General features: G+C 65.1%; 55 protein-coding genes (2 of these 55 running past the window's edge). 35 read left to right on the top strand and 20 right to left on the bottom strand.

Annotated features, from left to right (window positions below):
* A protein-coding gene (locus LVJ94_24075) for a bifunctional serine/threonine-protein kinase/formylglycine-generating enzyme family protein (GenBank protein ID WXB10294.1) crosses the window boundary here: on the top strand, positions 1–1,010 show its end. Its footprint begins 1,051 nt before the window's first position; only the last 1,010 of its 2,061 coding nucleotides appear in the window; its start codon lies beyond the left edge, outside the window; it ends in the stop codon at positions 1,008–1,010.
* Positions 1,011–1,077: 67 nt separating this feature from the next.
* On the opposite strand, the gene LVJ94_24070 is transcribed toward LVJ94_24075, so the two are convergent.
* Positions 1,078–1,566, bottom strand: a complete 489-nt coding sequence (locus LVJ94_24070) for a hypothetical protein (GenBank protein WXB10293.1) — start codon at positions 1,564–1,566, stop codon at positions 1,078–1,080.
* A gap of 513 nt (positions 1,567–2,079) precedes the next feature.
* On the opposite strand from LVJ94_24070, the gene LVJ94_24065 reads away from it, so the two are divergent.
* Together LVJ94_24065 and LVJ94_24060 are read left to right on the top strand one after the other, a co-directional pair.
* A complete protein-coding gene (locus LVJ94_24065) occupies positions 2,080–2,571 on the top strand; it encodes a GreA/GreB family elongation factor (protein ID WXB10292.1) in 492 nt (163 codons plus the stop codon).
* Between the two features lie 41 nt (positions 2,572–2,612).
* Positions 2,613–4,364, top strand: a complete 1,752-nt coding sequence (locus LVJ94_24060; protein ID WXB10291.1) for a hypothetical protein — start codon at positions 2,613–2,615, stop codon at positions 4,362–4,364.
* A gap of 9 nt (positions 4,365–4,373) precedes the next feature.
* Here the strand turns inward: LVJ94_24060 and LVJ94_24055 are convergent, their stop codons facing one another.
* The 4 genes from LVJ94_24055 to LVJ94_24040 all read right to left on the bottom strand — a co-directional run bounded on the left by LVJ94_24055 (position 4,374) and on the right by LVJ94_24040 (position 9,600).
* Positions 4,374–4,751 (bottom strand): hypothetical protein, encoded by a 378-nt coding sequence (locus LVJ94_24055; GenBank protein ID WXB10290.1) that lies wholly within the window; start codon positions 4,749–4,751, stop codon positions 4,374–4,376.
* A gap of 100 nt (positions 4,752–4,851) precedes the next feature.
* Positions 4,852–6,186 (bottom strand): DUF1565 domain-containing protein, encoded by a 1,335-nt coding sequence (locus LVJ94_24050; protein ID WXB10289.1) that lies wholly within the window; start codon positions 6,184–6,186, stop codon positions 4,852–4,854.
* Positions 6,187–6,438: 252 nt separating this feature from the next.
* Positions 6,439–8,043, bottom strand: coding sequence for a DUF1565 domain-containing protein (locus LVJ94_24045; GenBank protein WXB10288.1), 1,605 nt, complete (start codon positions 8,041–8,043; stop codon positions 6,439–6,441).
* A 465-nt stretch (positions 8,044–8,508) separates the two neighbouring features.
* Positions 8,509–9,600, bottom strand: coding sequence for a M35 family metallo-endopeptidase (locus LVJ94_24040; protein WXB10287.1), 1,092 nt, complete (start codon positions 9,598–9,600; stop codon positions 8,509–8,511).
* 492 nt (positions 9,601–10,092) lie between these two features.
* Here LVJ94_24040 and LVJ94_24035 point away from each other — a divergent pair, with 492 nt between their 5' ends.
* The 3 genes from LVJ94_24035 (at position 10,093) to LVJ94_24025 (ending at position 12,890) form a co-directional block, all read left to right on the top strand.
* Entirely contained in the window at positions 10,093–11,037 is a 945-nt protein-coding gene (locus tag LVJ94_24035; protein WXB10286.1) for a dihydrodipicolinate synthase family protein, read from the top strand.
* Between the two features lie 190 nt (positions 11,038–11,227).
* Entirely contained in the window at positions 11,228–12,130 is a 903-nt protein-coding gene (locus tag LVJ94_24030) for an aldo/keto reductase (GenBank protein WXB10285.1), read from the top strand.
* Complete coding sequence (locus tag LVJ94_24025) at positions 12,120–12,890, top strand: phytanoyl-CoA dioxygenase family protein (protein ID WXB10284.1); 771 nt, start codon at positions 12,120–12,122, stop codon at positions 12,888–12,890. Before LVJ94_24030 ends, LVJ94_24025 begins: the two co-directional genes overlap by 11 nt.
* Here the strand turns inward: LVJ94_24025 and LVJ94_24020 are convergent.
* The gene (locus LVJ94_24020; GenBank protein ID WXB10283.1) at positions 12,877–13,722 is read right to left on the bottom strand and encodes a hypothetical protein; all 846 of its coding nucleotides are present in this window, start codon (positions 13,720–13,722) and stop codon (positions 12,877–12,879) included. The genes LVJ94_24025 and LVJ94_24020 overlap by 14 nt on opposite strands.
* Before the next feature lie 258 nt (positions 13,723–13,980).
* Between LVJ94_24020 and LVJ94_24015 the strand changes: the two genes are divergently transcribed.
* The 14 genes from LVJ94_24015 to LVJ94_23950 all read left to right on the top strand — a co-directional run bounded on the left by LVJ94_24015 (position 13,981) and on the right by LVJ94_23950 (position 28,139).
* Positions 13,981–14,229 carry a hypothetical protein gene (locus LVJ94_24015; GenBank protein ID WXB10282.1) on the top strand — a complete coding sequence of 83 codons (249 nt, stop codon included), beginning with the start codon at positions 13,981–13,983 and terminating at the stop codon, positions 14,227–14,229.
* 84 nt (positions 14,230–14,313) lie between these two features.
* Positions 14,314–16,023, top strand: a complete 1,710-nt coding sequence (ilvD, locus tag LVJ94_24010; protein WXB10281.1) for a dihydroxy-acid dehydratase — start codon at positions 14,314–14,316, stop codon at positions 16,021–16,023.
* Positions 16,020–16,829 (top strand): hypothetical protein, encoded by an 810-nt coding sequence (locus LVJ94_24005; protein WXB10280.1) that lies wholly within the window; start codon positions 16,020–16,022, stop codon positions 16,827–16,829. Before ilvD ends, LVJ94_24005 begins: the two co-directional genes overlap by 4 nt.
* Complete coding sequence (gene ilvB, locus LVJ94_24000) at positions 16,826–18,565, top strand: biosynthetic-type acetolactate synthase large subunit (GenBank protein ID WXB10279.1); 1,740 nt, start codon at positions 16,826–16,828, stop codon at positions 18,563–18,565. The genes LVJ94_24005 and ilvB overlap by 4 nt, the downstream gene beginning before the upstream one ends.
* Positions 18,566–18,618: 53 nt before the next feature.
* A complete protein-coding gene (gene ilvN, locus LVJ94_23995; GenBank protein WXB10278.1) occupies positions 18,619–19,170 on the top strand; it encodes an acetolactate synthase small subunit in 552 nt (183 codons plus the stop codon).
* Positions 19,171–19,268: 98 nt separating this feature from the next.
* Positions 19,269–20,282: a ketol-acid reductoisomerase gene (ilvC, locus tag LVJ94_23990; protein WXB10277.1), complete on the top strand. Its 1,014-nt coding sequence runs from the start codon at positions 19,269–19,271 to the stop codon at positions 20,280–20,282.
* An 18-nt stretch (positions 20,283–20,300) separates the two neighbouring features.
* Positions 20,301–21,974 (top strand): 2-isopropylmalate synthase, encoded by a 1,674-nt coding sequence (locus tag LVJ94_23985; protein WXB10276.1) that lies wholly within the window; start codon positions 20,301–20,303, stop codon positions 21,972–21,974.
* A gap of 22 nt (positions 21,975–21,996) precedes the next feature.
* Positions 21,997–23,409 (top strand): 3-isopropylmalate dehydratase large subunit, encoded by a 1,413-nt coding sequence (gene leuC, locus LVJ94_23980; protein WXB10275.1) that lies wholly within the window; start codon positions 21,997–21,999, stop codon positions 23,407–23,409.
* Entirely contained in the window at positions 23,406–23,978 is a 573-nt protein-coding gene (gene leuD / locus LVJ94_23975) for a 3-isopropylmalate dehydratase small subunit (GenBank protein ID WXB10274.1), read from the top strand. Before leuC ends, leuD begins: the two co-directional genes overlap by 4 nt.
* A 12-nt stretch (positions 23,979–23,990) precedes the next feature.
* Complete coding sequence (gene leuB / locus LVJ94_23970; GenBank protein ID WXB10273.1) at positions 23,991–25,067, top strand: 3-isopropylmalate dehydrogenase; 1,077 nt, start codon at positions 23,991–23,993, stop codon at positions 25,065–25,067.
* A gap of 90 nt (positions 25,068–25,157) precedes the next feature.
* The gene (locus LVJ94_23965; GenBank protein ID WXB10272.1) at positions 25,158–25,910 is read left to right on the top strand and encodes a hypothetical protein; all 753 of its coding nucleotides are present in this window, start codon (positions 25,158–25,160) and stop codon (positions 25,908–25,910) included.
* Positions 25,907–26,722 carry a hypothetical protein gene (locus LVJ94_23960; protein WXB10271.1) on the top strand — a complete coding sequence of 272 codons (816 nt, stop codon included), beginning with the start codon at positions 25,907–25,909 and terminating at the stop codon, positions 26,720–26,722. Before LVJ94_23965 ends, LVJ94_23960 begins: the two co-directional genes overlap by 4 nt.
* 19 nt (positions 26,723–26,741) lie before the next feature.
* Positions 26,742–27,527, top strand: coding sequence for a hypothetical protein (locus tag LVJ94_23955; GenBank protein ID WXB10270.1), 786 nt, complete (start codon positions 26,742–26,744; stop codon positions 27,525–27,527).
* Between the two features lie 9 nt (positions 27,528–27,536).
* Positions 27,537–28,139, top strand: a complete 603-nt coding sequence (locus LVJ94_23950; protein WXB10269.1) for a hypothetical protein — start codon at positions 27,537–27,539, stop codon at positions 28,137–28,139.
* On the opposite strand, the gene ilvA is transcribed toward LVJ94_23950, so the two are convergent.
* The 4 genes from ilvA to LVJ94_23930 form a co-directional block, all read right to left on the bottom strand.
* Positions 28,109–29,632, bottom strand: coding sequence for a threonine ammonia-lyase, biosynthetic (gene ilvA, locus LVJ94_23945; protein ID WXB10268.1), 1,524 nt, complete (start codon positions 29,630–29,632; stop codon positions 28,109–28,111). The two genes, LVJ94_23950 and ilvA, sit on opposite strands and share 31 nt — an antisense overlap.
* Before the next feature lie 238 nt (positions 29,633–29,870).
* On the bottom strand, positions 29,871–32,351 hold the full coding sequence (locus LVJ94_23940) for a GH92 family glycosyl hydrolase (protein WXB10267.1): 2,481 nt from the start codon (positions 32,349–32,351) through the stop codon (positions 29,871–29,873).
* Between the two features lie 43 nt (positions 32,352–32,394).
* On the bottom strand, positions 32,395–33,882 hold the full coding sequence (locus LVJ94_23935) for a protein kinase (GenBank protein WXB10266.1): 1,488 nt from the start codon (positions 33,880–33,882) through the stop codon (positions 32,395–32,397).
* Positions 33,883–33,890: 8 nt separating this feature from the next.
* Entirely contained in the window at positions 33,891–34,892 is a 1,002-nt protein-coding gene (locus LVJ94_23930) for an outer membrane protein assembly factor BamD (GenBank protein ID WXB10265.1), read from the bottom strand.
* A gap of 369 nt (positions 34,893–35,261) precedes the next feature.
* On the opposite strand from LVJ94_23930, the gene LVJ94_23925 reads away from it, so the two are divergent.
* Positions 35,262–36,092, top strand: a complete 831-nt coding sequence (locus LVJ94_23925; protein WXB10264.1) for a hypothetical protein — start codon at positions 35,262–35,264, stop codon at positions 36,090–36,092.
* A 7-nt stretch (positions 36,093–36,099) separates the two neighbouring features.
* Here LVJ94_23925 and LVJ94_23920 read toward each other — a convergent pair whose 3' ends face one another.
* The 4 genes from LVJ94_23920 to LVJ94_23905 form a co-directional block, all read right to left on the bottom strand.
* Positions 36,100–36,522, bottom strand: coding sequence for a hypothetical protein (locus LVJ94_23920; GenBank protein ID WXB10263.1), 423 nt, complete (start codon positions 36,520–36,522; stop codon positions 36,100–36,102).
* A gap of 56 nt (positions 36,523–36,578) precedes the next feature.
* Positions 36,579–38,573, bottom strand: coding sequence for a protein kinase (locus LVJ94_23915; protein ID WXB10262.1), 1,995 nt, complete (start codon positions 38,571–38,573; stop codon positions 36,579–36,581).
* An 11-nt stretch (positions 38,574–38,584) separates the two neighbouring features.
* Positions 38,585–39,388 (bottom strand): DUF882 domain-containing protein, encoded by an 804-nt coding sequence (locus tag LVJ94_23910; GenBank protein ID WXB10261.1) that lies wholly within the window; start codon positions 39,386–39,388, stop codon positions 38,585–38,587.
* A gap of 62 nt (positions 39,389–39,450) precedes the next feature.
* Positions 39,451–40,368 (bottom strand): hypothetical protein, encoded by a 918-nt coding sequence (locus tag LVJ94_23905; GenBank protein ID WXB10260.1) that lies wholly within the window; start codon positions 40,366–40,368, stop codon positions 39,451–39,453.
* 96 nt (positions 40,369–40,464) lie between these two features.
* On the opposite strand from LVJ94_23905, the gene LVJ94_23900 reads away from it, so the two are divergent.
* The gene (locus LVJ94_23900) at positions 40,465–41,055 is read left to right on the top strand and encodes a hypothetical protein (GenBank protein WXB10259.1); all 591 of its coding nucleotides are present in this window, start codon (positions 40,465–40,467) and stop codon (positions 41,053–41,055) included.
* A gap of 147 nt (positions 41,056–41,202) precedes the next feature.
* Here LVJ94_23900 and LVJ94_23895 read toward each other — a convergent pair whose 3' ends face one another.
* The 4 genes from LVJ94_23895 to LVJ94_23880 all read right to left on the bottom strand — a co-directional run bounded on the left by LVJ94_23895 (position 41,203) and on the right by LVJ94_23880 (position 43,653).
* Positions 41,203–41,793 carry a TetR family transcriptional regulator gene (locus LVJ94_23895; GenBank protein ID WXB10258.1) on the bottom strand — a complete coding sequence of 197 codons (591 nt, stop codon included), beginning with the start codon at positions 41,791–41,793 and terminating at the stop codon, positions 41,203–41,205.
* A complete protein-coding gene (locus LVJ94_23890) occupies positions 41,774–42,445 on the bottom strand; it encodes an L-2-amino-thiazoline-4-carboxylic acid hydrolase (GenBank protein WXB10257.1) in 672 nt (223 codons plus the stop codon). The genes LVJ94_23895 and LVJ94_23890 overlap by 20 nt, the downstream gene beginning before the upstream one ends.
* Positions 42,446–42,517: 72 nt before the next feature.
* The gene (locus LVJ94_23885) at positions 42,518–43,306 is read right to left on the bottom strand and encodes a hypothetical protein (protein WXB10256.1); all 789 of its coding nucleotides are present in this window, start codon (positions 43,304–43,306) and stop codon (positions 42,518–42,520) included.
* 41 nt (positions 43,307–43,347) lie between these two features.
* Positions 43,348–43,653, bottom strand: coding sequence for a YfhL family 4Fe-4S dicluster ferredoxin (locus tag LVJ94_23880; GenBank protein ID WXB10255.1), 306 nt, complete (start codon positions 43,651–43,653; stop codon positions 43,348–43,350).
* Between the two features lie 94 nt (positions 43,654–43,747).
* Here LVJ94_23880 and LVJ94_23875 point away from each other — a divergent pair, with 94 nt between their 5' ends.
* The 8 genes from LVJ94_23875 to LVJ94_23840 are packed head-to-tail and all read left to right on the top strand — an operon-like array spanning position 43,748 to position 49,547.
* Positions 43,748–44,323, top strand: coding sequence for a hypothetical protein (locus tag LVJ94_23875; GenBank protein WXB10254.1), 576 nt, complete (start codon positions 43,748–43,750; stop codon positions 44,321–44,323).
* On the top strand, positions 44,310–45,284 hold the full coding sequence (locus LVJ94_23870) for an ABC transporter permease (GenBank protein WXB10253.1): 975 nt from the start codon (positions 44,310–44,312) through the stop codon (positions 45,282–45,284). Before LVJ94_23875 ends, LVJ94_23870 begins: the two co-directional genes overlap by 14 nt.
* On the top strand, positions 45,281–46,042 hold the full coding sequence (locus tag LVJ94_23865) for an ABC transporter permease subunit (protein ID WXB10252.1): 762 nt from the start codon (positions 45,281–45,283) through the stop codon (positions 46,040–46,042). The genes LVJ94_23870 and LVJ94_23865 overlap by 4 nt, the downstream gene beginning before the upstream one ends.
* 17 nt (positions 46,043–46,059) lie before the next feature.
* Complete coding sequence (locus LVJ94_23860; protein ID WXB10251.1) at positions 46,060–47,145, top strand: HEAT repeat domain-containing protein; 1,086 nt, start codon at positions 46,060–46,062, stop codon at positions 47,143–47,145.
* Positions 47,145–48,149: a hypothetical protein gene (locus LVJ94_23855; GenBank protein WXB10250.1), complete on the top strand. Its 1,005-nt coding sequence runs from the start codon at positions 47,145–47,147 to the stop codon at positions 48,147–48,149. The genes LVJ94_23860 and LVJ94_23855 overlap by 1 nt, the downstream gene beginning before the upstream one ends.
* Complete coding sequence (locus LVJ94_23850) at positions 48,146–48,649, top strand: DUF4149 domain-containing protein (protein WXB10249.1); 504 nt, start codon at positions 48,146–48,148, stop codon at positions 48,647–48,649. The genes LVJ94_23855 and LVJ94_23850 overlap by 4 nt, the downstream gene beginning before the upstream one ends.
* 21 nt (positions 48,650–48,670) lie before the next feature.
* Positions 48,671–49,408 (top strand): hypothetical protein, encoded by a 738-nt coding sequence (locus LVJ94_23845; GenBank protein WXB10248.1) that lies wholly within the window; start codon positions 48,671–48,673, stop codon positions 49,406–49,408.
* Positions 49,401–49,547 carry a hypothetical protein gene (locus tag LVJ94_23840; GenBank protein ID WXB10247.1) on the top strand — a complete coding sequence of 49 codons (147 nt, stop codon included), beginning with the start codon at positions 49,401–49,403 and terminating at the stop codon, positions 49,545–49,547. The genes LVJ94_23845 and LVJ94_23840 overlap by 8 nt, the downstream gene beginning before the upstream one ends.
* A 3-nt stretch (positions 49,548–49,550) precedes the next feature.
* On the opposite strand, the gene LVJ94_23835 is transcribed toward LVJ94_23840, so the two are convergent.
* Entirely contained in the window at positions 49,551–51,347 is a 1,797-nt protein-coding gene (locus LVJ94_23835; protein WXB10747.1) for a hypothetical protein, read from the bottom strand.
* 32 nt (positions 51,348–51,379) lie between these two features.
* Between LVJ94_23835 and LVJ94_23830 the strand changes: the two genes are divergently transcribed.
* Genes LVJ94_23830 through lpdA form a run of 4 tightly spaced genes read left to right on the top strand, consistent with a single transcriptional unit; the run spans position 51,380 to position 55,627 of the window.
* Positions 51,380–52,153, top strand: coding sequence for a hypothetical protein (locus tag LVJ94_23830; GenBank protein ID WXB10246.1), 774 nt, complete (start codon positions 51,380–51,382; stop codon positions 52,151–52,153).
* Between the two features lie 4 nt (positions 52,154–52,157).
* Complete coding sequence (locus LVJ94_23825) at positions 52,158–53,045, top strand: hypothetical protein (protein ID WXB10245.1); 888 nt, start codon at positions 52,158–52,160, stop codon at positions 53,043–53,045.
* Positions 53,046–53,063: 18 nt separating this feature from the next.
* Positions 53,064–54,158 (top strand): thiamine pyrophosphate-dependent dehydrogenase E1 component subunit alpha, encoded by a 1,095-nt coding sequence (locus tag LVJ94_23820; GenBank protein WXB10244.1) that lies wholly within the window; start codon positions 53,064–53,066, stop codon positions 54,156–54,158.
* 53 nt (positions 54,159–54,211) lie between these two features.
* Positions 54,212–55,627 carry a dihydrolipoyl dehydrogenase gene (lpdA, locus tag LVJ94_23815; GenBank protein ID WXB10243.1) on the top strand — a complete coding sequence of 472 codons (1,416 nt, stop codon included), beginning with the start codon at positions 54,212–54,214 and terminating at the stop codon, positions 55,625–55,627.
* 102 nt (positions 55,628–55,729) lie between these two features.
* Here the strand turns inward: lpdA and LVJ94_23810 are convergent, their stop codons facing one another.
* On the bottom strand, positions 55,730–55,906 hold the full coding sequence (locus LVJ94_23810; GenBank protein WXB10242.1) for a hypothetical protein: 177 nt from the start codon (positions 55,904–55,906) through the stop codon (positions 55,730–55,732).
* A 172-nt stretch (positions 55,907–56,078) separates the two neighbouring features.
* On the opposite strand from LVJ94_23810, the gene LVJ94_23805 reads away from it, so the two are divergent.
* On the top strand, positions 56,079–56,355 hold the beginning of the coding sequence (locus LVJ94_23805) for a PspA/IM30 family protein (GenBank protein WXB10241.1). Its footprint extends 434 nt past the window's final position; only the first 277 of its 711 coding nucleotides appear in the window; it begins with the start codon at positions 56,079–56,081; the stop codon falls past the right edge of the window.

Genomic DNA, 56,355 nt, shown 5'->3' with positions numbered 1-56,355 from the left:
TGCTCGTCTCGCAGACGCCCGGTCCGGTTGCCGCGTCGGCGCCGGCGGCCAAGAGCAGGCTGGGGCTCGTACTCGGTGCGGGCGCGGTGATCGTCGGGGCCGGTGCGCTCGCCGCATTTTTCACCTTCGGGCAAAAGTCCGCGCGATCCGCGCCGTCCGCCGCATCCAGCCAAGCTTCGGCGCCGGTCGTTCCCGCTCCGCCGCCGGAGCCGGTGTGTCCGCCCAACACGGCGAAGATCCCCGCGGGCCAGTTTTTCATGGGCTCCGACCGCAAGGACGCACAGGCGAACGAGAAGCCATCGCACAACGTCAAGCTCGGTGCATTCTGCATGGATCTCTACGAGGTGACGGCGAAGGATTACAAAGCCTGTTCCGATGTTGGCAAATGCCGCCGGGCCTCCGCCGAGGTCGATTGGCCGGACATCACGCGGGCCGACAAAAAGCTGTATGCGAGTTTGTGCACCATCGCCGATCCCGCGAAGGGCGATCACCCGATCAACTGCATCGGCTGGGAGATGGCCGCTACGTACTGCAAAGCGCAGGACAAGCGTCTACCCACCGAGGCCGAGTGGGAGTACATGGCGCGCGGACCCGATGGCCGCATGTATCCATGGGGGGACGAGGAGCCCACGGCCGGTCACTTGAACGCGTGCGGCGCGGAATGCGTGGCGTGGGGCAAGTCCCACGGCGTCACCTTGGATCCGCTGTACCGCGCCGACGATGGCTACGCGACCACGGCGCCCGTCGGGAAATTCCCCGCCGGCAATTCGCGATTCGGCCCCTTCGACGTGGTGGGCAACGTCTGGGAATGGACCGCCGACTGGTATGGCGAATACAAGCCCGACGACGCCGACAACCCGACGGGCCCCACGTCCGGCGAAAAGAAGGTCATTCGCGGCGGCGCGTTCAATGGCAGCTTTGCCAGCTGGCTCATTCCCTCCTTCCGCTACGCGCAGGATCCGAAGGCCCAGAGCTACGGCATCGGCTTCCGATGCGCGAAGGCCCTGTAAATTCGCGGAAGAAGGAGCCCCGGCATTCCGAGGCCTTCTTCCGCGCCATCGCGACCGCGATTGCCAACTACAGATTCAGCAACCGCACCACCAAGGTGCAGGTGTGCGCCGCCTTGACGGGGCCGTCGATGTATTCGACGGAGTAGCGCTTTTTCTCCGCGGCGCGGTGGCGGCAGAAACCTTCGATGAGGCCCCATTCGAAATTGCGTGGGTAGGGGGTCTCACATCGAACTTCGATGGTGCCGTCCTCCAAGCGCGTCGAAAGGTAGTGGCCGACGTCTCCGCGGTGATTGTGATAATAAATGTCGTCCAGATTCATCAGGATCACTTCGGTGTCCTGGCCTAGAGGGATGTCCGCCGCGGCCACGACATTCCGGCCCACGTCCCGAAGCTTGGCGGGGCCAACGACGTTTTGAATGTCCTCCAGCGCGTTCAACCAATTTTGGACGCGAATGAAGTTGTCCGGACGCATATCCGAAATACGAAGATCGTGCTTCTCGACGATGCGACGGCCGAGGCCAGGCACGAGCTTGAACGCGTCCAGGGTGGCCCGCACGTTCGCGGCTCGTACCATTGCACTCGGGTCGCTGCAGTGAAACTCCATCAGAATCCCCCTATGGCGGAGCTCTTCAGAGTACCACAACCACACCAGCACAACCGTGGTGTCCGCTGTTTTTCTCGTGTCATGCAGTCCGCACCAAGGCCCCGCTTTGAAGGGCGTAAGAGACAGGCAAGTCGAAAGTGAACTTCATTCCTACAGAAGCGCTTACCGAAAGGTGACGTGGGTGCAAAACTCCAGCCCGTTCTTTACCGCGGTCGCCGTCGTGTGGATACGGGCTGTCGGTCGCCATCGTAAAAAGGTGACCACCATTCCAGGAAATGCCAGAGCCGCGTGCACGATCGCCACACCAAGAAGGCAATGGCCGATAACCACGTGCGATCGAACATCGCCGTTCCACCGTTCCCACCGTTCCATTGTGGGGGCGCCCGCACTGATGGGCTGCCGAGCGAGCGCAGGTGGTACCGGTTTGTACCGTTCGAAGGCCAACGTGTAAGCTCGCTCGAGCCCATGCCAGCCACCAAACGCAAAGCAAAGTTGCTCGAATCTCTCCGCGCGGAGCTCACGAAGGAGCTCGAGGCCACCCGGCAGCGCGCGCACGATATGGCCGTGGCGGCGACGCACGAAGAGAACCGACCCGAGAACGACAAGGACATGCGCTCGACCGTCGACTCCTATGTGGCGCGCGGTCAGGTCGAGCGGCTGCGTGAAATCGAGCAGGCGCTCGCGCGCCTGGCCAGCATGCCCGTGCGCGATTTGGCGCCCGGGGACCCCATCGTCGTCTCGGCCATCGTAAAAATCCGCCACGATTCCACGGAGACGCTCTATTTCGTCGTGCCCGCCGCCGGCGGGGTGCGCCTTCACGAGGGCAAGACCGAGGTGCAAACGCTGGCCACGACGAGCCCCCTCGGCGCGGCCATCCTTGGCCTCTCCGAGGGCGACGAGGCCGAAGTCGTCACCCCCCAACAGACGCGCATGTTCGAGATTTTGCAGGTGAGCTAGCCCTTTCGCTCCGCGCGCCAAAGGGATAAGACGGGCGGATCATGCTGCGTCACCTCGTTGCGATGTCCTCCTTGGCGCTTCTCGCCGGTGCGTGTGGTTCTTCCTCTTCGGCGCCATCCGAAACGCCGGCGGTGCCGAGTGCCTCGCTTCCCACGCCGCCGGCGTCGCTGGTCTCGGGCTCGGGCTCGGGCGACCCATCGGCCTCGACGCCGAAGAAGGGCGCGCCATCCGTCGCGGAGCGCGTGAAGCAGTTCGCAACGGTGAAGCTCACGGCCGACGTCTCGAAGTTGCCGCCGTCGGAGAAGGCCGCACTGGACAAGCTGATCGCGGCGGCCAAGCTGATCGACCCGCTTTTCCTGCGCCAGGCCTACCGCGACAACGTCAACGTGCGCGCCAAGCTGGCGACGGACACCTCGCCCGAGGGAAAGGCGAAGCTCGACTACTTCGATATCATGCGCGGTCCTTGGGATCGGCAGGACCACTTCAAGCCGTTCGCCATCGATCGCGAGCGGCCCAAGGGCGCGGGCTTCTACCCCGAGGATCTCACCGCGGACGACTTCCGCGCGTACGTGGCGGCGCACCCGGCCGACAAGGTGAAGCTCGAGGCCGAGCGCACGGTCATCTCGCGGGAAGGCGACAAGCTCGCGGCCACGTCGTACTCGGAGGCCTATGCGGAATGGTTGAAGCCTGCGGCCGGCCTGCTCGTGGAGGCGGCGAAGCTCACGTCCGACAAGACGCTGAAAACGTTCCTCACGACGCGCGCCGCGGCCTTCGCCTCGAATGACTACTACGCTTCGGACAAGGCCTGGATGGACCTCGACGGTCTCGTGGAGATCACCATCGGCCCGTACGAGACGTACGAGGATGATCTGCTCGGGCGCAAGGCCTCGTACGAGGCGTTCGTGACGGTGGCCGATCCGGCCGCGTCGGCCAAGCTCGCGCGGTACAAGAAGCTGCTGCCCGCGATGGAAGCGCACCTGCCCATCCCGAAGGAAGTGCAGACCAAGCGCGGCGCCGCCAGCCCGATCCGCGTGGTCGACCTGGTCTTCACCGCGGGTGATGCGCGCAAGTCGGTGCAGACCATCGCCTTCAACCTGCCGAACGACGAGCGCGTTCGCAAAGAGAAGGGCGCCAAGAAGGTGATGCTGCGCAACCTCATCGAGAAAAAGTTCGATGTCATTTTGCGCCCCATCGCCGAGCGCGTCCTCGTGCCTGCGCAGCTGGAAAACCTTTCCGCAGAGGCCTTCTTCGACGAGGTGCTCTTCCACGAGCTGTCGCACTCGCTGGGCCCGGCGTTCGTGACCGCGAACGGGAAGAAGACGGAGGTGCGTGTTGCGCTCGGCGCAAGCTACTCGGCCGTCGAGGAAGCGAAAGCCGACGTCATGGGCGCGTACAACATTCTGTACATGATCGAACGCGGCGAGCTCCCCAAGGAGCTGCACGACAAGCTGCTCGTCTCGTACTTCGCCGGCCTGCTGCGGGGCGTGAGGTTCGGCGTCGCCGAGGCGCACGGGCAGGGCAACGCGCTTCAGATCAACCGCTACCTCGAGGAGGGCGCCGTCTCCTTCGACGATGGGAGCGGCCGCTTTTCCATCGACCTTCCCAAGCTGGAAGCCTCGATTGGAAAGCTCGTCCACGATTTGTGCATGCTGCAAGCCACCGGCGACAAGGCCGGCGTCGACGCCGCGCTGGCGAAGTACGGCGTCGAAAGCGCGCCCATTGCCAAGGCCACCTCGGGCCTCACCGGCATCCCGGTGGACGTGACCCCGAGCTATCCCTTGGCCGGAGAATAGCGAGCGGGCCTACTTCTGCGCGTCGCCCCGGTGATGGCCGTGGCCGCCGCCGGCGGCGCGCACGGCCTGCGCTTCCTCCTTGGTGACCACGCCGTCCTGCACCGCCGTTGCAAGGGCGGCGCGAACCTGGGCAGTGTGCGCATCGAAGCGATCGCGCATCTCCTTGGCCTTGGTCGCGTCGACCTTGTCATTGGTGATGCGCTCCTCGAGGTGCGCTTTGTGCTTCGCGATGCGGTCCTCGACCTTCTGCTGAAACTCGGCCGCCTTCATCGGAAAGACGTCCGCCGGACCTTTGTCATCCGCAAACGCGGGGACCGCCAGGGCGCCGGTGAGGAGGAGCGAGAGAACTACGGTTGCAATCGATTTGTGGTTCGTGCTGAGTGCCATGCCCAATAGACGCACGGGGCCCCGCGTTCCACGCCGCGGTTTGCACGTCTTTACATGGGTGGCGAACTCGGGTGTAACGGCGGGCTCGACCGGCGCGGCGTTAGTTGAGGATGATGTTGCCGGTGGCCGAGGCGCAGCTGCCAGGGTGTTCGATGTGCCAAAGGCGGGGAGGGGAGGTTCGGCCTTTGGGTTCGTCGGCGTCGAAGCAGCCCGTCGGTACGGAGAGTGGAGCGCCTCCACGATTCCACGAAATTCCCTTCACGGTGGTCGGATTTGACCCGTGCGTCGGGGCCGGGCGCGCGTCGAAAATGGCATCGCATTTGTCGCACACGCTGAAACCGTTGTTTCCTGGATCTTCCGGTGTTCCGAGATCGATGCTCGCCGTCGAAGCTAGATAGATCGCGGCCGGATGAGGACCGAAGGATGACTCACGGACTTTGGCGCGTCCTGGGCCGCGGAATTTGATAGCGGCAAATTCGTTGAGCGCGAAAACGCCTCTGCTAATTGCGAGCTGCCCGGTCAACCCCGTGGGCGTCGTGGTTACTCCGGGACATAAGTTATGATGAATATTGACGTCCGTAAGCGCTGCGGGGCCCTTTACGACGATCGATCCATCGTCCTCCCTGTTCGCTGGTCCGGGACAGTTATGATCGATCTCGGATGCTGTAACGACGAGAGCCGCATCGGCAAAAGGCGCATCAATCCCTAAGCGATTGCCGTGCACTCGACTGTTGGTCACCGCAAGGGTCCCGGTCGAGGCGAAGTTGGAGATCGCAATATTGGCTCCCGAAATGTCCACAGAATCCAGCACCGTACTCGTTTCGACATTCACGCCGACAGTTGTGTCCACTATCGTGACATCTCTGATTGTCACCACACCCTTCAGAGTTGAAATTCCATTGTTGCAGAACCCCGCGATGGTGATCGTCTCGATGCTAGCACTTCCTGCGAGAACGAACGCGTCGGCAGTATCACAATCCCCCTTTGGCCCTTGCACGATTGTGGCGCCCCGACTCTCTCCCATAAGCATGACACCGTCGGGGACGTTCCAGGATGTTGAAGTTTCCGGGAATGTCTCACCGTGAGCCGCGTCGTAAGTCCCGTTTTTGAGAAGTACTGTATCTCCCGCCGCAGCAAGCTTCATCGCTCTGGTGAAGGAGCGCAAAGGCCGTTCGTCGGTGCCTGTCAAATCCGAGTTCATCTGAAAAGAATCACTTCCGGTAGGAGCTGCCGTGATGGGACTAATGAATACGGCCTCGGCGAAAGTAGCTGACCCGAATTGCGACATCACTTTCACCGTCTGCGGCCCAATTGGCGATCCATGTCGAACGACTACGATGAAAGTGAGTTCGCTCGGCGTCTTTGATGTGATGGCCCCCTGCAATGCGTTCGGGCCATCACCAACAACCACAGACGAGACTTCGTCCAGACGCACCCCCGCAAGGTGTACCGTGGTCGTCCTGCTCACCGGTGCCCCCCCGAAACCTTGTCGAATGCGCCGCGAAGGATTCCCTTCCACAGTCACGCGCGCAATTGTCGGAAGGTTTCCCCCATCGCCCTCGAGTCCACACTCCGAACCTCGACATAGTTCAAAAAAGGACGGTGGACACCCCGGCAAACCGAGAAGTAGAAGCGTACAGAAAGCCAATCCGAATGACGAAACCGAAGTGCTGCGCATGGTTGTCGATCAGTTAATGATCACATTGCCCTTGGACGAGCAGGCGCCTGGATGTTCGATGTGCCACTGTCGAGGGGGATGCACAGTCTTCGGGTGGTCGACGTCCGAGCACCCGTGCGGGGGCTCTCCGTCCGACCAGTTATTTCCGGTCAATGAGATGGGGCTCAATCTTTCGACGGTTGCGGGGCGAGCATCGAAGATGCCGTCGCACATTGAGCAGATCGTAAAGCTATTTTCGCCGAGATTGTCCTGTGTTCCGAGATCGATGATGGAATCACTGGTCACGTAGATCGCTTTTGAATCTCGATCGAAGGATGAGTGACGAACGCTTACGCGGGCGGTACCGCCCACGAAGATTCCTGCAGAAAGATTCGCCGAAAATGAGCTCTTTGAAATGACTAGCGGGCCAGTCGCTCCGAGGTCCGTAATGTTCACTCCGAAAGGCTGGTTTTCGCTAAATTTGACATCCTCGACCGTGGTGGGGCCGGCCACGACGAGCCCGCCATTGAAGTCAATTTCATTGCTGAGACCATTATGGTCAATTTCCGATGACGTTATGACTAGGGCCGCATCGGCCGCTCCCTGAATGCCGGTTCCATTATGATGTACATGGCTATTGGATATGATGACTGTTCCGGCTCGATTTTTTAGATGGATGCCGTCATTCGATTCAGCGATGTCCATCGAATCGAGTGTAACGTTCGCGCCCGCACTGACCCCGGTCCCGACGCGCCGTATCGCGACGGACTTGACCATCACATCTCTTTCCGTATGGATTCCGACCCAGCAAAAATCCGAAATTCCTAGTGTTTCGATCCGTGCCTTTTCGGCGGTTGCCAAGGCGACGAATGCATTCTCGAAGTTGGTGCAATCCGTGGCCGGCGGACCCTGGAGTAGCGTACCGTTGGTGCTCTCGCCTTTGATGATAATATCCGGCGGCACATTCGGGATAACCTGGTGCTTCGTAGGCTTCGCAAACGTCTCACCGTGCACCATGTCGTAAGTACCGTTCTTGAGAAACACAGTGTCACCCGCCTCAGCGAGCGTGATCGCTCTGGTCATCGATCGCAACGGGTGCTCGTGCGTTCCTGTCGAGTCCAACGCGACGTCGAGTGCATCACTGCCTACCGGCGCGGCGGTAATGGCCGTGATCTCGATCGCATCGGTAAACTTAGCCGAATCATACGGTGCCGTTGCCACCACGGGTTGGCGTCCAATGGGCGCGCCATGTCGAACGGCGACAGTGAACGCGAGTTCTGTCGACGTCTTCGAAAGGATCGCTCCTGGCAGGGCGTTCGGACCATCGCCGACCGATATTCCGGTGACAGTGTCCAACTGATCTCCGATGAGCCGCACCGTCGTCGTGCCGTTGCTTGGTGCGCCGCCAAAACCTTGCCGTATCATTCTCGATGGATTCCCATCGATGGTCACGCTCGTGATGCCGAGTGGAGTGCGCCGTTTGGCCAAATCTTCGACTCCACCGTCGTTTTGGGACGGTTCACAGTCGACGTCTCGGCATGGGGCGACAAAGGAGGGCGGGCAGCCCACGATAGCTAAGGCTAAGGAGGTCGAAAATCCCAGGCCGAAGAAGGAAGAAACGGCGTCGATGCGCATGTTGAGCTGCAGGAAAAGTAGCACACGCCGAGAATTCGAGCGCTGCCTGCGGTCGGAGCATCCGGGATTCTCGACAAAAGCAACGAGACGATGGTCGCGTCGCGACTTGCGGGCTCGATTCACACCGGCGGCGCCATCGTTGCCACGTGCGACAAAGTTCGTCTAGGACTTCTGTGGTGCTGCGGAGATCTCGCTCGCGACACGGCGTAAGGCGTCGCCTTAGTAAACAGGTACGGCGTCAAAAGCAGCAATTGTCAATCGAAGCTATCGGTCAATTTCATTTGATGTTGACGGAGGTCGCCGTTCGTGAGCGATGCGCTGATCGGGGGCGCTCTGCGCGTTGAGACGCGGCGCTCGGCTTTCTGATGGAAAAGTCGACCTTCATCGGAAGACCTCGTCGGCACCTCTGCCATCCGAAAAAGGGGGACAGCAGGGGCGCCGGAGAGGAAGAAAGCAGGGCGAGCCCTAGTTCTGGGACGGGGTGTTCTCCGCGAAGTACTCGTGGCTGTCTGCGTTGTCGACCGCGTTGTTGGGATTACTGACCGCGAGGTTTTTGCATCCGGATTGGCCGTATACGTGGTCGTCCGTGCCACCTAATACCGTGAAGTGGCTCGATTCATGGATGATCGTACCCGCTCTGGAATCGGTACCTATGTTTGGGGCCTTCCAGAAGGCTCCGCAAAGGTAAACCCGATACGGGCTGTCCGGGTAGACGTACGCGTACGTACCGCTGTCCGTGCACGAGCAGTCGAAGACGAAGTTCTTGTTGTAGAGCGCGTTCTGGATCTTCGAATAGTGATCTTTAGCCTTGTCCCAACGGGTCGATGAATACTTGCCGAACCACGTCGTGTAGCGGGCCGTCGCCGAGGTGTGGGTGGCAAAGTAATTGACCGAGTTGTCCGCGTAAGACTTGGAAGACCCATAAGCAGTATTAACGCCAGTTTGCTGACTCGAGTTGCACGAGGCGTACGAGATGCCCGCTGCGAGTTCTGCGGACTGTGTGCGCAATTCTCCGCCATACAACACCGTTCGGGCGGCCTGCGGCGAAATATGGCTCTCCGATCGCACCGCGACGTGATTCGACGCGATGCCATCGGAACGATATTGAACATCGTACGTGCCCGATGCCGACAAATCGTAATATTGAGATAGGTCTACAGTACCGGTGAACGCTTCGCCCGGTCCGAGCGTCAGGTAATCCATTTCGATCGGTGTCCGGAACTTGTAATGAGCCCCCTGATACTCCACCGCCTGCCCCTCATGCGTCAGCACGAACAGCGGCTCCTTCAACCCATCGGCGATGGTCTCCCACTTCAAGAGACGCACCGTCTCTGCCGACTCATTCGTCAACGTGACCTTCACATTGACGCCCTCTTTGCCGCCGACACTCAATTTCTCCGCAGAAAGAGCCGCGCGCACCGGCCCCGATTGCGCTTCTTCGCCCGCCGGTGCGGTGCCGTCTTCGTCTGCCCCGGAGCAGCCTGCGAGCACCACCACGATGGGAAGCGCGGCCAATGCGATAACCCTGCCGAGTCGACGCCCGAAATTCGTATTCATCGAGACCTCCATGTGAGGCATGCGTGAGTAGCCAACGTGGCCCGTTGGGCCGCTTTCGACTCCCGCAAGGGGATTCGCAGTGAATACACAGGCGCGCGGCACTAATCGCGGCCGACTGCAAACCCACTCGTCCGAGGAACGACCCTACGGCCTTATCACGAATCCTGATTCATCGATGATGAAATCATCGAATTGACCGTAATAGGCAGTCCGTACACGGATATTGCCACAGCAACGGGGCGACGTCGCCGACGCTCCTACATGCGCCTGCAAGTATTGTGCGACGCGTCAGTATTGCGTCATTTACCCAAACCGATAGAATTTCTCATAATTGAGTCGGCCAAGCGTCACACAAGTAACACTGTGGAGAAGCTCCGATCCGACGACAGCCGCGCATCCACCCCGAGCATCCCGAGCGCTCCTTCCTCGCGGGAGTCGAGCCCAAAATCGAGCCGAAAGGCGCGAGTTCGCTGGAATGGCGTGATTCCTGCCATGACCACTCCGTTCAACGCTGACCTGACCGTCGACCACGGCGCCTTGGGAGAGCAGTGCCGCTGGCTCGCCGATCAGGGGGTGGCCGGCGTGGTACCCTTGGGCTCGCTGGGGGAGGGTGCGACGCTGACGCACTCCGAGAAGCGTCAAATCCTGGAAACATGCGTTCGCGCTGTGAGCGACCGCGTGGCCGTGCTCCCGGGCATCTTCGCCGTCAGCACGCCCGAGGCGGTGGCCCTGGCCAAACACGCGCGGGCCGTGGGGTGCCGCGGTTTGATGATCCTGCCGCCCTACGTCTACGGCGTCGACACGCGGGAGATTCAGACGCATATCGCCGCCGTTCTCTCGGCGACCGATCTTCGCTGCATCTATTACAACAATCCCACCGCCTACCGCACGGACCTGTTGCCCGAGCAGATCACCGTGCTCGCACATGCCTTTCCCAACTTGGAAGCGGTTCGGGAATCCCACTCCGACGTTGCGCGCATCCCGGCCTTGCGCGACCTCTTGGGCGATCGGCTCGAGGTGCTCGCGGGGCACGACGAGACGGTCGTGGACTCCATCCGCGCCGGAGCGGTCGGCTGGATCTCTGGCTTGATCAATGTGTTTCCGGCGGAGTGTGTGGCCCTGCACCGCTATGCCATTGCGGGCCGCGAAGCATCGCGTGAATTTGAAACGTTGCATGAATGGTTCCGACCTCTCATGCAACTCGGCCAAGGCCCGAAGGTCATCCAGCTCGCCAAGTTGATGCTCGAGAAAATCGGTCGCGGAAATGCCCGCGTGCGACCACCGCGCCTTCAACTCGAGGGCGAGACTCTGCGCGAGGCGCTCGCCGTCATCGATCATGCGCTCGCCACGCGGCCGCACGTACAAGAAGGAGCGCGCTTCCAAACGCTCACCATCGGCCACCACTACAAAGGTGAGGCGGTCGGCATACGTATGTGACGCGATCGAGCCAGTGCGATGATTGCATCCTGTCAACGCCCATTCGCAGGCGCTGACGGGCAGAAGGGGCAATGGGCTTTGGCTCTTGCCCCTTTTCCCTTTCGATGTAGCATCCGGCGCCATGCTCCCCTCCGTATGGGCTTCTCCTCGTGTGCTGCCTGAGAAAGCTGCAGCGTGTGCCATCGGCACGATGAACTTCGGAAAGCGAACATCGGCCGACGAAGCGGAGCGCATCGTTCTGCGATCCATCGAGCGCGGCTGCACCTTCTTCGACACGGCCAACCTTTACGAGGGGGGCGAGTCCGAGCGCATTTTGGGACGCGCCCTCGGCCATCGCCGGCACGCCTGCCTCATCGCCTCGAAGGTCGGGCTCGATCGACGGGACGGACGGCCCGAGGGACTCAAGCGCGAAGCCGTCGTGCAGGCCTGCGACGAAAGCCTGGACCGACTGGGCACCGATTACATCGACGTCTATTATCTCCACGCCCCCGACTGGAAAACGCCCATCGAGTCCACCTTGGAAGGCATCCAGGAGTTGCTCGAGGCGAACAAAATCCGTCACTTCGGGATATCGAACTTCGCTTCCTGGCAGATCATGGAGATCAAGCGCGCGTGCGATCACTTGGGTATCGCACACCCTGTGATGGCGCAGCAGATCTACAACATGTTGATTCGCCAGTTGGACATCGAATACTTCAAGTACTCGCGCAAATACCCGATACACACCACGGTATACAACGCATTGGCAGGCGGCTTGCTCGCGCGCGATCATCAGAAGGAGCAGGTGACCTCCGGCTCGCGTTTCGACAGGAACGCGATCTACCAGCGCCGCTATTGGACGGAGGCCATGTTTTCCTACGTGGCCGAGCTGCGGAAAATCGCGGATTCGGAAGGGCAATCGCTCGCGGCGTTCGCGTATTCGTGGCTCGCGCATCGACCGGGGGTCGACTCCATTCTGCTCGGGCCGGCGTCCGTGGAGCAACTCGACTTTGCCCTCGACGCCGTCGAGCACACGCCCACGCCCGCGGCCTTGGAGAAGGTGGAGGCGCTGCACCTGGCCTTCACGGGCACCGACGCAACGTATGCCCGCTGACGTCGAATCCGCGATCGCGCATTTTCTCGAGCATGGCTACGCTCGGCTGGGAAAAATCGCAGACGAGGCCACGTTGGAGGCGCTTCGCCAGCGTGCCAACGCGCTGATGCTCGGGGAAATCCAGATCCCGGGGCTCTTCTTTCAGCTCGATTCCCATACGGGAGAGTACGAGGATCTGACCTACGGCCTCGGCTACCAGGGCCCGAGTCTCGACTACCGCAAGCTGGAAAAGCTCGAGCGCGATCCGCTGTATCTGGCGTGGATCGAGAACCCCATCTTCGAGCGCATCGCGCGGGCGGTGATCGGTGACGACGTGGTGATTTACCGCGCCATCGTGATGAACAAGAGCGCCACGGGCGGCTCGCCGTTGCCGTGGCATCAGGACGGCGGGCGCTTTTGGGGGCTCGATCGCGAGCCGACCCTTCAAATTTGGACGGCGCTCGACGATGCGCCGCTCGAGTCGGGGTGCGTCGAGGTTCTACCCGGAAGCCATCGCCGCGGTCTGGTGACGCCGCTTGGAGGCGTGGTGGGGGAGAACTTCGTCCAAGAGCACCACGCGAACGACTCCGCGGTTCCTTTGCCGGCCGCCGCCGGCGAGGTGATTCTTCTGCACAATCAGCTTTGGCATCGCTCGGGGCGCAACACCACGGGCCGGCCCCGGCGAGCCTTCAGCGTTTGTTACATGGATGCGGCGACGCGCTGCCTGCGAAAGAAGCGCGCCCCCCGCACCTTCACGCGCGTCTTCGTCAGGGAATGTTGATACCGGCGCCGAGGCCGAAACCAAGCTGGTTGCCCAGGTTGTCCCCTTCGCGGATCTTGTTCACGCGGTCGAAATAGACCTGGGCCTTCAAGTCGATGAAGCTCAATACCGTGTAGCCCACGCCACCGCCGAGGCGGATCGTGGCCTCGTTTTCGCTCGTATCCGGGCCGGTGGGGAAATGGTTGAAGCGGAAGCCCACCAGCGGACCGAAGAACAGCTGGTCCGATTGAAACCAGACGTGCGCGGGGATGTCGACGGAGTAGCGCGTGTCGTCGTCGAAGACGAACGGAACGTAGATGCCTGTGTCGATGCGCGCGAGGCTCGGAATGCGGATGCGCACGGGCACGCCGGGCGCCCAACCGAATTTGGAGTCGTCCGCCGCAGGTAGGCTGAAACGCGTCTCCAAACCGACGGCCACGATGTTGACGTCGACCAAGGTGCCACGGAGGAAAATCTCCGGATTGGCGAAGGTGTCGCGCCCCGTGGCGCGCGCGTCGAACGTCTGCTTGTCGAAGAGACGGCCAAAGCGATCGCCTTGCGAGAACTTGCCGTCATCCCCGAAGCGGAGGGCGGTGCGCACGCCCACCTCACCCAAAATCGGAACGCCAACCGCGGCCTCGATGTTCGCGCCGGAGCCCCAAGTATGCGAGACCTCGTTGTTCGAGACGGTTGGGTACTGCCCGAAGCCGAGGCCAACGTCCGCCGAGGCGTGAAGGGATGGAAGCGTTAAGGGACGATCGAGCCAGGGTTCGACGGCGTGAGCGCTCTTGGTGAACATCGTGAGCGAAAGGACCGAGCCAAACAGAGCCCCCAGGATGTGTCGTCGTTTCATGGCGGCGACTTAAGCAGGTTCATCTCCGCTGCGGCAAGATTTTACCGGGGCCGTGAAGTGCCTGAGCCGCCTCTCCTTATAAGAGGAGCGAGGCGGTTTTCGCCGGAGTTACGACCGGTTGGCCCGTGTAGGTGGGTCGTTGGCGCCTGTGGGTTCGCCAATTGCGCTTTAGTCGATGTCCCTTTCACCAATTCTTTTTTCGCTTTTGTTTCCAACTCCGTTTGACGCGAAGCGCTAACGGAGGTAACAATTGAGACTGTGACGTTTGCAATCGTCCCCGCAGCCGGTCTGGAGACGCGCTCTGTCAAGAGTGACGCGCCCGCCGCGGAGTCGACCGTAGTTGCAAGCGCGGCCAGCCATCACGTAAGCGCCCCGTCGCTGCTCGCTCCGTTTGCCGTGGTGGCCTGGATCCTCGTATCGGAGCTCTTCATTTCGGGCCTCATTCTTCTTGGACTCCTTCTTGGTGCCCTTCGGCTCATTACCATCGGGTGCGGGCCGCCGATATAAGGAGAAAAAATCCTGATTCGGCCCCGCACCCAGAGAAGGTTGCGGGGTTTTTTTTTGGTTTGGTCGTCGTCGGAGATTCGGAGCATGCGCAGCGATACATTGAAAAAGGGGAGTGCCAGGGCACCCGCGCGCGCCATGCTGAAGGGGGCCGGGTATACCGACCAAGATCTGGAAAAACCGCTGGTTGGCATCGCCAACACGTGGACTGAAGTCACGCCTTGCAACGTTCACCTGCGCCGCCTTGCGGAGATGGTGAAAGAGGGGGTGCGCGCTGCAGGCGGCACCCCCGTCGAGTTTAATACGATTGCAGTTTCCGACGGCATCACCATGGGAACGGAGGGAATGCGCGGTTCCCTCATCTCGCGCGAGGTGGTCGCCGACTCGATCGAGCTCTTCGTGATGTCGCACATGCTGGACGGCGTCGTCGCGCTCTCCGGATGCGACAAAACCATTCCCGCCACGGTCATGGCGTTGGCGCGGCTGGATGTTCCGTCGCTCATGCTTTATGGCGGTCCCATTGCACCGGGGCGCTTCGAAGGGCGCGACGTCACCATTCAAGACGTGTTCGAAGCCGTGGGCGCACACGCCGCCGGCCGCATGACCAGCGCACAACTCAAGGTGCTCGAGGACAATGCCTGTCCGGGCGCGGGTGCCTGTGGCGGCCAATTCACCGCGAACACCATGTCGGTCGCCATCACCATGCTGGGCCTCTCGCCCATGGGCGTGAACGAAGTGCCCGCGACCGATCCGCACAAAGACGTGGTCGCCCGCGAATGCGGCGCCCTCGTGATGGATCTCATCGCCAAGGATCGGCGTCCGAGCCACCTGCTCACGCGCCAGGCCTTCGAGAACGCCATTGCATCCGTCGCCGCCACGGCCGGATCCACCAACGGCGTGCTCCATCTCCTGGCCATCGCCGCCGAGGCCGGAATTGCTCTCGCCATCGACGATTTCGATCCCATCTCCGCCCGCACGCCGGTGCTGACCGACTTGAAGCCCGGCGGCCGCTACACCGCCGTCGATATGTACCGGCACGGCGGCGTGCGCCTCCTGACCAAGCGGATGCTCGACGCGGGCCTCATTAAAGATGGCCCCACGTGCACCGGGCGCACCCTGCGGGAAGAAGCGGATCTCTACCGCGAGGACCTCGAGGCCGACGGAGACGATCCCAAGGTGATCCGCACCGTCGACGAGCCGGTGAAGAAGCGCGGCGGTTTCGCCATCCTGCGCGGTGATCTCGCCCCCGAGGGCTGCGTGGTGAAGTTGGCGGGCCACGACCGCAACGAACACTCCGGCGAGGCGCGCGTGTTCGACAGCGAAGAAGAAGCGTTCGCCGCCGTGCAGGCCGGGCAAATCCGCGCGGGCGATGTCGTCATCATACGTTACGAAGGTCCGCGCGGCGGTCCCGGCATGCGTGAGATGCTCGCGGTCACCGCAGCCATCGTGGGGCAGGGGCTCTCCGACTCGGTGGCGCTCATCACCGACGGCCGGTTCAGCGGCGCCACGTACGGATTGATGGCCGGCCACGTCTCACCGGAGGCTGCACTGGGCGGCCCCATCGCGTTCGTGCGCAGCGGCGACAAGGTCACCTTGAACGTGGCCATGCGAAGGATCGACGTCGATGCCGATCTCGCCGCACGCGCGAAAGACGGATTGCCGAGGCGAGCATCCCGCTACCCGCGGGGTGTCATCGCCAAATACGCAGCACTGGTTTCGTCTGCGTCGGAAGGGGCCGTGACCCGTCCGCCGCAAGACAAAGAAGTCCAAAAGGGAAAAGGAGCAGGGGCATCATGACCGATCCAGATGGCAAGAAGAGCGGAGCGGATCAGCAGCAAAAGCAAACCAACCCAGGAGCCACGCGCATTGCCGTTCTAGGCTACGGAACGGAAGCGCGCGATCGAGCTGTTCGTCTCCGCCACGCGGGCTGCGACGTCTCGGTGAGCATGCGACCCGGCGGATTGAGCTGGGTACGTGCCAACGCCGACAAGTTCGCCCCCGCACCTGCCGACGAAGCCGTGGCTTCGGCAGAAGTGGTCGTCTTGCTCGTTCCCGACGAGGAACAACCGGCGGTCTATTGGCGCAGCGTTGCGCCGCACATCACACCGGGCTCCCTGCTGGTGGTCGAGCGCGGACACGCTCTGTACCTCGGCATGCTGGAACCGAAGTCCGACGTCGATGTCGTGTTGGTCACCACCGCAGCCTCCGGCACGAGCGAGCGTCCCGGCTGTCGGGTCGCCGTCTACCGCGATGCCACCGGCCGCGCGCTGGAGCGTGCGATCGCCTATGCGCGCGCGGCCTTCCCCGAGGCGAAGGTCAGCTTGGGCACCACCACGGTGTCCGACGAAGTGGAGGCCGACCTGGCCGCGCGCGAAGCACGCGCCGGCGGTCACGACGCGTTCGTGGCGGAGCTCGATCAGATCTTGGTGCGCGGCGGAGCGCACGAGCCCGACGAGGCGAAGCTGTCGTTCTACGAGCGTCTGCGCGCCTGCGTGGCGACGCGGCAGCCCACGGCGGAATCAGGCCGCGCCATCACCGCCGCCCCGGCGTCGGCGACGGACGTTGCAGTGCGATATTGGACACAAATGCGAGGAGTGGCATGAGCGCTGACGGTCGTGTGGGCGCCGATGCTCGGCGCACCGGTGCACAAATCATTTGGGAAGCCTTGATCCGCGAAGAGGTCAAAGTCGTATTCGGCTACCCCGGCGGCGCCATCATGCCGGCGTACGACTCCATCCTTCAGTATCCCATCCATCACGTGTTGGTGCGCCACGAACAGGGCGCAGCTCACATGGCCGACGGATACGCGCGCGCATCGGGAGAAGTGGGCGTTTGCATCGCCACCTCGGGACCGGGTGCCACCAACTTGGTGACCGGCATCGCCACCGCCATGCTCGATTCGGTGCCCATGGTGTGCATCACCGGGCAGGTGAATTCGAAACTCATTGGGAGCGACGCCTTCCAGGAGACGGATATCACTGGCGTGACGCTTCCAATTACGAAACATAATTACGTCGTCAGCGACGTAAACAAGATTGCATCGACCATTCGCGAGGCTTTCTACATCGCGCGATCGGGCCGTCCCGGTCCGGTTTTGGTCGATATCACCAAAGACGCACAACAGGCCACCACCGTCCCCGTTTGGAGCGACGAGCCCGTGCGGCTACCGGGCTATCGCCCCGACCACCGAACGAGCGTGGAAGATCTCGAGCGCGCCGCCGAGATGATTGCCTCGGCGAAGCGGCCGATCATCTTCGCGGGACACGGCATCGTGCGCGCCGAGGCGACCCGTCTGCTGCTCGAGTTCGTAGAGAAAACCGGGATCCCCGTCGCGACCACCTTGTTGGGGCTTGGCGGCTTTCCTGCCACCCATCCGGCCAGCTTGGGCATGATGGGCATGCACGGCGAAGCGTGGGTCAATCAAGCCATTCAGGAGGCCGACCTGCTGTTGGCGCTGGGAATGCGATTCGACGATCGCGTAACCGGTAATTTGAAAAACTATGCCGTCCACGCCAAGAAGATTCATTTCGAGCTGGATCCGGCGGAGATAAACAAAAACGTCCGCGTCGATCTGCGCCTCGTTGGCGATGTGAAAGACACCTTGCGCGCGCTGCTTCCGAAGCTCGCACCGCGCAATTGCAAGCCGTGGATGGACAGCATTAACTCGATGAAAGGCGATTCGGCGGTGCGCGACATTCAAAAAATGCCGCACGACGGTCGCTTGTTCGCCGCGCACGTGATGCACGATCTCTGGCGCATCACCGAGGGCAAGGCCATCGTGGTGACCGATGTCGGCCAGCACCAAATGTGGGAAGCGCAATATTACAAGCACGACCACCCGCGGAAACTCATTACGTCCGGCGGATTGGGGACCATGGGTTTCGCACTGCCCGCGGCCATCGGCGCCCGGTTCGCGAAGAAGGAAGAGGAAATCTGGGTCATCGCCGGAGACGGCGGGTTTCAGATGACCGCCTGCGAGCTATCGACCGCCGCGCAGGAAGGAATCAAGATCAACATTGCTATCATCAACAATGGGTATTTGGGGATGGTGCGGCAATGGCAAGAATTTTTCTATGATGGTCGATATTCCGCGACGCCCTTGCGCAGCCCCGATTTCGTGAAACTTGCGGAAGCTCACGGCCATACGGGATTGCGGGTGACCAAGCGGGAGGAGGTCGAGGAAACGGTGGCGCGGGCGCGGTCGACCCCCGGAACCGTTCTCATCGATTTTAGGGTCGAGCAGGAAGACAGTGTCTACCCGATGGTCGCGGCAGGCGCGGATTTGCACGACATGATCCGCCGGCCGAGCCCGATCGTAGAGACGGCGGATGACGAATGAGCATCACGAGTTTGAGGAGTGGGGAGAGTCTTTGGGAGAGGACGGGACGAGTCATGGCTAAACCAAGTTTGCGAACCTTCATTGCATATGTGGAAGACCTACCGGGTGTCTTGAACCGCGTGACGTCGCTCTTTCGACGCCGTGGTTACAACATCGAGTCGCTGACGGTAGGGCGTACGCAAAAAGAACACGTTTCGCGCATGACGATCGTCATGGAGGCCGACGACGACGCTGCCCGCCGCATCGAGGCGAATCTTTACAAGCTCGTCAACGTTCTCCGCGTCGAAGACACCACGCACACGGCAACGGTCAGTCGCGAGCTCGCGATGATCAAAGTGCACGCCGGCAAAGAGACGCGCCCGCACATCATGCAGGTTTGCGAAGTGTTTCGCGCCCGTGTCATCGACGTGGGTGTGTCCGCTTTGATCTGTGAGATCACGGGAACGGGCGACAAGATCGACGGTCTCGTGGAAGTGCTTCGCCCCTTTGGGATTCTCGAAATGGTAAGAACGGGTGCAGTCGCCATGATGCGCGGCGCAGACGCACTCGAGGATTCGGACGTGGATCCGTCGGGCGTACACGAACTCCCGCGTGATGCAGCCTGATGGATATTCGGCACTAGCCAATCGTCGAAAATAACGCTGAAAAAAGAACAATCGGCGTTGATGAACGGCTAGAAAAGATTTCGAAAGTGGAGAGACAAATGGCTAAGATCTATTACGATAAAGATGCAGACCTCGGGATCATCCGCAAGAAGAAGGTCGCCATCATCGGCTACGGGTCGCAGGGACACGCGCACGCGCTGAACCTGAAAGACAGCGGCGTCGATGTGCGGGTGGGTCTGCACTCCTCGAGCAAGAGCATCGCCAAGGCGAAGGCTTCCGGTCTCGAGGTCTCGCCCGTCGCAGAGGCCTCCGCGTGGGCCGACGTCATCATGGTTCTCATCCCCGATACGTCGCAGGCGAAGATTTACAACGAGGCGATTGCCAGCAATCTCTCCGCGGGCAAGACATTGATGTTCGCCCACGGCTTCAACATTCGATTCAAGACGATCGAGCCGCGCGCGGACGTCGACGTGAGCATGGTGGCCCCCAAGGGCCCCGGCCACCGGGTGCGCGAGACCTTCGAGGCGAACGGTGGCGTGCCGGCGCTGATTGCCGTGCACCAGAATGCGAGCGGGAAGGCGAAAGAGCTGGCCCTCTCGTACGCCGCGGGACTCGGAGCGACCCGCGCGGGCGTTCTGGAGACGACGTTCGCCGAGGAGACGGAGACCGACTTGTTCGGTGAGCAGGCGGTGTTGTGTGGTGGTGCAAGCGAACTGGTGAAAGCCGGCTTCCAGACCTTGGTCGACGCGGGCTACCAGCCGGAGATTGCCTACTTCGAGTGCTTGCACGAGCTGAAGTTGATCGTCGACCTGATGTACCGGGGCGGCCTCAATTACATGCGTTACTCGGTGAGCGACACCGCCGAGTACGGCGATTACGTCTCGGGGCCGCGGGTCATCAACCCGGAGACGCGCGCCACGATGAAGAAGATTCTTGCCGAGATTCAAGATGGCACCTTCGCCAAGAATTGGATCGAGGAGAACGCGACCGGTCGCAAGTCCTTCGAGGGCACGCGACAGAAGGAACGCGATCAGAAGCTCGAAGTGGTGGGGGCAGAATTGCGCAGCATGATGCCGTTTTTGGATCCGGTAACGATTAAACCTGGCGACTGACGGAGGAGGGAACGAGCGATGGGCAACTACGTACGCATTTTCGATACGACGCTACGAGATGGGGAACAGTCGCCTGGGGCGACGATGACTTCGAGCGAGAAGCTCGAGATCGCCAAAGCGCTTTCACGCCTCGGCGTGGATGTGATCGAGGCGGGCTTTCCCGCAGCGTCGCCCGACGATCTTGCGGCCGTACGCGCAATCGCCGAGCACGTGGGTAGAGAACCGATCGAGGGCCGGCCTTCCTCCGAGCCGCCCTCGATCGTCGGACTGGCGCGCGCCACCAAAGGTGACATCGACGCCGCGTGGGAAGGCATCAAGCGGGCGAAGCACCCGTGCCTGCACACGTTCCTATCCACGTCCGATTTGCACATGAAGCACAAATTGCGGATGTCGCGCGAACAGGTCCTCGCGAAGATCGCGGAGCAGGTGGCCTACGCGAAGTCGCTCTGCAATCAGATCGAGTTTAGCCCCGAGGATGCAGGCCGCACGGATCCGGAGTTCCTTTACCAGGTACTCGACGTGGCGATCCGCGCCGGGGCGACGGTGCTCAACATTCCCGACACCGTCGGATACACCACGCCGGACGAGTTCGGCGGGATCATCTCGGGCATTTTCGCCAATGTGCCGAACATCGACAGTGTGATCGTGTCGGTGCATTGCCACAACGACCTGGGCCTCGCGACGGCGAATACGCTGGCGGGCATCCGGGCCGGTGCGCGGCAGGCGGAGGTGACCATCAACGGCATCGGCGAGCGCGCGGGCAATACGTCGCTCGAAGAAGTGGTGATGACCCTCGCCACGCGTGCGCCCAAGTTCAATTTGACGACGGGCATCGACACGACGCAGCTCACCCGCGTGAGCCGCATGGTGAGCACGGCCACGGGCATCGTCGTCCAGCCGAACAAGGCCGTCGTCGGCGCCAATGCGTTCGCGCACGAGTCGGGCATTCACCAAGACGGCATGCTGAAGCACGAGGCCACGTACGAGATCATGCGCCCCGAATCGGTGGGCGTGACCCAAACGAACCTCGTTCTGGGCAAGCACTCGGGCCGCGCGGCGCTCTCGGCGCGATTGAATGCGATGGGTTACTCGTTCGACGGGCCGGCGCTCGATCGCGTGTTCGCGCGCTTCAAGGCGCTCGCCGATCGTCGCAAGCAAGTGCACGACGCGGACCTGGAGGCACTCATCCACGACGAGGTGGGACCGGACATCGAGTCCTTCCAGCTCGAAGGGCTCCTCGTCGGTTGCGGCACCATGGGCATGCCGACCGCGACGGTGCGTCTGCGTTGCCCGGACGGCAAGGTGCGTGTGCACGCGGCCGTCGGCACGGGCCCGGTGGACGCGGCCTACAAGGCCGTCGATGCCATCGTGTCGACCAATGCCGACCTCCTCGAGTTCACCATCCGCTCCGTGACCGAGGGCATCGATGCGCTCGGTGAGGTGGCGGTGCGCATCCGCGAACGCGATGAGCACGAGGGTGTGCGGGCTCAGCATTCCGGGCCGGAGAAGCGCGTTTTCCACGGTACCGGTGCCGACACGGACATCATCGTGGCCAGCGTGAAGGCCTACCTGCGCGCGCAGAACAAGCTCGTCCAGGCGACGGGTGGCGAGTGGGATGCGCCTTCTTCGCGCGACGTGGTGGTACATTCCGAGGCCGTACAGGCGGCAGTCGCGTCCTCGCGCGCCTCCTGATCCCGACCAGGTAAGAGGCAAGATGCCGCAAACGCTCTTCGAGAAAATATGGAATGCGCACGTGGTGGCCGAAGAAGAAGGCCGCCCGGCGCTCGTGTACATCGACCTGCATCTGATCCACGAGGTGACCTCGCCGCAAGCCTTCTCGGGGCTTCGCGCGCGGGGGATCCGCGTGCGCAGGCCGGATCGCACGGTGGCGACGATGGACCACTCGACGCCCACGCTTCCACGGTCGCTCGCGATCGTGGACGCGCAGGCGCAGGCGCAATTGAGGACGCTGGAAGAAAATTGCGCCGAGTTTGGCATTGCGCTGCACGGACTCGATTCGGACAAGCAGGGCATCGTGCACGTGATCGGCCCGGAGCTGGGGCACACGCAGCCGGGCCGCACCATCGTTTGCGGCGATAGCCACACGTCGACGCACGGTGCCTTTGGCGCGCTCGCCTTCGGCATCGGCACCAGCGAAGTCGAGCACGTGCTCGCCACGCAGTGCCTTCTGCAGCGAAAACCGAAGACGCTCGAGGTGCGCGTCTCCGGCAAGCTGCGGGATGGGACGTCGGCCAAGGACATCATTTTGGCGATGTGCGCGAAGATTGGCGTGGGCGGTGCCACCGGTCACGTCATCGAGTACACCGGCGAGGCCATTCGCGCGCTCGACATGGAGGGGCGGATGACCGTCTGCAACATGTCCATCGAGGCGGGAGCCCGCGCCGGCATGGTCGCGCCGGACGACGTGACGTTCGCGTACCTCTCGGGCCGCGAGCACGCGCCCAAGGGGGCTGCGTGGGACGTGGCGCTCACGCGCTGGCGTGAGCTGCGCACGGACGAGGGCGCGACGTTCGATCGGCACGTGGACATCGATGCGTCGTCGCTCGAGCCGATGATCACGTACGGAACGAACCCCGGCATGGGCATGCCCATCACGGGCAATGTTCCTTCGCCGGACGACGCGCCGGATGCGACGGCCCGCGCGGCGCTGGAGAAGGCGCTTCGCTACATGGATATCGCGCCGGGGGCGCCGCTCCTGGGCAAGAAGATCAACACGGTGTTCGTAGGCTCGTGCACCAACTCGCGTCTGGGCGATCTTCGCGCGGCCGCGTCGGTGCTTCGCGGGCGGCACGTGGCCAAAGGCGTGCGCGCGCTCATCGTCCCGGGCTCGAAGGCCATCAAGCGCGAGGCCGAGGCCGAGGGGCTCGATCGCGTCTTCCGCGAGGCGGGCGCCGAGTGGCGGGAGGCGGGCTGCTCGATGTGCATCGCCATGAACGGCGACCAACTCGAACGCGGCGAATATGCCGTGAGCACCAGCAACCGCAACTTCGAGGGCCGTCAAGGACCGGGATCGCGCACCTTCCTCGCGTCACCGCTCACCGCGGCCGCGGCCGCGGTCACGGGGTGCATCACGGATGTGCGCACGCTTCTCGGAGGTGCATCATGAGGGCGTTCGACGTGGTGACCTCCACCGTCGTCCCGCTCTTGGCGGACGACGTCGACACCGACCAGATCATCCCCGCGCGCTTCCTCAAGGTGACGGACAAGAAGGGCCTTGGGGCGAGCCTGTTCGCCGACTGGCGCACCCGCCCCGACTTCGTCTTGAATCGCCCCGAAGTGCAGGGCTCCGAGATTCTGCTCGCGGGCAACAACTTCGGCTGTGGCTCGTCGCGCGAGCACGCTCCGTGGGCGCTCACCGATTGGGGCATCCGCGCGGTCATTGCGCGTTCCTTCGCGGACATCTTCCGTCAGAACTCGCTGAAGAATGGCCTCGTGCCGGTGGCGCTGGGCGACGATGCTCATGCGAAGGTCGTGGCGGCCAGTGCGGCGGATCCCAAGCTTCGCATCACCGTCGATCTCCCGAACCTGCGCATCTCCCTTCCGGATGGCTCGACGTTTCCATTCGTCATCGAGCCGTTCTCGAAGCACTGCCTCGAAAACGGTTTGGACGAACTGGGATATATCCTCTCGCTTTCGGATCGCATTGCGGCCTATGAAGCAGAGAAGTCCTTTTGAAGGAGTGATGGCGTGACCAAGAAAATCGTTCTTTTGCCCGGCGATGGCGTCGGGCCGGAAGTGGTTCGCGAAGCACGCGCCGTGCTCGAGCAGGTGGGTCGTACGTTCGGGCACACGTTCGAGTTCTCCGAGCACGCCATCGGCGGGGCCGCCATCGATTCGCACGACGATCCGCTGCCCAAGTCGACCTTGGACGCGTGCAAGGCGGCGGACGCGGTGCTGCTCGGCGCCGTGGGCGGCCCCAAGTGGGACGATCCGAAGCGCAAGGTGCGCCCGGAGCAGGGGCTTCTCGGCTTGCGCCGCGGCCTCGGGCTCTACGCGAACTTGCGGCCGGTGCGCGTGCATCCGAAGCTCGCCGCGGCCTCGCCGCTCAAGGCCGACAAGGTCGAGGGCGTGGACATCCTCTTCGTGCGTGAGCTCACGGGCGGCCTGTACTTCGGCGAGCCGCGTTTCCGCGAGCAGCTCGAGGGCAAAGTCCGCGCGGTCGACACGCTCGAGTACACGGACGAAGAAGTCCGACGCGTGGTTCGCCTGGCCTTCCGCCTCGCGGGACCGCGGCGCAAGCGCGTGACGTCGGTCGACAAGGCCAACGTCATCGAGACCTCGCGCTTGTGGCGTGAGACGGCGACCGAGGTGCACAAGGAATTCCCCGACGTCGCCCTCGAGCATCAGCTGGTCGACTCCTGCGCGATGCGCCTCATCACGGCGGCGCGCTCGTTCGACGTCATCGTGACCGAGAACATGTTCGGCGACATCCTCACCGACGAAGCGTCCGTGCTGGCCGGCTCGCTCGGGCTTTTGCCCAGCGCCTCGCTGGGCGATGGCACCAATGGCGTCTACGAGCCGATCCACGGCTCCGCGCCGGACATCGCGGGCAAAGACATCGCGAACCCCACCGGGACCATTCTGAGCGCGGCCATGCTGCTGCGTCACTCCTTGGGCCTCACCGCGGAAGCCGAAGCGGTGGAACGCGCGGTGGACGACGTGATCAACTCGGGCGCACGCACTGCCGACATGGCCGGTGCAGGTGGGGAATCTCTCTCCACCAGCGCTTTCGGTCAACGCGTGCTCGGCGCGATTCGTAAATAGTACGCGCAAAACATATCCTGGCTCTCTTCGGAGGGGTTCTTCATGGGGTGCGCCAGGATATCGAAGTGGATTGGGCCAGGTCTCGCGCTCATGGCGTTAGGGACCTGGTCTTCGTTTGTGCGCGCAGAAAAAATCGTCAACGGCAGCCTGTCGATCGATATCGATCCGGGCAGCAACGGCGTGTGCGTCGTCAAGCCGGCGTCGCGGTACGACGCGGAGAATTGTGCGGACGTCAATGTCGCGGCCGAGCGGAGAAAATTCGCGACGTGGCAAGGATCGGTGCTGCCCGTCGCCGTGATGCACGTGCGTGAGGGCGACGCCAGGCACCACGTGCTCATGGTGGAGTACAAGAACCTACGGACGGAGTTCGACCAGGAGTCGGCGCGAGAGTTCGCCCGTATCGTGCGCGAGAACATGCGCGCCGATTGGAAAGTCGCCGCACTAACACCTGATGCCCAGCTCGAGCCCACGCAAGTGCGAATCCAAGGCGTGCAGGTCACGAGCTTCGACGCCACACCGGCGATCGCCGCCGATGATCCGCGACGCGCGTGGAGCTATACGTTGGTGTTCGCCGTCCCTACGGACCAAGCCGTCTATGGGATCATCTTCGCGGGTGCCCCTGAAAATGCCGCCGCCGTGTCGGCATTGGCGAGTCGTTCTTTGGCGACCTTGCGCGCAAAGCCGGCCGGGCCGCCGGCGCCGAAGACCCCAACCCTCGCATACCGGGTAGGCCGCGCAGTGGGGGCACTCGCCATATTCGGCGTATTGGCATTCATTCTCGTGCGCGCCCTCTTGGGCAAGTCGAAGGCAAATCCGCAATACGAGCCGGAGGGGAGGCCATGAGAGCAAAGCTCCTTGTCGGATTGGGCATCCTCTTCGCCGCGCTCCTTCATGCACGACCTGCGTCGGCCGTGCAGATCGTGGATGGCGACTTTCACGTCGACATCGTGCCGGACGAGGGCGAAGAGACCTGCGTGACCCTGCCGGAGTCGCTCCACGAGCCGGAGTCGTGCGACGGGGTGGACATCGAGGACTTCAATCAGCGCCTCCGCAAGGCCATTCAAGGGGACATTGGCATCGTCGCCTCCGTGCTGGTGCGCGGCGACGAGCGGTTCGAATTCGTGGTCATCCTGCGCGAGGCCAACGTGCGCACGGAGTTCGACAAGGCCACGGCCAGGGCCTTTGCCCAGGGGGGAGTGCAGGGCCTGCGGAATCAGCTCGGCGAGAAGGCGATGCGCGGGGTGGGGGACATCACGCCGACGGAGATGCGCCGAAATGGCGTGCAGATGGTGGGATACGAAATCGTGGCCACGGTCCCGCCGGAGGACGAGCAGCATGCGACGAGCGCATTGATTCAATGGACGGCGGCCACGGCCCACGGCCGCTACACCATGACGTTTGCCTCGTCGCCCGAACAGATGCCCCCGTCGAGGGCCCTGGTCGAGCGCTCGCTCTCCTCGCTGCGTGCCACGCCGGGGGCGCGGCCGCCCAGCGCGATCGTCCACATGATCATCGGTGCCGCGATGCTGGGCGGCGTGCTGCTTGCGCTCATCGTGGGCTTGTATTTCCTGGTTCGCACGTTGATGCGCCCCTCGCAGCCGCCCAAAACGTACTACGGATACAATGCACCACCGCCGCCACCCCCGGCGGCCTAATCGCGCTATCCTAGGCTCGATGGCGTGGGTCAAGTTCATCGGGTGCATCGCGTTTCTGTTCGGGCTTGCATGGTCGTCGCGCGCGGGGGCGGTGAACGTCGCCGACAAGGACTTCGGTTTCGACCTCGCGCCGGACGACGCCACGGTCTGCGTCTCCTTTCCCAAGGAGCAGCAAGATCCCAAAGCTTGCGCGGGGGTCGACGTCGAGTCGGTGAATGCGCGGGTGAGCACCCTCGAGGGCGGCTCGGGCGAGATGCGGCCCATCACCGCGATGGTCGTGCGCTCGGGCAAGAGCTTTTACGTCGTGCTCGTGATGCACAACGGCAAGACGCACGAGGAGTTCAGCAAGGAAGCGGCACGCGCCCTGGCGCGCTCCGGGCGTGATGCGCGGCGGATCACCTACGGCGAGAAGGCGTTTCCGCCCGAGGACGATGTCGACCCGACCGAGATGCGCATCAACGGCGTGCAAGTCATCCGCTACGAACTGACGCCGCGCCTGGCGGCGGACGATCCGCGTCGGATCATGAGCTACCAGCTTCAATACTTCGCGGCGACGGGCAGGGGAAACTACTCCATTGGCTTCTTCGCATCGCCCGAGGACGTGAACACGGTCAACGTGCTCGCGCAGCGCGCGATGGCCACCTTGCGCGCGCCGCCTGGAGCCGCTCCGTCGCACGTCCCCGAGTCGGATGCGGCCCTGTACGCCGCGGAGGCGTTCGGCGCCGTCGTAGCGTTCAGCGTCGGCCTCTTCCTCGTGGTGCGATCCCGGAACCGGCGCTTGAAGCCGGCTCCTCCTGTTGCCTGAGACGAGGGCATGCTCTTCAAAGACCGCTTCCTGCAGGGCTTCGCCGACGGCACGATCACCCGGGCCTACCGCCGATGGGACAAGCCGCGCGTGAAGGCGGGGAGCCATTTGCGCACGCCCATCGGTGTGCTCGCCGTCGAGGCCATCGACGAAGTGGCATCGAAGTCGCTCACCGACGCGGACGCCCGTGCGGCGGGGTACGCCTCGCGCGACGAGCTTCTCGCGGAGTTGCGCGCGTACGGGGAGGGGACACTTTACGCGATTGCCCTGCGACTCGACGGCGCCGATCCGCGCATTGCCCTGCGCGAGCGGGCGTCGCTCGAGCCGGAGGAGCGCGCGGAGCTCCAACGCCGGCTCGAGCGCCTCGATGCGACGAGCCGGCACGGCCCGTGGACGGAGCGCGTCCTTCGCGTCATCCACGAGCACCCCGAGGGCACGCGCGCGGTCGAGTTGGCGGCGGCCATCGAGCGCGATACGCCCTCGTTCAAGCTGGACGTGCGCAAGCTCAAAGAGCTCGGCCTGACCGAGAGCCTCGGAACGGGTTACCGCATCTCACCGCGCGGGCGCGCCTTTCTCGAGGCTTACGTCGACGGGCCCAAAAAGAGGCGATAAACGGGATTGTCCGTCTCGTGCCATCGCCGGTAGCCGATGGCGTCGAGCAAGGTGTTCAATTGCGCTTCTGTGTCCGGCGGCACCTGAAAGCCGACCAGCGCACGACCATAGTCCGCGCCGTGGTTGCGGTAGTGGAACAGGCTGATGTTCCAATCGCTGCGCAGCCGTTCGAGGAAGTTGAGCAGCGCCCCCGGACGCTCCGGGAACTCGAAGCGGTAAAGCTTCTCGTGGTTCGCCGGCGCGTGGCCGCCGACGAGGTGCCGCAAGTGAAGCTTCGCCAGCTCGTTTCCGCTCAAGTCGAGCGCGGGCAGGCCCGCGTCTTCCAGCGTGGCCAGCAGAAGATCGACCTCGCTGGCGCTGCGCACCTCCAGGCCCACGAAGACGTGCGCGCGCTTCGCGTCGGCATAGCGGTAATTGAACTCCGTCACCGAGCGGCGGCCGATGAGCGCGCAGAATTCCCGGAAGCTGCCCGGCCGCTCGGGGATGGTCACCGCCAGCAGCGCCTCACGCTTTTCGCCCAAGGCCGCGCGCTCGGCGACGTGGCGCAGCCGGTCGAAGTTCATATTCGCACCGGAGGTCACGGCCACCAGGCTGCGACCGTAGTCGCCCTCGCGATCGGCCCAGGCTTTCAGCCCGGCCACGGCCAGGGCGCCCGCGGGCTCCAGAATGGACCGCGTGTCCTCGAAGACGTCCTGGATGGCCGCGCAAATCGCATCGCCATCGACGCGCAGCACCTCGTCGACGTAGTTCCGGCAGAGATCGAACGTCTTCTCGCCGACCTGCCGCACGGCCACGCCGTCGGCGAACAAGCCCACCTCCTCCAGGACCACGCGCTTGCCGAGTTGCAGCGAGCGCCACATCGCATCGGCGTCCACCGGCTCGACCCCGATGACCTTGACGTCGGGCTTGAGCCACTTGATGTACGCCGCGATGCCGGCAATGAGTCCGCCTCCGCCGACCGGCACGAACACGGCGTGGAGATCGCGCGGGCGCTGCCGCAGAAGCTCCATCCCGATGGTGCCCTGGCCGGCAATGACGTCCAGATCGTCGTACGCGTGCACGAAGGTCAGCCCCTGCTCGCGGGAGAGCTGGTTTGCCCGCTCGTAGGCCTCGCCGTAGGAGTCGCCGAAAAGCTCGACCTTGGCCCCGCGATCGGCCACCGCGCGCACCTTGATTTCCGGCGTGGTCGCGGGCATCACGATGCTCGCGCGGCACGACAAGCGCTGCGCGGCCAGGGCCACACCCTGGGCGTGGTTTCCGGCCGACGCCGCCACCACGCCGCGGTCGAGCTCTTCGCGGGATAGCCGCGCCATCTTGGCGTAGGCACCGCGCAGCTTGAAGGAGAAGACCGGCTGCAGGTCTTCGCGCTTGAGGAGCACCTGGTGTCCAAGGCGACGTGAAAGATTCGGCGCGAGATCGAGCGGGCTCTCAATCGCGACGTCGTAGACCGGCGCGGTGAGGATCGATTCCATCAATTCACGAGGTGGGGTCATTCGAGTCATTCACGGCCTCCGGGAACGCCTCGAACCTCCTTCTGCCGCGGGAACGAAAAAGCCCCGCGACCCTTGGGAGGTGCGGGGCTCGTATCAGGACTCCTGGGAGTCTATGCCCGCACCTTGCCTCCGATAATAATAATCAGACGGGTGGGGCGCGGGATTCGCATATCGCAGTAACAATGACTGGCTTGGTGCGGTGTGTCAAGCAGGACGGTGACGAAACCCTCCGCCGATCTCAGGGCGATGGCCCGGTGATCTCGGCCAGGCGCGGCGGCCGGGCCTCGGCGGTCGTGGCCCAAACCGTGGAATGGGGATCGTCGGTGAGCCATACACGAATGGTCTCGGCGCCCAGCAGGTTCTCGTGCGATATCCAGCTTTGAATCCAGTTGCGCTCGGGATTTCCTACGCGAACGCTCGCAACGTATTGAAGCTTCGAAGCATCGGCCCCCCGCGCCTCGATGCGCACGGTGCGGCCGTTTTCGGGGCGAATTTCCACCACCTCGAACATGGGCGCGGTCAGCACGTAGGCGCCGGAGCCGGGCGCGGCCTCGAAGATGCCCGTCATGCCGAACAGCAGCCACGACGAGATGGTGCCGAGATCGTCATTGCCCGGCATGCCATCCTCACGGTCGACGAAGAGCGTGCGCGCCGCGCGGAGCACGGCCGAGGTCTTCCAGGGCGAGCCCGTCCAGGCGTACATCCAGGGCGCGTGCAGATCCGACTCGTTGTTCGGATTGAACGCGAACGCGTTGTAATAGGTATACGCCCCGCGCACCCACTTCTCTTTGGCGGCCTTGGCCGGATCGGCCAGCACGGTGGGCATATCGAAGAAGGTATCCAAGCGCTTCTCCGCCTCGGTCTCACCGCCCATCTTCGCGAAGAGCGCGGGCGCATCTTGCTGCACGAGCCACTGGTATTGCCACCCCGTGCCCTCGTGGAAGCCGTGGCCCTTCATGGGATCGTACGGGTCGGCCTCGGCGTTGGTGCCGTCGATCTTCCGCGCGCGCGGAAAGCCCGCATACCCCTTCGACTGAGCATTCGCGTCCCAAAGCTTTTCGAAGTTGCGGCACCGCGCATCGAGTTGTTTGGCTTTCTCGGTTTCGCCCAAGCCGCGCGCCATCACCGCGAGCGAGCAATCCGCGAACGCGTACTCCAGCGTGGCCGAGCCAGCCTGGCGGCGATCCCCGTAGGTGTAGCCCGAGGTCTCGTTGTAATCGACGTGCCCGCGCGTCTTGTACGTGGGATTCCCATCGCGCCCGCGGAATATCGAAGTATCTCCCGGCACCTCGTTGACGTTGCGCCAGAGCGCATCGAAGAGCTTCTTCGCCGTATCCTTATCGAGGAGGCCGCGGCGGTAAATGGTCACCACCCACGGCGTGATGGGATCTCCGCTCATCACGTTGGTCTCGCCATTGCCCAGCGCCCACCGCGGCATCCATCCCGAGTCGTTGTAAATGCGCAGCACCGAGCGGGCCATGTCCGCCGCGCGCTGCGGGTGGAGCAAGGCCACCAATTGGTTCTGGGACCGGTATGTATCCCAGAGCGAAAGCATTTGATAATAGGGCTTGTCGCTGGTGTGGACGGCGTTCTTGAAGTCGCGGTATTGCCCATCCACGTCGGAGGCGATGGATGGGTGGAGCAGCGAGCGGTAAAGCGCGCTGTAAAAGGTGCGCTGGTCGGCCTGCGAGCCACCGGCCACCGGCATGCGCAGCAATTCGCTCTGCCAGATGCCGTGCGCGCGATCGCGCACCGTATCGAACGACTGCCCCTGGCTCTCTTTGAGCCGATTGTTGCGCGCGCCCTCAACGGAGACGTAGGAAACCCCGACCACAGCGCCTACGGTTCTTCCCGCCGCCGGGTCGAACGATAGCCACGCGCCCATGCGTCCGCCGTTGCGCTTCGCCGTGCGGCTGCTCACGTTGAACGCGCTGCCCACCCACGTGCCGAACACTTTCGCGGTGCGATCGAACTTCGCGCTGAAGAAGATGCGGTAACGCTCTTTGCCGGTTTCGCCGCAGAAGTTGCCGCCGATCAGCGATCCCTCGATGGTGTCGTTTCCGACGACGGCGACATCGGCGTCGTAGACATTGCCATTGCTTTCGCCGACCTCCATCAGGACGTTCATCCCCGTGGCGGTGTCGGGGAAGACGTAACGGTGCCACCCCGTGCGTTCCGTGGCCGTCAGCGAGACCTGGATCCCCGCGGCGGCTTCCGTGCCCGAAGCGAAGGTGACGGAGTACGAACCCGGAGAACGAGTTTCGTTCGCGTGCGAGAACGATGTCGCGTACTGCGTCGGATCGGACGAGAGCAAACTATTGGTGGGCATGAAACGGAAATTGCCCATCGTCTGACAGCCGACACCCGAGAGGTGTGTGTGGCTGAAACCCCATATCTTCGTATCCTTGTATTGATACGCGGCATATCGGTTCGTGCCCGTGTCGGGGCTCAATTGCACCATGCCGAACGGCGTCGTCGCGCCGGGGAAGGTGGTGCCATTTTCGTTGTTGCCAATCGAGGTATCGACCAGCGTCGTGGGATCGCTCGCGAAGGGTGGCCACTGCTCGGCCTGGGGCGCATCGGTGCGTGCATCCCGCCTGGGAGCGACTCCATCGGGCCCCGCATCGGGAGGGAGGTCCGAGACGAGCTCGAGATCGCTGCACATGAGCGTCGAACCACCGAGAAGCGCGGCCAAGGCGACGATGGCGAGCTTTTTCATGCCGCGACTGTCACGCGCGGGTGACTACGTCGTCAAGAGCGACTCACGGTCCGTAAGGATTGGGCGGCGGCTTTGCTGGGATGATGCGTGGCGTGGGAGGAGAAGGTGGAGAAGGCGGCGCCGATTCGGTTTTGCCCGGACGCCGTGGGGGCAGTGTTCTTGGCTCGGGTTTGCCGGGGGGCTTGGCCGACGCCGACGCGGACGCACTCGGGGCGCTCGGCACTTCGTCGGAAGTGGAGCCGAAGGTCGTTGTCTCCTGAGCGGTCGATGGATACGTCTCTGCAGCAGACTGCGCCGTTGCCGGAATAGGCGGCACCGTGGCCACCGTGTGCACGGCGGCGGCCGGGGGACGCGCATTCCCCTTCACCCGGTGCGCGATCCATGCGCCGGTGGAGACCGCGGTCGCGACGAGCAGAACGCCCGCGAGCACGGAGAGCGGAACGACGGAGCCAAAGCGCGCGCGGGCCGTGAGCAAGGCGCTCTGGGTCACGCTTTGGGCCGGTGCCGACTGCGTGAAGTTCGGTGCGTCGAGCGGAGGATGCGCATGCGAAATGGCGGCCGGCGGTACCGGCTCCCCCTGCGGGGGCGCGGTGTTCTCGCTGACGAAGCGGCGCCGGCGTTCGGTGAGCTCCGCCCCGAAGGCGCTCTCGACGAGCTTCGCCACCTCGATGTGCGAGCCCACCAGGTTGGAGGCGCGCGCACGCAGTTCGAGTTCGCGCGCGAAGTCGCCCGCGGTGGGGAAGCGGTAGTCCGGTTGCCGGGCGACCGCGCGCAAGATCGCCGGGTCGAGCATCGCCAGGTGCGCGTGGTACGCCGAGGGCGGCGGGATGTTCTGCGCCGCGACCCGCTTGAGGGTCTCCAGCTCGGTGGCGCCTTTGAAGAGCCGCTCGCCGGTCATCACCTCCCAGGCGATGACCCCGAGCGAGAACAGATCGCTGCGCGCGTCCACGTAGTGCCGCTCGATGTACTCGGGCGCCATGTACGCGAGCTTGCCTTTGAGCACACCCGTCGCCGTCTCTTCGGCGGTGCGCTCCAAGGTCTTCGCCACGCCAAAGTCGGCGATGCGCGCCACGCCGTCGCGGCCGATGAGCACGTTGCTCGGGGACACGTCGCGGTGGACCAAGTGGAGCGGCTGCCCCGACTCGTCGGTGGTGCGGTGCGCGGCATCGAGACCGGCGGCCGTATCGAGCAGGATGCGCAGCATCTCGCGCGGGCACTGCGACGTGTCCATCCGGCGCATCAGATCCGAGAGCGTGCACCCCTCGATGTAGTCGAGCACCAGGATGACGTCGCCACCGTCCTCCGTCACGTCGATCACCCCGACCACGTTGGGGTGGTGAATGCGCGACACGACACGCGCTTCGCGCTTCAAGCCATCGACCAGCTCCGGATCGAGGCGCACGTGCTCGTGTGCCCGTTTGAGCGCGACCAGATGCGAGAAGCTGACGTCGCCCTGGACGCGCCCCACGTAAACGGTGGCCATTCCCCCGGTGCCCAGCCGCGCCAGCGATTCGTAGCGCGTCGCGGTCATTGGAGGGGTCATTGGAATTGCCCGACCAAGAGCACCGAGCCGGGGCCCACGGCAACGGAGAGGGGTTTCGTGGCGGCGGCCCGCTTCTCGGCAGGATGAAAATCGGTCAGCGCGGCGAGGACGATGGTCGTCGCGGCGAAGGCGCCCGTGACGCCCCACGCGACGCGCGCCAGCGTTTGCGCCGAGGATCCGTCGTCCGCCGTTTGTTGCGACGGGTTCGACACGAAGTCATCGTGGCGCTGCTTCGTGATCACGGTGAACACGGTGGCCGTCGCCACGGCCGCTCCGGTGACGCCCAGCGCGGTCCAAAAGTACACCGGAGCCAGGCCGGAGGCGCGGCGCTCGGGGCGGATCTCGGGCGGAGGCTGCACTTCGCGCGGATCGGTCTGCACGGCACCGGCCGTGGCCACACCCGCGGACGCTGTCGGCGCCAGCTCCGACGACGATGCCGTCACGTCGGCCGTTGCACCCGCGGCAACCGCGACTTCGCGATCGACGGGCTTTGCGCCGCTGCTTCGAGCGTTCCGCGCGCGAAGGTGCGCGATGTGCTTTCCGGGCGCGACCCAAACGCTGCGCCCTCCTTCGACGGTGCGCTCGGCGTTGTCGTCGATCGTGGCGGTGCAAGGCACATCGGCCGGGCACACCACCCGGATCTTTCCTGCCGAACCGACGAACTTCTTCCGCAGCCTTTGCGCCAACTCCGCCAACGCGCCATCGACCGCGCGTGTCTCCGCGCGTTCCACGAGCTCCATGGCCAGCACACCATCGGTGCTCGAAAGCGAAGCGGCCATCGCAAGCTGCAGGGCGCGCGAGTTGGGCACCCGTTCGTCGGCTCGCGCGAAGTGCTGCGCCGCCGTCGTGTACTCCTTCTTTTCGTAGGCAGCTGCGCCGGCGTCGTATTCGGCTCGCGCTTGCTTCGAGGCATCGTCCGCCCGAGCGGAAGCCGTCCACGCGCTCGCGAAGAGAACGGTAAAGGCCCCCGCCAAGACGAAACGTTGTCGATTGCTCACGCCGCTCGCGCTCCTCCGATCCGTCGCATCAGCCACCATTGCCAGCGCAACCCAAAGCCACGGATTCCTCCAGGGATTTTACACGTTGACGCACGCTTGTCCCCTAATGGCCTGAGTTTCGGTGTTTGGTGATATTTTCATTCGTACTGAAAGTGCGAATCGCGCCATGGTCTTAGAAACGGGCCCGAAACGCAGAATAGTTGACACCGCTCACAATTGCTGACCCCGGCGATCCTCGTGGGATGGTAGGGTCCTCCCTTTCAGGCTCAACCTTGGCTTGGCCGTGCGACCCCCATCGTGCGCGCAAGTCCCTCTTCTCACGTCCGGGTCCGTCGTGTGACGGCCCATCAACGACAGGGTGTCAATGCGATGAAGGGCAGACTCTTTATCTCCGCGTTCGTGCTTTGTACCTCGTGGGCGTCGGCCGCCGCCGCCGATACCTCGCTGGAGATCCTTCACGGGTGGAACTACAACGACGACTTCAACGGCGCGAAAGAGCGCACGATCTACACCGTGAAGACGTTCCAGCCCTGGCAGTACGGGACGTTCTTTCTCTACTACGACATCACTGGGCCGTTCACGCCGCCCGACTCCAACGTGCTGCCGAACGAAAAGGGAGGGTTCTTCGGCGGGCAGGCCTTCACGCTTTCGGCGAAGCGGATCGGCGAGAAGATCAGCGGCGAGAAGTGGAACTGGGGTGCGCTCGGTGACGTGTCGCTTCGCTACGAGATGGAGCACGTGTCGAAGTTCGGCATGCTCAATTATTACGGCTTGCAATGGGACCTGAAGATCCCGGGCTTCGACTTCGTGGCCGCGACGACGGTCATCCGTGACGACTGGTCCTTGAAGGGGGTCGACCTTCAGATCGGCGGCGCATGGCAAATGACCATTCCGCTGTGGAACCTGACCGACTTCGTCTTCGCGGGCTTCATCCAATGGGGCATGTTCGGCGAGGGCAAGGGCAATTTCACGGCGTGCGAGCGCGTTCCCGGCGCGGATCCGAAGTGTGCGGCCATTCCGCAGGAGGGCCGGCCCTTCATCACATCGCAGCCCCAGTTCCTGCTCGACGTCGGCAAGCTGGCGCGTATCACCGACCGGCATTTTTACGCCGGTATCGAATACCAAATTGCGCTCAATCGCTATTTGCAGAGGGGCGTGAACGAGAATCTGGCGCAAATCATGTTCAAGTGGGCGCTGTGATTCCAAGTTAGAAGGTCTGCCCCGGCCCGAGGAGGAAGATGCGCAGGCGCGCCCGCTCCTCGGGATCGAGAACTTCGTCGAGCCAGCGGATGGCCGCGTGGGGGTCGGTGAAGACGCGGCGCGCGGGGTCGGCGGACGCACGGCTGATGCGCTCGATCTGCATATGGGCCGTCGCTTGTGAGGTCGAAACGATGTCGGCGCACCGTTCGAAGTGACCACGGATGCCTTGCATCAACGCGGTGAGGCGATCGGCGAGGTGCGGTGGGAGGACGGTGCCGCGGCGAAGATCGACGCACATCACGGCGTTCGGAACGGCCTCGAGGAATTCGACCAAGCTCGCAACGGCTCGCTCATCCAGATCGGCCACGTCGGTTGGGGGGATGTAGCGAAGTTCGACCAGGCGACCGACTTCGCGTGCGCGGATCATCATTGTGGGCTTCGAAGGTCCCTACCACGCGCCGGCGTCGTCGCGACCGGCGAAAAAGGTTACACGAGCCGCAACAAGGCTTCGCGATCGTGGTCGGCTGTCGCAACGTGTGGTTCGCGTGCATCCGGTGAGGCCGGTGGAGCGAAGCGCAAGATCACGTGTCCCGAGGGACCCACGCGAACGTGCGTGCGGTGGATGTTGCCGTGAACGATGCCCGCACGGTGAAGCGCCTCGAGCGCGCTGGTGAGCCGGGTTCGATCGTCGTCGGTAAGCCAGCGATCGAGCGGGCGGTCATCGGCGTCGAGCCAGATTTCGCTGGCGCGGCGGTCCACGCGGTAGACGATCTGCAACGCGGGATGGTCGGCACGGGCGAAGGCCGAGGCGCGCGCCAGCGTGGTCGGATCGAGCGGCACGCGAAGGATGGGCCTCTCGAGCCATGCGTCCACGTCGGGCTGGCCTGGAGCTCCGGCATGGACGCGGGCGGAAGCTTCCTCGAGCTCGGTCGAGCGGCGCCGCACTCCCTCGGAGGGGGCGCTCGGTCGCGGTGCGGAGGTCGCAAACCACGCGGGCCAGGGCAGGGCGGTGAGGGCGCGTCGTGCCGAACGCGCATCGCTGGGACGGCGTGCGGGTTCGTGTGCGACGAGCGCGTGCACCACCGCGTCGTGACGCGTGTCGAGATCGCGATGGCTGGCGCTCGGTCGCCTCGCGGTGTCCGAGCCGTGCGGGCTTCTTTCGCCTGCGCGCTCGCCGGTGAGCATTTCCAAGAGCACGGCCCCGACGCCGTACAGATCGCTCGCGAGGGACGCCGGCTCGCCGGCGCGTTGCTCGGGGCTCATGTACGAGAGGGTACCGATGACGCCGGCGGTGGCCGTCGCCGAGAGATCCCCGAGGTGGGCCGCACCGAAGTCGGCGAGGCGTGCGGTTCCGGCGCCGTCGAAGAGCACGTTCGAAGGCTTGATGTCGCGGTGCAGGACGCCCACGCGGTGCGCTTCCTCGAGGGCGCCGAGGAGGGCACACGCGATCTCGACCGCACGGGCAGGGGCGATGGGACCGCGCGCGAGCATCTCCTCCAAGGTGCCGCCGGGCATCCAGGCGAGGACCAGCGCGGGGCCGTCGGGGAAGTAGTCGCGAAGGGGCACCACGTTGGGGTGATCGAGCGATGCCAGGACACGCAGCTCGCGCTCGAAGCGCGCGAGCACGTCGCGCCCTGCACCGCGTGCGCTGTAGCCTGCGTAAATCTTGATGGCCACGCGCTCTCCGCGCACCGTGTCGATGCACTCGAGCACGCGCGAGCTCGGCGTGGACGCGATTTCGCGGGCCACCTCGTAGCGACCGTAGATCCGCGTCGTCGGAGGGCGCGAAGCGCGGATGGGTGCGGCCGGCTCCTCGGACGCGGGCGCGCCGCCCATCGCGACGAGCTCGCGTTTGGCCTCCGCGGCCGCCTGCTCGAGTCCGAGCTGTTCGAGCGCGCGCACGAGCAGGTGCAGCGCTGGCAGTCGCTCGGCCGCATCGGGTGGGATGCCCTGCAGGGTGCGCGCAGCCGCCTGGGCCTTGCCGTATCGAACGAGAAGGCCGCCCAGCGCGAGTTGGTTCGGCCAATGCAGCGGCGCCCGACGGATCGCCGTTTCCAGCACGCGTGCGGCGCCCACCACGTCGTGGGCTGCTTCGAGCAACTCGGCGGCGCGCACGGCGTTGCCGGCGCGGTCCCATGCACGCGCGGCCTCGGCGGAGCGGCCCACCGCCTCGAAGATGCGCGCCGCCCATGCATGATCGCCGTGGGCCTCCAACGCCGCGGCCACGGGCTCGGCGGCGGACGGTGCCGCCACCAACGTCGCGAGCGCGCGCTCGATCAGGGCCCCGTCGCGCGACAGGACCGCAAGCCGCATGGCCCGTGCCGCATCGTTCGCGCGCAGGGCCTCGCTCGCGGCGAGGTGCCATTCGCAGGCGCGCTCGAACAGTGCACTCGCGGTGATGGCATCCCCGCGCGCGCTCGCCAGGGCGGCGGCGTCGGCGATGCGGTGTTCTCGGATCAACCTCGCGATGTCGTCATCCATCGCGCACCGCCTCAGAACTCCGCGCCGTCGGGCGTGCCGCTGCCGTTCTCCATCGTCTCTTCGTCGTCGTCCTCGTCCGGAGGGGCCGGTGTGGCCGCATGCGAGGTGCGCGCGCGGAGCCACGCATCGACATCGCCGAGCGGTGCGAAGGGCGGGGTAGGGTGCTCACCGCGCGTGACGGCTTGCGAATCACTTCGCGCGGCGAGATCGCCAAGGATGCCGCGTTCGCGGTTTCGTCGCCCGGGGCCGCTGCGATCGACCCAGAAATAGCTGCGCGAGCGCACGTCGACGTGCACGAACCCGCTCGAGGGGTAAACGCCGATGCCCACGAAGCCGAGCTCGCGCGCGAACTTCGCGACCTCCTCGTCGCTGGCGCCCGGCACGATCATGTCGAGCGCGCGCCCGAGGCCATGGTTCGATTTGCGATGCTTCCGCGGCGCCCGGTACGCCGAAATGATGCGCAGCTCCTGCGCGTGGAAGTTGGTCTGAATGCGGTAGGCCAGGTCGAGCAGCCGCGGATCCATGGGGTGCTCACACCCGTTGCGCGAATCCCGGAGCACGCGCGCGGCGCGATCCAGATCGCGCGCCGAGAAGCCGCCGTGGTCGCTGCGTGCGGCCATCTCGACGCGGTCGTTCGTATTCAGCGAATAGAGCACCAGCTTCGGGCGGCCTTCGTCGTCGACCGGCGGCGCCTTGTTCGGCGTCGGCGTATGCCAGCTGCGCATGCGCGCGCTGGCTTGCGCGGCCTTCGCACTCGGCTTTTTGGGTTTCTGCACGGTGGGCGCGGCGGCCATGGCGACCGTCGACACAAGCATGCAACCGAGCACGCACATCCGCGTGGAGCCTGACCAACGTCTCAAACGCCCTCGAGGCTCCTCTAGCGGCGCCGGTACGAGGCGACGCGCGCGAAATCGAAACGGAGCACACCCGAGTCGATGCCCCTGGCTCGGAACGACTCGCGGTGCACGCGGTGAATGGCCATGGTGCCCTCGTCCGCAACGAACGCCGTCGCAGCGAGCGTGGCACGCCCGGTGTCCGCGAAGGTACAGCGGACGCCCGCATCGCGTGCGCCGGCACCGCTGCCACCTGCGGCAGCGGTCTTGGCCGACACGTCGATGTAGACGACATCGTCGTCGGCCGAGCCCTCCGCGGTCCACGTGACCTCGGTGGGATCGACCGCCGGCAGGAAGACCGGGGCCCCATCGGCCCGATGCGCAAGGGACTGGTCGGCGATGCGGATGTCACCCGGCTCGCCCTTGGCGGTGGCTTCCACCGTGAAGGGGGCAATCTCTTGCTCCGGCGAACCCGCCGCGCGAAACACGTAGCGTCCCTTGGCCGGAAACGCCTCGCCCTCGCCGCGGGCGGTGTAGACGACGCCGCTCACGAGGTCGACCACGTCCGGCAGGTGGCGCGCGACCAATTTGGCCTCGGGCCTTCCTTGAGCCTCGGCCCCGGTCCCGCTTGCGCGGCCGCTTGGAAACTCGAACGAGAGGGCGCCGACATTGAGCAACTCGAGGCTGCGTGCCGCCTTGGTCGCGGAGCTTGCCGCGGGCAGCCGGCTGCACGAGCCCACGGCGGGCAGCTCCATGGCGGCGCCCACGAGACGGAGCGAATCGTCGTCCACGACGCCGGCACGCGAGCGAACGAACCGAGCGATGATGTCGCTCTTCGGGGCGTCTGCGCCGCTGACACCTGTCGTGCGTTCCACCGTCACGATGCCGGTGACCGCGCTCGCTTCCGCGTCGGTTGATTCCGAGGAGGCTGCCAAATTGGCCGAGCAGCCAACGCTGAGCACCCCAAAAAGAGGTCCCGCGAGCGATAAAATTCGAGTCCGAGCCGACACGACGATTAAGGGTAGACGGGTATGCCGGGTCAGGCAACCTAAGATCACATGCTCATCCTTGCTGCGTTCCCTCCGGAGCTCGAGCCATTTTCAGAGCGCTATCGCAAGGATGCACGGGCGATCGGTGTAGGTCTCGTCACGGCCGCGCACGCCACGGGGGCGTTGTTGGCCCTGGCGAGGCCGCCCGCGGTTCTTCTGGTGGGAAGCTGCGGCGTGTATCCGGGGGCCGCGCCTGCGGTGGGATCGGTCGTGGTCGTCACCCGCACCGTGTTGGCGGACGCGGGGGTGGCGCAGGACCAAGCGGCCCTCCCGCCGCCCATGGCGACCGAGGCGCCGATGGATGGGGCCTGGATGGAACGATTCGCGGCCGCCGGATGCATTCCCGCCGTGACCGCGGGCACCTTGGGCATTGCGACGGACGATCGGCTCGCGCAGGCCCTGGCCGCGCGCAGCGGGGCCGAGGTCGAGAACCTCGAGGCCTTCGCGGTCGCCTCCGCGTGCGCCGCCGCCTCGGTGCCCTGCATCGCCGTGTTGGGCGTGACCAACGTCGTCGGCCGCCAAGGCCGCATCCAGTGGCGTGACAACCACCGCGCCGTCGCCGCCCGCGTCGTCGAGCTCGTCGAGCGCGCGCTCGCCTAGAGGAAACGGCAGAGAATTTCACAGGAAGACGGGAAGGAAGACCAGAGAGGTTTTTGGGGTTCCAGTTGGTCCATCCGCCGGATTGGACAACCTCAAAAAAACTTCCCGTCTTCCCGTCTTCCTGTGAACTCTCTCCTGCTGTCTCCTTTAGAGAACGCCGTCGAGGAACAACGCTGCGAGGCGCTCGGGCGGGGCGGACATGGACGCGGGGTGCAAGGTGGCCGACATCGCGGCGCCGTTCAGAAAGATGACGATGGTGCGCGCCCGATCGAGCGCGTCGGTCGTGTGCCCTGCGGACTCCAGGGCCTCGGCCAGGGAGAGCGTTAGCTCCTCGAGCGCGTCCTGCTTGTGGGCGACGCCCGTGTCGTCGCGAAAATCGGGAAGGGAGAGGTCGCCCGAGAGGCTCATTTGCATCAACGCCTGCATCTGCGGATCGGTTTGCACGGACCGAAGGAACGCGGCGACGAAGCTGCGGATTCTCGTGGCGGGCTTGGCCTCGGTGCGAAGGACGTCGAGCACGGGGGCCATCACCGAGGCCCATCGCTCGCGCAGGATGACGCGGTACAGATCGGCCTTGTTCGTGAAGTGGTGGTAGAACGCCCCGCGGGTCACGCCGGCGCGCTTGGCGATTTCTTCGAGCTGCGCGGCCGCGAAGCCCAGCTCCGCGAAGACGCGAAGGCCCGCATCGAGGATGGCATCGCGGGTCTTGGCGGCATCTTCAGGGGTTCGTCTTGCCATGGGCTTTTTTCAGAAGCATCGGCGGTTCGAGCCGCATGAACCACATGCGACAGAGGTCCGCCGTGGCGAAGGTGCTGGGGCGGGCGAAGCGCATACGATGGCGCGCGGGGTCGATGCCATCGATCCAATTGAGATCGAAGCGGCATAGCACGGGCTGCACTTCGGTTCGTTCGAGGGCTCGCAGCGTCTCGTGAAAGAGGCACCGTCGCACGTGGAGTACGTAGCCGAAGCCGTCATCGACGGGCCGCTCGAAGGCGAAGGAGGGCCCGAAGTAGTGCGCTTCGCGCTCGCGCGAGCTTCGGGTGATGGACTCGAACGGGTCGGGCGAGGCGTCGAGCATGCCCGCCGTCCCCTCGAGGACCCACGCGCGCAGCGGTTCGTTGAGGCACGCGTCGACGACGTGCAGCGCCTTTTCGCGTCCGAGTTGCGGTTGCAACACGTCGTACGCCGCCACGGCGAGCAAGGTGAAGCCCACGTTGCCTTCATCGAGCTCGTTGTGGACCAGGTGTCGCGTCTTCGGCGCGAGGTCCCCGATGCGGGTGCGGATGGACCGTTCCTCGGCACCGAGGGAGAGCTTGCCGAGGTACTCGAAGAAGCTCTTTTCCAGGAGGCCGAGGGCGGCGAGGGGAGAAAGAAGCGGTGTTTCGTTCATGGAAATAATATACATTCATGAATGTATGTACTCAAGCGGGCCCAAGTACGATGGGCGTCGGGGCCTCGCTCGTTAGAAGGTCCACCAGAGCGAGCTGGCCGGGGTGAGCGCGAAGCCCGTCACGGTGACCTTGCTCGCGTTGTACTCGCCGTTGATGTGCGTGTACGACCCGGCAAATTCCAGGGCGATGTGCACATGCCGAAAGCCCACGGCGAGGCCGGCAACGGCGCCCACGTAGAAGCGATCGGCCGACAACTCCGGCCCCGGCGCCGAGGGTTTTGGCTCGGTCGTCAGTGCCCCGATGGAGACGTGCTCCCAGCCGCCGCGCGGGCCGGCCCATACCTTGTAGATGCCGCCCGCGCTTTCCCAGCCCACGAGCAGCGGCACGTCGGCGCCGTAACCGCGCAGGCTTTCCAGGTCCACGTTGGTCAACGTGCTGCCTTGCTGTTGACCATAGAAGGGGACGGATACACCCACACCGGCGGAGTACGACCACGCGCCGGAGTCGAACGCCTTGCGGATGTCGATGCGTGCCGCGCGTCCGGTGTACGTGATGCCACCCTCCGCGCCGGACCCCACGCCCACGCGCGCCGAAACGTACGGCGCCAAGCCGGGGGCCATGGCCGCCGCGACGAGCGCGCCCTTCGCGTAGGCCGGATTGGTGCCCGGCTGGCCTTGCGGCTCGGGGCCGGCCGCGGATTGCTCGCGGGCGACGCGCAGGTCGTCCGCTGCAGAGCCCACCGCGATCTGACCGCTCAAACCTCCCGCGGCGCGCACTTCTCCGGGGCCCAAGGCCCGTGCGGGGTGCAGCAATGGCGCACCGCCCGCGCAGCCGCCGAGACAAACGGCTGCTGCGCTCAACCCGAGAAAAGCGAGATGTGCGTTGGCCCCCGGAAACCGCCTCACTTGCGGAAGCGAGACGGGAACTCGTTCGCCTGCGCTACCTTCTTCAGCTCCTCATCTTCCGGGTGCAGGCGGAGGGCCCGCTCGAGAAGGATCTTCTCGTCCTCGGTGTGGTTCGGATCCGGGAGGCAGCACTCGACGGGGCACACGGCCTGGCAGGCTTCGTGATCGTGAAATCCAACGCACTCGGTGCAGAGCTCCGGATCGATGACGTAGATTTCGTCACCCTCGCTAATGGCCTCGTTCGGGCACTCCGGTTCGCATGCTCCACAATTAATGCAGTCCGCCGTGATGTACGTCGACATGATCGTTTGCTGCGCAACCTACGGGCCGATTCCCGTTGTGTCAAACAAGACCTGTTGCTGCTTTTCCGCGAGGCGACTACGGTCGGCGCGGCTCATGCTTTTTCGCCGCCTTAGCCTCTTGATTTCCGCGCTCATTGCAACCGGGTGCACGCCCTCCATCGGTGACAGCTGCACGGTGTCGACGAACTGCTCGTCCTCGGGCGACCGCCTTTGTGACAATTCGCAGCCCGGCGGATACTGCACCGTCTTCAATTGCCAACCGGACAGATGTCCAGAAGAGGCCGCCTGCGTGCAGTTCCACGCGGCCGTGGACGGTTGCCCCTACAGCGACCGCAGCCAGCGCTCGGCCAAAAGCTTCTGCGTGAAGCACTGCGACTCCGACTCGGACTGCCGCCCCGAATACCGCTGCGCCGCGCCGGGGATTGCGCCGTACTTCGCGCAGATCCTCGACCGCAATCAGGATCGCAAGGTGTGCGTCCCCACCGTCGGTGGGACGCTCGACGCCGGGACGTCCCCGGACAATCCGCTGGTTTGCCAGCCGGGGTCGGTGGTGGAGCCGCCGAACATCGATGCCTCGTCGCCGGTGAAGCCCGATGCCGGCGCGACGGATGCCGGTGCGACGGATGCCGGGACCGATGCGGGAGATGCCTCCGCCGATGGCGGCGGGTAGACCGGCCTCCCGCGTTACGTTTTCGTTTGCGCGCAGCCTCGTTGCGATGGCCTGGCGCGGCGCCGAAGCCATCGCGCTGCTCGTGGTCCTCGCGTCGCTGGTCTTCTTGGCCCTGCGCACCCTGCCGGGCGATCCGGCGGCCCTGATCCTCGGTGACCAAGCCAGCGCTGCGGAGCTTTCCGCGCTGCGGGCGCGTTTGGGGTTCGATCGGCCGCTTTATGTGCAGTATGCACGCTTCTTGCGAGGCCTGCTGACGCTCGACTTCGGCGACTCCCTTCGCCGGCCCGGCGTCCGTGCGGCGACCCGCGTGTTCGAGGCCTTGGGCCCGACCGGGGAGCTTGCCGGGTTGGCCGTGGCGATGGGATCGGTGGTGGGCGTCACCTCGGCGGTGCTCGCCGTGGGGCCGTGGCTCGGGGCAGGGCGGCGCCACGTGGAGCGGGCCTTCGTCGTGGTGGCCTCGACGCCGCTGCTCGCGTTTGCGCCGCTTCTGACCTACGTGTTCGCCGTGCGCTGGCGCGTACTTCCGCTGCCGGGGGATCCCGACGCGGGCCTTCTCGGGCTCGCCTTTGCCAGCGGGCTGCTCGCCGTGCCGCTGTCCGCGCACGTGGCCCGCATCGGGCGGGCGGCCCTTCAGGACGTGAGCGGCGCCCCGTTTCTCACGGTGGTGCGGGCCAAGGGCGGGAGCTTTGCCCGCGCGTGGTTTCTGCACGGGCTGCCCGCGACGGCCGGCCCCATCGTGACCACCATCGGGACGCAGCTCGGCGCGCTCCTCGGCGGTGCGGTCGTCTTGGAGCGGCTCTTCGAGCGGCCCGGGCTCGGCACCTTGATCCTCGAGTCGTACGCCTCGCGGGATTTGCCGGTGCTCGAGGCCTCCGTCGTGGCCGCGGGCTCGCTTTTCGTGGCGACGCAAGCCCTTGCCGGCGCCGTACATGCGGCCATCGACCCGCGGGTGCGTTCGTGAAGGCGGTTCCGCTGCTCCTCGTGTTTCTCCTTTCGGCCGCGGTGGTGCTCTTTGGCCATGGCTCGCCGACCCGGCTCGATCCCATCTTGGCGTGGACGGCACCCAGCGTGGCGCGGCCTTTTGGATCGGGGGAGGGGGGCATCGATTTGCTGTCGCTCACGGCCCATGCGGAGCTTCGGGGCATCGTGCTCGCCGTGTTGGTGGCGCTGGGCGGCTTCGTCCTGGGGACGCCGCTCGGTGCGGCGGCGGCATTCGCGCGCGGTCGGTTCGAACGCGGCGTGGCCCGCACCTGCGATCTCTTGCAGGCCTTTCCCACGTTCCTGCTCGCGCTGGTGGTGCTCTCGGCGGTGCGCAGTCCGACGCGGTGGCACCTGGGGCTCGTGTTCTCGCTCACCGCGTGGGCCCCGTTCGCGCGGCTCGCCCTGGCCCAGGCGCGCGTGCTGCGGGCGGCGGCCTTCGTCGACGCCTCGGTCGCGCTGGGGCAGACGCCCCCGCGGGTGTTCTGGCACCATGTGCTGCCGAATCTGCTCGGTGTGGTCAAAGTCCAGCTGGGGTCGACGGCTTCGGCCATCGTGGTGAGCGAGGCCGCCCTCGCGTTCGTCGGCTTCGGACCGCACGACGGCGTTTCCCTGGGCAACGTTCTCGATCAAGGGGTTGCCGCCATGCTTCGCGCGCCGCACGTGCTCACGGTGGGGGCGCTCGCGGTCTTCGTCACGAGCGCATCCATGCTGTTGGCCGCCGGGGGCGAACGGACGTAAAAGGGACCTACACCGCGATGCTCACGCCGCCGCTTGCCAGAAACCTCGAAGCCTCCGTGCGCGATCTCGAATCGACGCGGCCTTCCACGCGCGTCTCCTCGATCGCCGATCTGGTGCGGCATGCCCAAGGCGATGCGGCCGTGCGCACGCGGGCCATCCCGCTGCTCGAGAAAGCGCTGTCCTCGGATGCGGCGGCGGAGGTTCGCTCGGCCGCCGCCGTGGCCCTCGGCGATCTCGCGGCGAGCGAGGCGTTGAGCGCGCTGCTCGTGGCCGTGGAAGATGCCGATCTTCACGTGCGGCAGATGGCCCTGAATGCCCTGGGCGAAATCGGTGACGTGCGCGCGCTGCCCCGCCTTCGCCGCGCGCTCTCCGATGCGCGGCCCGAGGTGCGCTACCAAGGAATCATCGCGTTCTGCCGTGTCGCGCAAGAAGAGGAAGACGCGCTGGAGGCCCTGGAAAAGGCGACGTCGGACGAGGACGCGGCGGTTCGCTACATCGCGCTGCGCATCGCCGAAGAGCGCATCGACACGGCGGCGAAGCACCTGCCGCCACCGTCGTGCGACGGCACGCGCTCGGAGCGTGCGGCGTCGTGGATGAAGCTCGGCCCGCGCGCCCGCGAGATGTTGCACGATCCGGCGCGGCAGGTCCGCGTGGTGGCGGCCATCTTCCTCGCCAAGGCGGGCGACGACACCGGGCACGAGATCATCGAGCGCGTCGTGCGCGGGCAGCTCCGCGCCGACAAGGAAGACGAGCGCGAGGCCGTCGAGATCGCGGGAGAGCTCGGCCTGCGCGATCTCGTTCCGCAGCTCGAACGCCGGGCCTGGGGCGCGCAAACTTGGCTGGGGTTGCGTGACACGTGCGCCTTCCACGCGAAGATCGCGCTGGCCCGCATGGATCATCCCCGCGCGCGGGCCGAGATCGCGCGCGATCTCCGCGCAGCCAAGCGCGAAACGCGTTCGGCCGCCGTGGTGGCCGCCGGGCGCGCGCGCCTGGTGGACTTGCGCGAAACCATCGCGGCGATGCCCGACGACGCGGTCGAGCCGGAGCTTCGGGCCGATGCCCTCCAACGCCTGCAGCGCGGTCCCTATTCGGTGAAGGCCTGATGCCCAAATCTGCTCCCATCCCGAAGGACTACGCCGGCGCGCGCTTCGATCCGGCCCTGCCGCGCCCCCACGTCGAGAGCTATTTCCTCAAGGCCAACGAGCCATCGGGGCGCCGCGCCCTGTGGGTTCGCCACACGATCTACGCCGGGCGCCACGATGCGTCGCGGGCGGTCGCCGAGGCGTGGGCCATCTTCTTCGACCGCGACCGCGGGCACGTCGCCGTCAAGCAGCAGGTGCCCTTGGAGCGCGCCCGCTTTTCGCGCAGCGAGCTCGATATCCGCATCGACGGCGTGACCCTCGATGCGCGCATCGCACGCGGCCGACTCGAGGGCGGCAACCGCTCCGTGGGCTGGGATCTCACCCTCTCCTCGAATGGCCCGCCGCTCCTGCACTTCCCGCGCACGTTCATGTACGAGGGGCCATTCCCCAGCTCGAAGCTCGTCTCGCTGCTTCCCGATGCGCGCGTCTACGGCACCATCGACGTGGGCGGCGAGTCGGTGAACGTCGAGGGCTGGCCCGCGCTGCTCGGCCACAACTGGGGCAAGCGCAATGCGCACACGTACGCGTGGGGCCATTGCAACGCGTGGACGGGCGGCGAAGACGTCATGTTCGAAGGGACCAGCGCCCGCGTGAAGCTCGGCCCCGTGCTCACCCCGGTGAGCACCATCCTTTGCCTGCGCCATCGCGGCGTGCGCTACGACTTGAACGGCGTCATGCAGATGGTCAAGAACCGCGGCACCATCGGCTTGCGCCGTTGGAGCTTTCGCGGCCACGGAGCGCTCGCGCGCATCGAGGGCGAGCTCTGGGCCGAGGACGACGACTTCGTCGGCCTGCACTACCCGAACCCCGATTCCCCCATGACCTATTGCCTCAACACGAAGATTGCGCACGCGCGGCTTGAGGTCTCGATTCAAAAGCGCCCGCCGATGATCCTCGCCTCCACCCAGGCCGCGCTCGAGATCGGTACACACGATCCCCACCACGGAATCAGGATGTACCTATGAAGACGGACCACACCCTCGAGAGGAGCTCCAATGCGGTCGCCCTGCTGGCCTGGGGCACGTGGTTCGGCGGTCTGGTCGCGCTCGGTGCCATCAGCGCCCCGCTGGTCTTTCGCAACGTGCCCGCGCCGTACAGCGCCGATGCCATGACCCTCGTGTTCCGAAGGTTCGACCTCTTTGCGATGGCGTGTGCGGCCATCGTGGTGGGGCGCGAGCTCGCATCGGTGCTCATGAGGCCGAGAATCCAGCGGATCGACGCCGCCCGCATGGGCGCTGCCCTGATCGCGGGTGCCCTCGCCGTGGTAGAAGGCGTGTGCATCGCCCCCGAGATCGCGGAACTTCACCACGCGGGCGCAGTGCGCAACGTGGGCGAACTCGGGATGCGACTCGAGGCGTACCACGCGCGCGCAGAATCGGTCTCGAAGGTAGAGCTTTTCGTCTTGGTCGCGTACGTGGTCCTGTTCGTCTTTTCCTCGTCTCCACGTATAGTGAGGGATCCTTAGTTAGATTGCGGAGGTTTGGTCATGTGGAAGAAGGCAGGTGGTGGACTCCTCGGCGCGTGTTTGCTCATCGCCGTCGGCGGATACGGGTCGGGATGCAATGGCACGGGCAACAGCCTCGCCCCGTTGGACGCGTGCGCGGGGCCCTCGACGGGGTATCCCGGCTACGGGCCGTCGTACAAAGATGCGGGCAAGTGCACGGAACAGGACCTGACGGGGTTCAACCGGAACTGCATCGACGGCACCACCGGAACGCCGGCAGCATGCGACGCGTTCCTCAAGGGCGTTCAGGGTTGCTGGGATTGCCTGTTCGGGACGAAACAGGGTGATTCGACCTTCGGCGCCTACCTCCTCGGTTTCGCAAACACCCCGGGTTATCTGGCCAATCAGGTGGGCGCTTCCCAGGCTTGCGTGGTCGCGTACCACAACGTCATCGCATGCGGTATTTGGGCATGCCAGACGTGCGGGTCGAACGCCGAGCTGGATGCGTGCAACGCCAAGGTGCTGGCCACCGGGGGCTCGTGCGCGAACGAGAAGGTCGTGTATGACACCAACTGCGCTTCCGCGACCGACCAAGTCGCGGTCACCCAATCGCGGAACAAGTCCGTCAATGACGTGATCGGCTTTGCGCGCGCATTCTGCGGCACGCCCCTCACCGGCGACGCGGGGACGGACGCGGGCGATGCCAGCACGACGGATGCAGGGGATGCCAGCACGACGGACGCGGGCGATGCCTCCACCGACGCGCCCACGAATGGTTGAACGCCTCCTGGCCGCCATCCTCGGCGTTTCGATTGCGCTCGCAGGCTGCGATTCCTGCGAGCGCGAAGACGACCAGCCCCGCATCGGGCAGAGGGTCCACGGTGGGCGCGGGCTTCCGCGCGATGCCGGTGCGGACTGAGCGTCAAATCGCTTCCAGCGTGCCGTGGAAATTGTCGTAGTGCGCAAGCGGGATGGCCTCGCCGTCGGCGTAGGTGAGCTCGGGCTGCCCGAGCCAGCTGCGAAGGTGCGCGAGGGCTACCGTGTCGCCGCGCCACACGAGGGAGGTCAGTCGGTCCTGGGCGCGCGGGCGCAGCACGGCCTCGCGCTGCACGTGGCCGCGGCGTAAGCCGAGGGTCATCTCGGTGCCGCGGGCGATGGCCCAGGTGAGCGCCTTCGTCGAGAAGGCGAAGCCGTCCACCGTGAGAAGCTCGTCGCCCGCGGCGATGCCCGCTTCGGCGGCGGGCCCTCGGTCGACGACGTCGAAGACGTTGCCGCCCTCCTTGAGGATGGCCCCAATGCGGTACGTCGTCGTCGTGCGCGTTTCGAAGCCGAGTGCCCGGAGCCGCTCCAACGTCGAAAGGCCGGCGGCGGCGTTGACCTCGCGGGCGAAAAAGCCCTCGATGGCCGGCGTGCGCGCGGTCCAGAAGGCGATGGCCTCCGCGCTGGTGAAGCCGGCGGGGCGCGCCGCGAAGGCATCGTAGAGCGCGCGAAACTCCGTATCGAGCGAGCGCTCGCCCGGAGCTGCTTGACCGAGGGCCACGTCCAGGTCGAATGCGATGAGCATGCCCTGGTCGTAGTAATCGAGCGTCGAATCGTGCGCGCCGGGGTAGGCGTTGTGGTTGATGAACGTCGCCCGCGACGAATCTCGGACCACGGTGTGCGCGTACGCCGGCCGATCCGTCAACGCGCGGTGGTAGCGCGCGACGTTGCTGAAGAAGCGCGACGCGGTGAGCTTGCCGGCCCGCGCCAGGAGCAGAAACTCGTAGTAGCGCGTGAACCCTTCGGCGACCCACAGGCCATCGGTGAAGCTTCCCGCGACCAGGTCGAGCTCGCCCTCACCGAGGCCACTCGGTCGCAGCCGGCATACGTTCCAGGCATGTACGAGCTCGTGCGCGCTCACCCGCAGTGCCGCGTACCGGGCCTCCTCGTCGATGAACACGTCCTGGCCCAGGCCAATCATGGTCGCATCCGCGTGCTCCAGCCCCCAGTGAAAGCGCGGGTCGAAGCCGAAGATGAAGGTGTACGCGTCAAATGGGTACGAGCCGAACACGTCGTGGCACCGCTCGGCGAGGGCGCACACGTCGTCGACGAAGCGCGGTGCCTCCGCCTCGAAGCCGAGCGCGCTGCCGAGAAAGACGAAGTGCAGATCCTTGTCCTTGGACCGCCGCGTGATGCGCGTCACGTCGCTCTTCCAAGCGACGACCGGCGCATCGAGCAGGGCGCGAAAGCTCGGGTACTCGGCCCGCGGAAGGTGCACCTGGTAGCCGGCGGGGAACTCGTACGCGATGCGGCATGGCGCATCGGCACACGCCGGAACGAACAGGTAACGCGTGGCGAGAAGCACGGCCCAGGCCCCCTCGATGAAGCCGGCCAGCTCTCCCCAGGCCGTGTCGCACGAGCTCGCCCGCCAACGGACCGTGATGGATCGGGCCGTTCCCTCGACGCGGTAGCCCCCAAAGCCGCGTCGCTCGACGCGAAGGGGTGTCCCGGTCTGGGTCTCGACCGCCTGCACATCGAACACGTCGCGTCCGTAGCGCATGAAGCCATAAGCTCCAGGCACCCACGTCGGCACCGCGAGGTCTACCGGAGAGCCGGGAGCCGGGTGGTCGAACTGGAGCTCGCCCTCGAATTGCCGCCGGGACGGATCCACGACGATGCGGTACGCAAGGGGGGCCGAAATCGGGATTGCGACCTGGGGCGAGACCTGGGGAGTGTGCATGTTCACGCGGATTTACTAAACTAAGGGTCGCTGTGCTTCGCTTTGTCTTCTCGACCCTACGGGGTTCACCTCTCGCTCTGGTCCCCTTCGCGCTCGTCGCCGGCGGCGTATTTGGCGTCGTCGGTTGGGTGGCGGGCTGCTCGTCGTCCGACGGCGACTACAATTCTCAAGCGGCTCCGACCGACAGCGGCGCCGCCTCGGACTCCGCCGGAGGGAACGCCGATGCCGGCAGCGCCTGCGCCCCGGCCAGCGTTCAGGACTTCGAGCCGAAGTGGGAGCGCCCGCCGGCTTGGTACCGCAACGCGTGCACGCAGGAGGAGCTCGACTCCTTCAAATCGCTCTGCGAGGGCAATGCGGCCGCCAAGTACTATTCACCCGCGTGCGCCGACTTCCGCAAGTCCGCGGAGCACGCGACGTGCACCGCGTGCATTTTCGACACGAGCACGCCGAAGGAGCAACCGGCGCTTCTCGAGACCAGCCTTTCGCACCGGCTGGCCAACCGCGCCGCGTGCATTGCGAACGCGACGAACGACTTTTCCGCGTCCGGCTGCGCCGCCAAGTACCAAGCGCTGATGCAGTGCCAGATCAAAGCCTGCACGGCGAACTGCCCGCTTTCGCCGCTGGGCGACGGAGACTTCCGCGATTGCACCGAGCGTGCGGCGGTCGGTCCGTGCAAGGTGTACAACGAGAAGGTGGGCTCGTGCGCCGGGGCCGATGCCGGGGCTGCGGTCCGCTCGTGCGTGAACGAGCCAGAGTCTTACATCGTCCAAGTCTTGTGCGGCAAACGACCCGGCGACGGAGGGTAAGCCCATGCACGCGAATCGCTGCATCGTTGTCTTCGCGATCGTGTCGGCGTGGTCCGCCGGCGCATGGCTCGCGGCCTGCTCGAGCTCCGACTCCAATGAACCGGCCGACGCCGGCAGCGACGCCACCGTCGACGGAGCCCTCGACGGCGGACGCGATTCCGGTCCGCGCGGCCACTGCAGCGCCGTGCAAGGTCCCGCGTGCGATCTCGTCCTTCAAGATTGCCCCGAAGGCCAGCAGTGCATCGTCCAAGACACCGACGCGGGGTACGTGACCGCATGCGTCGCCGCCGGCACCGGCAACCGCCCCGCGGGCGCATCGTGCTGCCCGGGCCGCGCGAACCAGTGCGCCGCGGGCCTCGAGTGCATCGGCGCCGCATGCGCGGGGGATGCCGCGACGGCGCGATGCACACCGCACTGCTGCCAGGACGACGACGGGGTCTGCGGTTCCAGCGTGCCCGAAGGTTTCCCCGGCGCATGCGAAATCCTGGTCTACCCCAACGAGGACAGCGGCGTGGGCCGAACGCCGCTCTACCACGTGTGTTCGTACAAACCCGCGTGCAAGCCGTTCCGCATCCAGACGTGCGGCGTCGGGCAAACGTGCCTCCTGCAGCGTGATGGCACCAGTTACCGCTGCAACGACATCGTCCAGCCGCCCGGCAAAGCGGTGGGACAAACCTGCTCCTTCGCCAACCATTGCGCCGATGGCCTGGCTTGCCTGGGCCCGCCCGACGCCGGCGTCTGCCGCACGCTCTGCTATCACCGGGGCGGTGAGGCACCGCCTTTCGACGCGTCCGCCGTTCGAGACGAACCCGGCTACGGCGGCTGCCAGGCTGGGAGCGCATGCACGGGCACCGTCACGGGCTTTCCGGGTTACCTCGGGTATTGCCTGTGATGTAGAGTCCGCGGGCAAATGTCCGATGCCACGCAAACCTCCGACCCGGATGTAGCGCTGCACCGCGTCCTGCGCGACGACGACACGGCGGACTACGGCGCCTCGGGCGCGGTCGTCGATCCCGCGGTTCTCCTTCGAGCGTACCGCGAAATGCGCCGTCTCCGCGCCATCGACGCGCGCATGATCGTGCTCCAGCGCCAGGGGCGCGTCGGCTTCTACGGCGCGTGCACGGGGCAAGAGGCCGTGCCCATCGCCACCGGCCTGGCCCTCGAGGCCTCGGACTGGGTGTTCCCCGCATTGCGCGAGCAGAGCATCATGCTCGTGCGCGGCTTTCCGTTGGTGTCCTTCGTGGCCCAGGTGTTCGGCAATTCGGGCGACGTGCTCAAAGGCCGGCAGATGCCCAGCCACCACTCGGGCCGCAGCGTCAATCAGGTCAGCTGGTCCTCCAACATCGGCACGCAGATCCCGCAGGCCGTGGGCACCGCGTGGGCGATGAAGATGAAGAAAGAGCCGCACGTTGCCGTCGGCTTCATGGGCGACGGCGCTACCAGCGAGGCGGACTTCCACTCCGCCATGGTCTTTGCCGCACGCTACAAAGTGCCGGCCCTTCTCGTTTGCCAGAACAACCATTGGTCGATCAGCGTTCCCACCGAGCGCCAGACCGCCTCGCGCACCATCGCCATCAAAGGCCGTTCGTACGGCATCCCCAGCGTTCGCGTCGATGGCAACGATTTGCTTGCAGTCTACACGGTCATCCAAGCTGCCGCGCAGCGTGCGCGGGAGGGCGGGGGACCCACCTTCGTGGAGGCGCTCACCTACCGCATCGGTGCGCACTCCACGAGCGACGACCCGACGCGTTATCGGTCCGATGCGGAGGTCGAGGCATGGAAGAAGAAAGACCCACTCGACCGATTGCGGCGCCATCTCGCCGTGCTCGGCATCGTCGACGAAGGGGTGGACGCCAAGCTCGACGCGGAGTTTGCCGCCGAGATCGGCGAGGCGGTGAACCAGGTCGAGGCAATGCCGCCGCCGCCACGTGAAAGTTTGTTCGAGGACGTGTACGCCGTCCCCCCCTGGCACCTGGTCGAGCAGCGTCGGGGCGCTATCTCGTAGTTCGCAAAGCTCAAAGCTCGTAGAAGGCTCACGAAGAACAGAAGGAGAAATCGATGGCGACGAGGACGGTTGATGCGGTCGTAATTGGGGCGGGAACGGGCGGTTACCCCTGCGCGATCCGCTTGGGACAGCTCAAACAGAAGGTCATCATCGTCGAAAAGGACGAAGTGGGAGGCGTGTGCCTCAACTGGGGATGCATCCCGTCGAAGGCCCTGATTTCCGCGAGCCACACGTACGAAAAGGCCAAGAACGGCGCCACGATGGGCCTTCTCGCCGACAACGTCCGCGTCGACGTTCCGAAGATGCAGGAGTGGAAGGGCGGCATCGTCAAGAAGCTCACCGGCGGCGTCCGCACCCTGCTCAAGACGAACGGGGCGGAGCTCATCGTTGGCACGGCCCGCATCACCGGACCGAACACGGTGGAGATCACCACGCGCGAAGGTCAGAAAGAGACCATCGATGCGCGCGCGATCGTCGTGGCCACCGGCTCGACGACCATCGAGATTCCGACGTTCAAGTTCGACGGCAAGCAGATCATCGGCGCCAAAGAAGCGGTGAGCCTCAAGGAGGTGCCCAAGCGCCTTCTGGTCATCGGCGGCGGCGTCATCGGCCTCGAGCTCGGCACCGTGTACCAGAAGCTGGGCTCGGAGCTCACCGTCGTGGAGGCCACGCCGAGCCTGCTCCCCGGCACGGATCCGGAGCTCACCGCGGTGGTCGAGCGCAAGCTCGTGAAGCACGGCGCGAAGATCTTCAAGAACGCCAAGGCGCTCGGCTACGAGAAGAACAAGGACGGCTCCCTCGCCGTGAAGGTGGACCTGGGCGAGGGCAAACACGACACGCTCGTCGTCGACACGGTGCTCGTCTCCGTGGGCATGCGGCCCAACAGCGCGGGCTTCGGCCTCGAGGAGCTGGGCGTCAAGATCGACAAGGGCTTCGTTCCGTCGGACCTGAACGGCCGCACGAACATCCCGTCGATCTACTCCGTGGGTGACGTGTCCGGGCAGCCGATGCTCGCGCACAAGGCCACGAAGGAGGGCGAGGTCGTGGCCGAGATCATCGCTGGCCACAAGGCGGCGAAGGACTGGGTCTCCATCCCGGGCGTCATCTTCACCGATCCGGAAATCGCCACCGGCGGCCTCACCGAGGCGCAGGCCAAAGAGCGCGGCATCGACGTGCGCATCGGCAAATTCCCCTTCACCGCGCTCGGCAAGGCCATGGCCATCAACGAGACGGATGGCTTCATCAAGGTGGTCGCGGACAAGAAGAGCCACGAGCTGCTCGGCGTTCACATCGTCGGGCCCGAGGCGAGCAACATGATCAGCGAGGGCATGCTCGCCCTGGAGATGCACTCGTTCCTCGAGGACATCGGCCTCACGGTGCACCCGCACCCGACCCTGGGCGAAGCCATGATGGAGGCGGCCCAGCACGCGCTCGGCCACGCCATCCACATCATGAACAAGAATCAGTAATAAAGCGCCGACTCTTCCCGTACACGTGCCCCTGCCCGATCCCGACAGTTCCTAGAGAGAAGATCGGGCGCGGGCACGGGCATGGGCACGGGGGAGAGCAGGTTAACGCCGGCCTTTGAAGCCCATCATGTTTTGCACGACGGACTCGCTGGCCTCGGCGACTTCGGCCTCCTCGCGGGCGCGGTCCGCACAGTCTTCACACATCTTCTTGGCTTTTCCTGCCACCTTCACGCTCACCAGCTGGTCGACTTCGTTCTCGCATACTTTGCACGTCGGCATGGAAACCTCCGCTTCGCCTGCCCCAAGACCCGCTTGCGCGGCCGATGCTGCACGATGGCCCACGCGCGGGGCAACTGGGTGCTAATATTATCCCGGGGTGGGTAGCTCGAACTGCTCAAAAACGCGTGGGGCACGTGGTTGCAGTCGGGCCGCGAAGACATAAGGTGAGCTCATGGGAATCTTCGACCGGATGGGTAAGGTCATCTCGAGCAATGTGAACAGTTTGCTCGATAAAGCGGAGGATGACCGAAAGCTCCTCGATCTCACGGTCGAGGAAATGGCGGAGCAGCTCAAACGCGGGCAGAAGGAAGTCATCTCCGCGGTGGCGAGCGCCAAGCAGCTCAAAAAGAAGCACGACGACTTGGTCGCCGAGGCGGAAAAGTGGGAACGCCGTGCCGAGCTCGCTCTCAAGACGGGGGACGAGGCCCTGGCCCGCGAAGCGCTGAAGC

The sequence above is a fragment of the Sorangiineae bacterium MSr11367 genome (genome assembly GCA_037157805.1).
Lineage (GTDB): Bacteria > Myxococcota_A > Polyangia > Polyangiales > Polyangiaceae > Pendulispora > Pendulispora rubella.
This window is presented reverse-complemented; position numbering and strand designations above follow the sequence as displayed.

Excerpts from the sequence above, each read along its gene's own strand:
- LVJ94_24065 (WXB10292.1), top strand. The coding sequence starts at position 2,080 with ATGCCAGCCACCAAACGCAAAGCAAAGTTGCTCGAATCTCTCCGCGCG.
- LVJ94_24060 (WXB10291.1), top strand. The coding sequence starts at position 2,613 with ATGCTGCGTCACCTCGTTGCGATGTCCTCCTTGGCGCTTCTCGCCGGT.
- LVJ94_24055 (WXB10290.1), bottom strand. The coding sequence starts at position 4,751 with ATGGCACTCAGCACGAACCACAAATCGATTGCAACCGTAGTTCTCTCG.
- LVJ94_24045 (WXB10288.1), bottom strand. The coding sequence starts at position 8,043 with ATGCGCATCGACGCCGTTTCTTCCTTCTTCGGCCTGGGATTTTCGACC.
- LVJ94_24040 (WXB10287.1), bottom strand. The coding sequence starts at position 9,600 with ATGAATACGAATTTCGGGCGTCGACTCGGCAGGGTTATCGCATTGGCC.
- LVJ94_24035 (WXB10286.1), top strand. The coding sequence starts at position 10,093 with ATGACCACTCCGTTCAACGCTGACCTGACCGTCGACCACGGCGCCTTG.
- LVJ94_24030 (WXB10285.1), top strand. The coding sequence starts at position 11,228 with ATGAACTTCGGAAAGCGAACATCGGCCGACGAAGCGGAGCGCATCGTT.
- LVJ94_24025 (WXB10284.1), top strand. The coding sequence starts at position 12,120 with ATGCCCGCTGACGTCGAATCCGCGATCGCGCATTTTCTCGAGCATGGC.
- LVJ94_24020 (WXB10283.1), bottom strand. The coding sequence starts at position 13,722 with ATGAAACGACGACACATCCTGGGGGCTCTGTTTGGCTCGGTCCTTTCG.
- ilvD (WXB10281.1), top strand. The coding sequence starts at position 14,314 with ATGCGCAGCGATACATTGAAAAAGGGGAGTGCCAGGGCACCCGCGCGC.
- LVJ94_24005 (WXB10280.1), top strand. The coding sequence starts at position 16,020 with ATGACCGATCCAGATGGCAAGAAGAGCGGAGCGGATCAGCAGCAAAAG.
- ilvB (WXB10279.1), top strand. The coding sequence starts at position 16,826 with ATGAGCGCTGACGGTCGTGTGGGCGCCGATGCTCGGCGCACCGGTGCA.
- ilvN (WXB10278.1), top strand. The coding sequence starts at position 18,619 with ATGGCTAAACCAAGTTTGCGAACCTTCATTGCATATGTGGAAGACCTA.
- ilvC (WXB10277.1), top strand. The coding sequence starts at position 19,269 with ATGGCTAAGATCTATTACGATAAAGATGCAGACCTCGGGATCATCCGC.
- LVJ94_23985 (WXB10276.1), top strand. The coding sequence starts at position 20,301 with ATGGGCAACTACGTACGCATTTTCGATACGACGCTACGAGATGGGGAA.
- leuC (WXB10275.1), top strand. The coding sequence starts at position 21,997 with ATGCCGCAAACGCTCTTCGAGAAAATATGGAATGCGCACGTGGTGGCC.
- leuD (WXB10274.1), top strand. The coding sequence starts at position 23,406 with ATGAGGGCGTTCGACGTGGTGACCTCCACCGTCGTCCCGCTCTTGGCG.
- LVJ94_23965 (WXB10272.1), top strand. The coding sequence starts at position 25,158 with ATGGCGTTAGGGACCTGGTCTTCGTTTGTGCGCGCAGAAAAAATCGTC.
- LVJ94_23960 (WXB10271.1), top strand. The coding sequence starts at position 25,907 with ATGAGAGCAAAGCTCCTTGTCGGATTGGGCATCCTCTTCGCCGCGCTC.
- LVJ94_23955 (WXB10270.1), top strand. The coding sequence starts at position 26,742 with ATGGCGTGGGTCAAGTTCATCGGGTGCATCGCGTTTCTGTTCGGGCTT.
- LVJ94_23950 (WXB10269.1), top strand. The coding sequence starts at position 27,537 with ATGCTCTTCAAAGACCGCTTCCTGCAGGGCTTCGCCGACGGCACGATC.
- ilvA (WXB10268.1), bottom strand. The coding sequence starts at position 29,632 with ATGACCCCACCTCGTGAATTGATGGAATCGATCCTCACCGCGCCGGTC.
- LVJ94_23940 (WXB10267.1), bottom strand. The coding sequence starts at position 32,351 with ATGAAAAAGCTCGCCATCGTCGCCTTGGCCGCGCTTCTCGGTGGTTCG.
- LVJ94_23935 (WXB10266.1), bottom strand. The coding sequence starts at position 33,882 with ATGACCGCGACGCGCTACGAATCGCTGGCGCGGCTGGGCACCGGGGGA.
- LVJ94_23925 (WXB10264.1), top strand. The coding sequence starts at position 35,262 with ATGAAGGGCAGACTCTTTATCTCCGCGTTCGTGCTTTGTACCTCGTGG.
- LVJ94_23920 (WXB10263.1), bottom strand. The coding sequence starts at position 36,522 with ATGATGATCCGCGCACGCGAAGTCGGTCGCCTGGTCGAACTTCGCTAC.
- LVJ94_23915 (WXB10262.1), bottom strand. The coding sequence starts at position 38,573 with ATGGATGACGACATCGCGAGGTTGATCCGAGAACACCGCATCGCCGAC.
- LVJ94_23910 (WXB10261.1), bottom strand. The coding sequence starts at position 39,388 with ATGCTTGTGTCGACGGTCGCCATGGCCGCCGCGCCCACCGTGCAGAAA.
- LVJ94_23900 (WXB10259.1), top strand. The coding sequence starts at position 40,465 with ATGCTCATCCTTGCTGCGTTCCCTCCGGAGCTCGAGCCATTTTCAGAG.
- LVJ94_23895 (WXB10258.1), bottom strand. The coding sequence starts at position 41,793 with ATGGCAAGACGAACCCCTGAAGATGCCGCCAAGACCCGCGATGCCATC.
- LVJ94_23890 (WXB10257.1), bottom strand. The coding sequence starts at position 42,445 with ATGAACGAAACACCGCTTCTTTCTCCCCTCGCCGCCCTCGGCCTCCTG.
- LVJ94_23880 (WXB10255.1), bottom strand. The coding sequence starts at position 43,653 with ATGTCGACGTACATCACGGCGGACTGCATTAATTGTGGAGCATGCGAA.
- LVJ94_23875 (WXB10254.1), top strand. The coding sequence starts at position 43,748 with ATGCTTTTTCGCCGCCTTAGCCTCTTGATTTCCGCGCTCATTGCAACC.
- LVJ94_23870 (WXB10253.1), top strand. The coding sequence starts at position 44,310 with ATGGCGGCGGGTAGACCGGCCTCCCGCGTTACGTTTTCGTTTGCGCGC.
- LVJ94_23860 (WXB10251.1), top strand. The coding sequence starts at position 46,060 with ATGCTCACGCCGCCGCTTGCCAGAAACCTCGAAGCCTCCGTGCGCGAT.
- LVJ94_23855 (WXB10250.1), top strand. The coding sequence starts at position 47,145 with ATGCCCAAATCTGCTCCCATCCCGAAGGACTACGCCGGCGCGCGCTTC.
- LVJ94_23850 (WXB10249.1), top strand. The coding sequence starts at position 48,146 with ATGAAGACGGACCACACCCTCGAGAGGAGCTCCAATGCGGTCGCCCTG.
- LVJ94_23845 (WXB10248.1), top strand. The coding sequence starts at position 48,671 with ATGTGGAAGAAGGCAGGTGGTGGACTCCTCGGCGCGTGTTTGCTCATC.
- LVJ94_23840 (WXB10247.1), top strand. The coding sequence starts at position 49,401 with ATGGTTGAACGCCTCCTGGCCGCCATCCTCGGCGTTTCGATTGCGCTC.
- LVJ94_23835 (WXB10747.1), bottom strand. The coding sequence starts at position 51,347 with ATGCACACTCCCCAGGTCTCGCCCCAGGTCGCAATCCCGATTTCGGCC.
- LVJ94_23825 (WXB10245.1), top strand. The coding sequence starts at position 52,158 with ATGCACGCGAATCGCTGCATCGTTGTCTTCGCGATCGTGTCGGCGTGG.
- LVJ94_23820 (WXB10244.1), top strand. The coding sequence starts at position 53,064 with ATGTCCGATGCCACGCAAACCTCCGACCCGGATGTAGCGCTGCACCGC.
- lpdA (WXB10243.1), top strand. The coding sequence starts at position 54,212 with ATGGCGACGAGGACGGTTGATGCGGTCGTAATTGGGGCGGGAACGGGC.
- LVJ94_23810 (WXB10242.1), bottom strand. The coding sequence starts at position 55,906 with ATGCCGACGTGCAAAGTATGCGAGAACGAAGTCGACCAGCTGGTGAGC.